The 44,256-nt window shown below is 69.1% G+C and carries 34 protein-coding genes and 1 tRNA gene; 20 read left to right on the top strand and 15 right to left on the bottom strand.

Annotated elements, in window-relative coordinates:
- Nucleotides 1–481 (bottom strand): TetR/AcrR family transcriptional regulator (locus ACFWX1_RS08265; protein ID WP_378385145.1); only part of this gene is annotated, 481 nt, incomplete at its 3' end.
- A gap of 189 nt (nt 482–670) precedes the next feature.
- Here ACFWX1_RS08265 and ACFWX1_RS08270 point away from each other — a divergent pair.
- Nucleotides 671–1,825 carry an agmatine/peptidylarginine deiminase gene (locus ACFWX1_RS08270; RefSeq protein ID WP_378385147.1) on the top strand — a complete coding sequence of 385 codons (1,155 nt, stop codon included), beginning with the start codon at nt 671–673 and terminating at the stop codon, nt 1,823–1,825.
- A gap of 81 nt (nt 1,826–1,906) precedes the next feature.
- A complete protein-coding gene (locus ACFWX1_RS08275) occupies nt 1,907–2,350 on the top strand; it encodes a DUF523 domain-containing protein (protein WP_378385149.1) in 444 nt (147 codons plus the stop codon).
- Between the two features lie 78 nt (nt 2,351–2,428).
- On the opposite strand, the gene ACFWX1_RS08280 is transcribed toward ACFWX1_RS08275, so the two are convergent.
- The 4 genes from ACFWX1_RS08280 to ACFWX1_RS08295 all read right to left on the bottom strand — a co-directional run bounded on the left by ACFWX1_RS08280 (nt 2,429) and on the right by ACFWX1_RS08295 (nt 6,891).
- Nucleotides 2,429–3,778 carry a flavin monoamine oxidase family protein gene (locus tag ACFWX1_RS08280; RefSeq protein ID WP_378385151.1) on the bottom strand — a complete coding sequence of 450 codons (1,350 nt, stop codon included), beginning with the start codon at nt 3,776–3,778 and terminating at the stop codon, nt 2,429–2,431.
- On the bottom strand, nt 3,775–4,155 hold the full coding sequence (locus ACFWX1_RS08285; protein WP_378385153.1) for a hotdog domain-containing protein: 381 nt from the start codon (nt 4,153–4,155) through the stop codon (nt 3,775–3,777). The genes ACFWX1_RS08280 and ACFWX1_RS08285 overlap by 4 nt, the downstream gene beginning before the upstream one ends.
- Nucleotides 4,152–5,876 carry a flavin-containing monooxygenase gene (locus ACFWX1_RS08290; protein WP_378385155.1) on the bottom strand — a complete coding sequence of 575 codons (1,725 nt, stop codon included), beginning with the start codon at nt 5,874–5,876 and terminating at the stop codon, nt 4,152–4,154. The genes ACFWX1_RS08285 and ACFWX1_RS08290 overlap by 4 nt, the downstream gene beginning before the upstream one ends.
- Before the next feature lie 73 nt (nt 5,877–5,949).
- Nucleotides 5,950–6,891 carry an alpha/beta hydrolase gene (locus ACFWX1_RS08295; protein ID WP_378385157.1) on the bottom strand — a complete coding sequence of 314 codons (942 nt, stop codon included), beginning with the start codon at nt 6,889–6,891 and terminating at the stop codon, nt 5,950–5,952.
- A gap of 127 nt (nt 6,892–7,018) precedes the next feature.
- On the opposite strand from ACFWX1_RS08295, the gene ACFWX1_RS08300 reads away from it, so the two are divergent.
- Genes ACFWX1_RS08300 through ACFWX1_RS08335 form a run of 8 tightly spaced genes read left to right on the top strand, consistent with a single transcriptional unit; the run spans nt 7,019 to nt 16,397 of the window.
- On the top strand, nt 7,019–7,660 hold the full coding sequence (locus ACFWX1_RS08300; RefSeq protein WP_378385159.1) for a hypothetical protein: 642 nt from the start codon (nt 7,019–7,021) through the stop codon (nt 7,658–7,660).
- Complete coding sequence (locus tag ACFWX1_RS08305) at nt 7,653–8,990, top strand: glutamine synthetase family protein (RefSeq protein WP_378385161.1); 1,338 nt, start codon at nt 7,653–7,655, stop codon at nt 8,988–8,990. Before ACFWX1_RS08300 ends, ACFWX1_RS08305 begins: the two co-directional genes overlap by 8 nt.
- The gene (locus tag ACFWX1_RS08310) at nt 8,987–9,778 is read left to right on the top strand and encodes a gamma-glutamyl-gamma-aminobutyrate hydrolase family protein (protein ID WP_378385163.1); all 792 of its coding nucleotides are present in this window, start codon (nt 8,987–8,989) and stop codon (nt 9,776–9,778) included. The genes ACFWX1_RS08305 and ACFWX1_RS08310 overlap by 4 nt, the downstream gene beginning before the upstream one ends.
- The gene (locus ACFWX1_RS08315) at nt 9,775–11,376 is read left to right on the top strand and encodes an AMP-binding protein (RefSeq protein ID WP_378385165.1); all 1,602 of its coding nucleotides are present in this window, start codon (nt 9,775–9,777) and stop codon (nt 11,374–11,376) included. The genes ACFWX1_RS08310 and ACFWX1_RS08315 overlap by 4 nt, the downstream gene beginning before the upstream one ends.
- A gap of 2 nt (nt 11,377–11,378) precedes the next feature.
- Nucleotides 11,379–12,131, top strand: coding sequence for an enoyl-CoA hydratase/isomerase family protein (locus tag ACFWX1_RS08320; RefSeq protein WP_378385167.1), 753 nt, complete (start codon nt 11,379–11,381; stop codon nt 12,129–12,131).
- A gap of 26 nt (nt 12,132–12,157) precedes the next feature.
- On the top strand, nt 12,158–13,255 hold the full coding sequence (locus ACFWX1_RS08325; protein WP_378385169.1) for a Zn-dependent alcohol dehydrogenase: 1,098 nt from the start codon (nt 12,158–12,160) through the stop codon (nt 13,253–13,255).
- Nucleotides 13,256–13,281: 26 nt separating this feature from the next.
- On the top strand, nt 13,282–14,733 hold the full coding sequence (locus ACFWX1_RS08330) for an aldehyde dehydrogenase family protein (RefSeq protein ID WP_378385170.1): 1,452 nt from the start codon (nt 13,282–13,284) through the stop codon (nt 14,731–14,733).
- Nucleotides 14,734–14,762: 29 nt separating this feature from the next.
- Entirely contained in the window at nt 14,763–16,397 is a 1,635-nt protein-coding gene (locus ACFWX1_RS08335; protein ID WP_378385172.1) for an MFS transporter, read from the top strand.
- Nucleotides 16,398–16,424: 27 nt separating this feature from the next.
- On the opposite strand, the gene ACFWX1_RS08340 is transcribed toward ACFWX1_RS08335, so the two are convergent.
- The gene (locus ACFWX1_RS08340; RefSeq protein ID WP_378385174.1) at nt 16,425–17,060 is read right to left on the bottom strand and encodes a TetR/AcrR family transcriptional regulator; all 636 of its coding nucleotides are present in this window, start codon (nt 17,058–17,060) and stop codon (nt 16,425–16,427) included.
- Nucleotides 17,061–17,218: 158 nt separating this feature from the next.
- Between ACFWX1_RS08340 and ACFWX1_RS08345 the strand changes: the two genes are divergently transcribed.
- The 3 genes from ACFWX1_RS08345 (at nt 17,219) to ACFWX1_RS08355 (ending at nt 20,083) form a co-directional block, all read left to right on the top strand.
- The gene (locus ACFWX1_RS08345; protein ID WP_378385176.1) at nt 17,219–17,911 is read left to right on the top strand and encodes a transporter; all 693 of its coding nucleotides are present in this window, start codon (nt 17,219–17,221) and stop codon (nt 17,909–17,911) included.
- 20 nt (nt 17,912–17,931) lie between these two features.
- Nucleotides 17,932–19,284 (top strand): NAD(P)/FAD-dependent oxidoreductase, encoded by a 1,353-nt coding sequence (locus tag ACFWX1_RS08350; RefSeq protein ID WP_378385178.1) that lies wholly within the window; start codon nt 17,932–17,934, stop codon nt 19,282–19,284.
- A 220-nt stretch (nt 19,285–19,504) separates the two neighbouring features.
- Nucleotides 19,505–20,083, top strand: coding sequence for an SMI1/KNR4 family protein (locus ACFWX1_RS08355; protein WP_378385180.1), 579 nt, complete (start codon nt 19,505–19,507; stop codon nt 20,081–20,083).
- A 114-nt stretch (nt 20,084–20,197) separates the two neighbouring features.
- On the opposite strand, the gene ACFWX1_RS08360 is transcribed toward ACFWX1_RS08355, so the two are convergent.
- A complete protein-coding gene (locus ACFWX1_RS08360; RefSeq protein ID WP_378385182.1) occupies nt 20,198–21,223 on the bottom strand; it encodes a hypothetical protein in 1,026 nt (341 codons plus the stop codon).
- Between the two features lie 101 nt (nt 21,224–21,324).
- Complete coding sequence (locus ACFWX1_RS08365; protein WP_378385184.1) at nt 21,325–21,708, bottom strand: hypothetical protein; 384 nt, start codon at nt 21,706–21,708, stop codon at nt 21,325–21,327.
- A 415-nt stretch (nt 21,709–22,123) separates the two neighbouring features.
- Between ACFWX1_RS08365 and ACFWX1_RS08370 the strand changes: the two genes are divergently transcribed.
- The 3 genes from ACFWX1_RS08370 to ACFWX1_RS08380 all read left to right on the top strand — a co-directional run bounded on the left by ACFWX1_RS08370 (nt 22,124) and on the right by ACFWX1_RS08380 (nt 25,308).
- On the top strand, nt 22,124–23,182 hold the full coding sequence (locus ACFWX1_RS08370) for a helix-turn-helix transcriptional regulator (protein WP_378385186.1): 1,059 nt from the start codon (nt 22,124–22,126) through the stop codon (nt 23,180–23,182).
- A gap of 298 nt (nt 23,183–23,480) precedes the next feature.
- A complete protein-coding gene (locus ACFWX1_RS08375; protein WP_378385188.1) occupies nt 23,481–24,131 on the top strand; it encodes an alpha/beta hydrolase in 651 nt (216 codons plus the stop codon).
- A 268-nt stretch (nt 24,132–24,399) separates the two neighbouring features.
- Nucleotides 24,400–25,308, top strand: a complete 909-nt coding sequence (locus ACFWX1_RS08380; protein WP_378385190.1) for a hypothetical protein — start codon at nt 24,400–24,402, stop codon at nt 25,306–25,308.
- Between the two features lie 26 nt (nt 25,309–25,334).
- On the opposite strand, the gene ACFWX1_RS08385 is transcribed toward ACFWX1_RS08380, so the two are convergent.
- From ACFWX1_RS08385 to ACFWX1_RS08400, 4 genes are all read right to left on the bottom strand, one after another.
- Nucleotides 25,335–26,087, bottom strand: coding sequence for an HD domain-containing protein (locus ACFWX1_RS08385; RefSeq protein WP_378385192.1), 753 nt, complete (start codon nt 26,085–26,087; stop codon nt 25,335–25,337).
- Nucleotides 26,088–26,097: 10 nt separating this feature from the next.
- On the bottom strand, nt 26,098–27,051 hold the full coding sequence (locus ACFWX1_RS08390) for a GlxA family transcriptional regulator (protein WP_378385194.1): 954 nt from the start codon (nt 27,049–27,051) through the stop codon (nt 26,098–26,100).
- Nucleotides 27,052–27,215: 164 nt separating this feature from the next.
- Nucleotides 27,216–28,700: a flavin-containing monooxygenase gene (locus tag ACFWX1_RS08395; RefSeq protein ID WP_378385196.1), complete on the bottom strand. Its 1,485-nt coding sequence runs from the start codon at nt 28,698–28,700 to the stop codon at nt 27,216–27,218.
- Nucleotides 28,697–35,665, bottom strand: a complete 6,969-nt coding sequence (locus tag ACFWX1_RS08400) for an SDR family NAD(P)-dependent oxidoreductase (protein ID WP_378385198.1) — start codon at nt 35,663–35,665, stop codon at nt 28,697–28,699. The genes ACFWX1_RS08395 and ACFWX1_RS08400 overlap by 4 nt, the downstream gene beginning before the upstream one ends.
- A gap of 755 nt (nt 35,666–36,420) precedes the next feature.
- Here ACFWX1_RS08400 and ACFWX1_RS08405 point away from each other — a divergent pair.
- Nucleotides 36,421–37,419, top strand: coding sequence for an FAD-dependent monooxygenase (locus ACFWX1_RS08405; protein WP_378385200.1), 999 nt, complete (start codon nt 36,421–36,423; stop codon nt 37,417–37,419).
- Nucleotides 37,420–37,471: 52 nt separating this feature from the next.
- On the opposite strand, the gene ACFWX1_RS08410 is transcribed toward ACFWX1_RS08405, so the two are convergent.
- Nucleotides 37,472–38,971, bottom strand: a complete 1,500-nt coding sequence (locus ACFWX1_RS08410) for a flavin-containing monooxygenase (protein WP_378385202.1) — start codon at nt 38,969–38,971, stop codon at nt 37,472–37,474.
- A gap of 473 nt (nt 38,972–39,444) precedes the next feature.
- Between ACFWX1_RS08410 and ACFWX1_RS08415 the strand changes: the two genes are divergently transcribed.
- Nucleotides 39,445–40,347, top strand: coding sequence for a LysR family transcriptional regulator (locus ACFWX1_RS08415; protein WP_378385204.1), 903 nt, complete (start codon nt 39,445–39,447; stop codon nt 40,345–40,347).
- 365 nt (nt 40,348–40,712) lie between these two features.
- Here ACFWX1_RS08415 and ACFWX1_RS08420 read toward each other — a convergent pair whose 3' ends face one another.
- Both ACFWX1_RS08420 and ACFWX1_RS08425 read right to left on the bottom strand, forming a co-directional pair.
- A complete protein-coding gene (locus tag ACFWX1_RS08420; RefSeq protein WP_378385206.1) occupies nt 40,713–41,237 on the bottom strand; it encodes an NUDIX domain-containing protein in 525 nt (174 codons plus the stop codon).
- Between the two features lie 474 nt (nt 41,238–41,711).
- Nucleotides 41,712–41,785 (bottom strand) — tRNA-Leu (locus ACFWX1_RS08425).
- 174 nt (nt 41,786–41,959) lie between these two features.
- Here ACFWX1_RS08425 and ACFWX1_RS08430 point away from each other — a divergent pair.
- Nucleotides 41,960–42,571 carry an ANTAR domain-containing response regulator gene (locus tag ACFWX1_RS08430; RefSeq protein WP_378385208.1) on the top strand — a complete coding sequence of 204 codons (612 nt, stop codon included), beginning with the start codon at nt 41,960–41,962 and terminating at the stop codon, nt 42,569–42,571.
- 445 nt (nt 42,572–43,016) lie between these two features.
- Entirely contained in the window at nt 43,017–44,186 is a 1,170-nt protein-coding gene (locus ACFWX1_RS08435; protein ID WP_378385244.1) for a branched-chain amino acid ABC transporter substrate-binding protein, read from the top strand.
- The last annotated feature ends 70 nt before the right edge of the window (nt 44,187–44,256 follow it).

The raw sequence follows: 44,256 nt of genomic DNA on the forward strand, positions 1-44,256 counted from the left end.
CCGTTTCGCGGCGTGTGTGGTGGGTGCCGCTCTCGGGGGTGGGGGGGGCGCGGGTCCCCCCCGGCCCCGTGCCCCCCGCCGCGCGCGCCCCCCCACCACCCCCCCCCCCCACGGGCCCCCCCTCGGCCAGTGGTTCCCGCAGATCGTCGGTGAACACCGCGCTGGCGCGGAGTTCGCCCCACGCGGTGCTGTTGGTGCGCACCGCCTCGGTGTCCTGGATCTCCAGCAGCAACAGTTGCTCGAGTTCGTCGCGTGGATCGGTGGCCTCGGTCGCCGGGTGCTGGGTGTAGGCCGCCGCGCGGTCGTTGATGTGCTCCAGCGCCCGCCGCAGCAACCCGGCGCGGTTCCCGAAGTGGTAGTAGATCAGCGCGGTGGAGATGTCCGCCTCGGCGGCGAGTTTCTCGACGCGTAATCCCCGCACGCCGGTGTGAGCGATCACCCGGACAGCGGCGTCCAGTATCGCCTTCTGGCGCTCCGACACGACACCTCCCGCTGACTGAGGTTTCAGTCAGCCTTCGAGGATAGCGGCGAGCTGTGCCGGACCGCGCCTGGCCGTCCTGGGGCAGGGCGTCACTCGGTTTGACTAAATTTTCAGTCAGGCCCATGATGATCCCTGTGAGGCGATCCCGCCTCGACGTTGGCTCGTCTGCTCGACCCTGGAGTGTGTGTCGTGTTCGATTCCCCGCTGTCCCGCCGGACCGCGCTGCGGACAGTGGCGGGAATCGGCATGACCGCCGTCGGGGCCGCGGCGTGCTCCCGGCCGGACGCGCCGCCTGCCCCGGCTGCCGCGCCGTCGCCCGCGACAGCCCTGAGTGCCTCGGCCGGGACGCGCAGGCTCGGCGCCGAATGGGAGAACCACGCACGGACGTTCATGTCCTGGCCGACGGCGACGATCTGGGACGACGAGCTTCCCGCCGTGCGAGGGGACATCGCCGGTCTGGCGCGGGCGATCGCCGATCACGAGTCCGTGGTGCTGCTGGCCCGCCCCGAGGACGCCGACGGTGCGAAACAGGCATGCGGCGCCGGTGTCGAGGTGCTGCCGGTCCCGGTGGACGACCTGTGGGCCCGCGACACCGTGCCGGTGTTCGTCGAGGAGGCCGGAAAGGTCATGGGCGTCGACTTCAATTTCAACGGCTGGGGCGGGAAACAGTCGCACGACAACGATTCCGGTGTCGCCCGCGCGGTGCTGGCCAAGTACGGGATCCCGCGGGTGCAGACGTCGATAACCGCTGAGGGCGGCTCGTTCGAAACCGACGGCAAGGGCACGCTGCTGGTTACCGAGAGCTCGCTGGTCAACGACAATCGCAACCGCGGCAAGACGCGTCAGCAGATCGAGGACGAACTCAAGCTGACCCTCGGTGTCACCCAGGTGATCTGGTTTGCCGGGGTGCGCGGCAAGGACATCACCGATGCCCACGTCGACTGCCTGGTGCGCTTCGCCGCCCCGGGGATCGTGCTGGTGGACAAGGCGGCGCCCGGCAGCCCGGCCGACATCTGGTCACGGGCCGCGGACCAGGCCAGGACGGTGCTGGCAGGCGCCACGGATGCGAGCGGTAAGGCCTTCCAGGTCATCGATCTGCCCCAGCCGGACCCGGACCGGGTCACCGTCCGCGGCAGCAAGAGCGTCATCTCCTACGTCAACTTCTACGTCGGTGACAAGGCCGTGTTCGTCCCGAAGTTCGGCGACTCCGCGGCCGACGACCGTGCCCGGCAGATCCTGCGCGAGCATTTCCCCGCCCGGGAAATCGTCCCCGTGAAAATCGACACGATCGCCTCCGGTGGCGGCGGCATCCACTGCGCGACCCACGACCAGCCCGCCGGCTGACCGAATCCGGAGTCTGAGATCGGAATGCGCTCTTTGCTGCCGCTTCGGGCGTGGCCCGGCCGGATCCTTATCCTGGTGGGTATGGTGAAATTCCTGGTGAGCGCGTGTCTGGCGGGCGTTCCCTGCCGGTACGACGGCGCGGCGAAGACTTCGCCGGAGATCGTCGCGCTGGTGGAATCCGGGCGGGCGGTGCCGTTCTGCGCGGAGGTGGCCTCCGGCCTGAGCACGCCACGGCGGCCCGCGGAGATCGTGGACGGCGATGGTGAAGCCGTGCTCGACGGCCGGGCCCGAGTGGTGGATGACCGAGGATCCGACGTGACCGCGCAGTTCATCGCGGGCGCCGAACTGGCCTTCGTCGCCGCGCGAGAACATGGCGTCGAGGAAGCCGTTCTCACCCCGAGGAGTCCTTCCTGCGGCTGCGGCGAAATCTACGACGGCAGCTTCGGCGGTGTGCGCCGGGCCGGGAACGGCGTGACCGCCGCCCTGTTGCTGCGCAACGGCATCACGGTGCGTTCCCCGGACTAGCCGATCCGCCTGACGGGCGGGGGTCCGGGTGGCAGCCATCGTGACCTTTCGTCGTGGTGATCGGTTCGAAAGCGGCGGTCAGTCGCGCGGGGGCAGGCTCGCCAGCACCTTTTCCGCGGCCTGCTGGCCCGAGTTGGCCGCGTCGGCCAGCGACGGCACGTCGAGCTGGTAGTCGCCGGCCAGGTAGACGGGGCCGAGGTTCTCGCGCAGCGTCGCGAGCGAGGTTCTTCCGCCGGGTGCCCAGAACGGCACGACCCGCGGGTGCCGGCGCAGGATGCCTTCGCCGACCTTCCCCTCCAGCTCGGGGTAGAGCTTCAGGAGGTCCGCGGTGAAGCGGGCAACGATCTCCTCGTCGCCGAGCTCGAACAGCTTGTCGGCCTCGGCCCCGCCGGCGAAGCAGGCCAGGGCGCCGCCGGGCTTGCGCGTGTCTCCGCGACGCAGGGCGGCAGCGTGGTTGAACACCGCCTGGAACGATAACTCCGGCGTCGACACGGCCAGGTAGTCGTCCCAGCGCTGCGGCCCCTCCTCGTCGGTGAAGAAGCCCACCACGACGTACCGGCCGTAGCGGATGTCGGCGAACGCTTTGCGGTACTCCTGGGGCAGATCGCGGATGATCCGCACCGCGATGTCGGCGGGCACCGCGACAACGGCGCGCTGGGCGTTCAGGCGCACCGGCCCGTCCACGCCGTCGTACTCCACGACCACGCCGCCGGCGGTCCGCTTCACCGACGTCACCGGCGAGTTCAGCCTGATCCGGTCGCCGAGGTCCTCGCTCAGGATGTCGGTCAGCGTCTGATTTCCGCCTTCGGGCAGCGAAAGGTTCGGGACCTTTTCGGGGTCGGTCAGCAGGATGCCCATCGAGTAGACGAACTGCGTGGCGGCGGTTTCCTCCGGCTCGCAGCCCATCCACTGCCCGGACCACGAGCGGACCATGGTCCGGGCGAGGTCCGACGTGACCCCGCGTAGCACGAAGTCGGCTCGCCGGGCGTCGAGCTTCGCCCGGACCCGCTTCGCCCAGCGGTTCTCCATTTCCAGGAACGGGACGTTCGCGATGATCCGGGTGCCCACCGCCGCCAGTCCGAGCCGGTCCAGGAAGCTCATCCGCGACCGGAACATCAGGGCGAACGGGTTGGACGTGTCGACCTGCTTCCCGCCGAGCGCCAGCGCCACCGACTTTCCTTCGAGCGTGCCCATCGGGACCTGATGGCGATGCAGGGCGTCGATCAGGGGACCGGTGCCCTCGGTGAACTGGGTGCCGAGGTTGATCCAGTAGCCGCCCTGGCGCACCGAGTCCACGCGCCCGCCGGCCCGATCCGTGGCTTCGAGGACGACGACGTCCCGGTCGGCCAGGGTGGTCGCCGCCATCAGGCCGGCCATGCCAGCACCGACCACCACGACCTCACAGGTCTCTTCTCGCACGGTGTTCATCGGTTCTCCTTCACGAAATCCGCGGGGATGACGCCCGTTCCGCGGGCGCGGGTCGCGACGATGGGCTCGGCGAGGACCTCGGCCCGGCCGGATTCGTCGACGGAGCGGCAGATGACGCGCAGCTCGAAATCGACCGTCCGGCTGCGGGTGCCCTTGGCCGCCAGGCGCGCCTCGATCTCGATCACGTCGCCGCCGCGGACCGGCGCGAGGAACTCGACGGAGGAGTAGCCCGCGAAAAGGCTTTCGTGGCCGTCGCCGAGGATCGCGAGGTGGGTTCCGGCGTCTCCGAACAGCTTCAGGCTGTACGCGCCGTCGACGAGATTTCCGGCGTAGTGGGCGTCGGAGTAGGCGACGTAGCGCTGGTGGACGACCTTCATCCGCCGACGGCGGTGGCGGCGTCCGCGTGCACCTCTTCCTGCGCCGTCGTCGGGGCCGGGACCTCGACCTCGGTGTCGATCCGGCCGATGCCCTTGGCGACGGCGTCGCCGTCGAGGGCGACGCCGGGGTAGCCGCGCCGGGAGATCTCCTCGCAGATCCGGCGATAACGGCCGACACCGCCGACGTAGCCCATGAACGTCGACGGCTTGCCCGCGACATTGGAGCCGCGATACCACGAGTCGGTGCTCGCGTAGAGCGTCTGGTTCACCGTCCACTCGGTGATGCCCACCCAGTCGTCCTGGCCTTCGGGGGTGGCCTCGATGACCTCGCGGCCCTCGGCGCGCGCGTGGGCGATCAGGTCGGTGATCCAGTCGACCGCCTGCTCGATGGTCATCACGACGTTGCTGGCGAGCGCCGGGCTCTGCGGGCCCGCGACCATGAAGAAGTTGGGGAATCCCGCGGTCAGCAGCCCGAGGTAGGTGCGTACGCCGTCGCGCCAGGCGTCCTGCAGCTTGCCGTGGCCGGGAGCGGTGACGTTGAGCCCGAAGAGCGGTCCGGTGAAGGCGTCGAACCCGATCGCCAGGACGATGACGTCGACCTCGTAGGAGCCCGCCTCGGTGACGATGCTGTCCGCGGTCATCGTGGTGATGGGTTCCTCGCGGAGCGAGACCAGGGAAACGTTGGGACGGTTGAACGTTTCGTAGTAGCCGGTGCCGAAACAGCTTCGCTTGGCTCCGAGCGGGAAGTGCGGCTCCAGCAGAGTCGCCGTGCGCTGGTCGTGGACTATCTCGTGGATTTTGCCGCGGAAGAAGTCGGCCGCGGTCTTGTTGGCGTCGAGATCGAAGAGCAGATCGGCGAATTCCGCGCCCACACCCAAAAAACCACTACGCTCGTACGCCGCTTCGTAGCGGCGCCGGCGCTCCTCGTCGGAAACGTCGAAGGCGCGGTCGGTCACCGGGCGGTCCGGGATGCCGCCGGGCGAATAACGGCATTCCCGCCGGATCTCCGGATACCGGCTCTTGATCTCGTCGACCGTCTCGGGCGGCAGCGCGCGGTTGCGGGCGGGGAAGACGTAGTTGGCGGTGCGCTGGAAGACGGTCAGCTGCTCGGCCACTTCGGCGATGAGCGGAATGCATTGCACGCCGGACGATCCCGTGCCGATCACCGCGACCCGCTTGCCCGCGAGGTCGTCGAGCGAGACGTTCCAGCGGCTCGTCGACACGGTGCGGCCGGCGAAGTTCTCCAGGCCGGGGACGTCGACGTCCTTCGGCGTGGACAGCCCGCCCGAGGCGGCCAGCAGATAGTGGCCCCGCCGGGTGACGCCGGAATCGAGCGTCACCTCCCAGAGCTTTTCCTCCGGCAGCCAGTTCGCCGCCACCACCTTGGTGTTGAACTGAAAACACCGGCGCAGGTCGAAGCGATCGGCAACATGGTTGATATAGCGCAGGATTTCCGCCTGCGGCGCGAAGCGCTCGCTCCAGGTCCATTCCTTCTGCAGTTCCTCGCTGAAGGAATAGGAGTAGTAGATGCTCTCGACGTCGCATCGCGCGCCCGGATAGGTGTTCAAGAACCACGTGCCGCCGACCTCGGGCGCGGCCTCGAATCCGGCGAACGTCCAGCCGTGCTCGCGTGCCTGGTAGGCGGCGTATAGGCCGGAAAACCCCGCGCCGACGCACAGGACGTCGACGACGGCGGCGGGTGGCGTCGTGCTGTCGGTCATGGTCTCCGCTCCTCGAGAGTTGCCGGGTGTGCCACGAGACATGGTCAAAGGTCTGAGTCGAATGACCAAGAAGTTACGGCCCGGAGTGACCTGAGTCAATGGCCCGGAGATGGCGGGCCACGTCGTCGAGGGCGGCGCCGGTCTGGGGGAAGGTGCCGACTTCCGTGAAGAACCCGTGGAAGACGCCGTTGTGGCGGATCAGCGTGGTCGGCACGCCGTCGGTTCGCAGTCGCCCGGCGTAGGCCTCCGCGTCGTCGCGCAGCGGATCGATCTCGGCGGTGAGCACGAGTGCCGGGGGCAGGTCGCGCAGGGAAGCCGCCTTCATTGGTGCCGCGTACTGGTCGATGGCGGCGGAGCTGCCTCCGACATACTGCTCCCAGAGCCAGCGCGCGTCGGCGGTGGTCAGCAGGGGAGCGTCCGCGAACTCGGTCCAGGACGGTGTCGAGAAGCGGTCGTCGACCGCCGGGTAGACCAGGATCTGGGTGTCCGGCAAGGGCAAACCGTGCTCGCGCAGGTACAGGCAGAGCGCGGCGGCGAGGTTGCCACCCGCGGAGTCGCCGCCGACGGCGATCCGGTCGCTGCCGTTTTTCCGGAGCCAGGCGATCGTGTCGATGGCGTCCTCGAGTGCTGCCGGAAACGGGTCTTCGGGCGCGAGCCGGTACTCCAGGGACACCACGTCCCAGCCCGACCTGGCCGCGATGGCGCGGCACGCCTCGTCCGCGCCGTCGAGCGTGCCGAGGACGAATCCGCCGCCGTGGAGGTAGAGCAGCACGCCGTCCGGTGCCGCCGGTGCGTGGTAGCGGCGTGCGCGGAGCTGCCCGGCACGCGTCGGCACCGCCAGGTCCTCGACTCGGTCGAGCGGCGTGAGCGGGACTTCGGACGGCGTGCTCGCGAGCATCGCACGCGCGGTTTCGGCGCCGAGTTCGCGGACGGGAGCGGGCATGGCGGCCGCGATCGCTTGCGCGACAAGGAAAGCGGTGCGGTCGAGTCGGGCCCAGCAAGAGGGTTCGGTCATCGAAGACCTTTCTGGCGAATTCGGCGAAGGGTGTTGACACCGTGTGACCCGTGACTCACTATCACTGGTCAACTGCCTCAGTCAAATGACTAAGTTCCGCGTCGGCGGGGCTCGAAAGGACCGAAGGATGACCAGAGGGAAGCGGGACGCCGCGCGCGTCGAGATCAGGATCGAGGACGACGCCAGTCCGATCGTCCGGCTGATCGGCCGCACGCTCCGCGACGCGCATCGCGCCGGTTACGCCCTGCAGGACCTCGCCCGGACCAGCGGGGTCGTCGCGGTGAAGTCGCACGACACGCCCCAGTCGGCCACGATTGCCTTCGGCGCAGGCGGAATCGACGTTTCCACCGGAGTGCTCGTCGAGCCTGACGCGGTGGTGACCGTCGACTTGAACGGGCGGTTCGCGCCGGCCGCCGAGGCCGTCGGCGACACCGACCTCGCCGCCGGGGTGCTGCACGCGCTCACACCGCCGATTCCCCCGTGGCGCGAAGGAGCGAAGCGGTTCTGGGAACGCACCCGGACGCTCCCGGGAATGCCCGAGACGCTGGTGGTGGTCACTGAGGGCGAGGGCGGGCTGGAGCAGCTCGTGCTCGGCGAGGGCTCCTCGCGCTACCTCATCGCCTCGGATCCCGAGTCGCTCGCGGGCATCTTCTCCGGTGCCGACGACCTTTTCGCCGTTCTCAATGCCGGTGCCCTGGGCCTGCAGGGAACCATGTCGCAGCTGTCGGTCATGGCCGGCGCCTCCTGGAAGGTTCGTTACGATGTCTGAAACTCCGCCGCGGGCCGTGCGCCTCGAAGCGACGAACCACGAGGGGTGTTTCCTCGGCAAGGTCGTCTCGCCCCGGAAGTTCGAGTCCGGAAAGCACACCGGTTTCCCCCACGCGGACCTGCTGTTCGGCCTCGACCTGGGCAACCTGCCGGTCTTCGGGGCGGCGTTCCCCGAGTGGCGCGGCCATATCGACGACGTCTACCTGCGGCCGGACCCGTCCACGCTGGTGCGCTGGAAGCCGGGCCTGGACGCGGTGATCGGCGACTACTGGCTCAAGGACGGCCGCCCGGTCCCGCTCTGCCCGCGCAACCTGGTGCGCCGCATGGTCGACCGGCTCGCCCAGCACGGCTACTACGCCACCGTGGCGGTCGAGATCGAGGCGACGGTCTTCGAGGAGTCGATTCACGAGGCGCGCTCCCGCGGCTACCGCGACCTGTCCCCGCTCGGCGGCACCGCCGGCACGGCTTACCACCACGCCAAGTCCCAGGACTGGTCCGAGTACCTGCACGCGGTGACCGAGCGCCTCGACGAGGTGGGCATCGTCTGGGAGGCCTGGAACGACGAGGACGCCGCCGGCCAGATCGAGCTCAACATCGCGATGGGCGACCCGGTCAAGGTCGCCGACGACTGGGCGCGCACCCGGCAGGTGATGCGCGAGGTGGCGAACGATCTCGGCCGCAGCGTCACCTTCATGGCCAAGCCCACCGCAGGCTACGGCCAGGCGTCCCACATCAACCTCTCGCTGCAGCGCGACGGCGCCAACGCGTTCTACGCCGAAGACGGGCCATCGGAGACCATGCAGCACGCCGTCGGCGGGCTGCTGGCGACCATCGCCGGCAACACCTCGATCGTGCTGCCGCAGATCACCTCCTACCGCAGGCTGGTCGACCTCAGCGGCCCACCGGTCACGATCAGCTGGGGCATCAGCAACAAGACCGCCGCGGTGCGCGCGGTCGTCGGCCACCCGGAGTACTCCCGCCTCGAGTACCGCCTCCCCGGGGCCGACGCGAATCTCTACCTCGCGCTCGCCGGTGTACTGGCCGGGGTCATCGCGGGTGTCGAGCAGAAGATCGAGCCGCCGGAGCCGGTCACCGACATGGCGTGGTGCCTGCCGCCGGGGCTCGGCATCGAGCGGATCCCGGACACCATCACGAAAGCGGCCGCCGCGCTCGACGCCGACGCGAACCTGCGCGAGCTGCTCGGGAACGAGTTCGTCGACTTCTGGGTCGCGTCGCGCCGGTGGGAATGGCTGGCCTTCCACACCATGGGCGGCGACCCGTTCGCCGAACTCTCCGAGTGGGAGTCGGCCCGTTACTTCGAGCTGCCGTGAGGCCGCACGACGAGAGCCCGCCGCCGTTGATCGGCATCACGGGCCGGCGTTTCCGGCTGTCCCTGATCACTGGGTCCGACGAGCGGTACGGCGACCGGTGCGCGGACAGCTTCATGGCGGACTTCGCGACCCGGGTCGCCGCCGCGGGCGGCCTTCCGGTCCACCTGTCCTACGACACCGACGTGCCGGGGGCGTGCGCGTGGCTGTCCGCGATCGTGGTCACCGGCGGGCAGGACGTCCACCCGGCCCTCTGGGGCGGAGACACCTCGGTCGTCCGCGACGTCGACCCGCGCACCGACCCGATGGTCCACGACACGGCGCGAGACGAGTACGAGGTCGCCCTGGTCCGGGCAGCACTCGAACGCCGGATCCCGGTGCTGGCGGTGTGCCGCGGCCTCCAGGTCCTCAACGTCGCCCTGGGCGGCACGCTGATCGCCGACCTTCCCGCGGGCCCGGTGGCGCACCTGTCGGCGGAGGCCGCGCCCACCGACGGGACCGCCGATCACGTCGTGACCTTCGAACCGGGCTCGATCGTCGCAGGACTGTTCGGCGCGTCCGCACGCACCAACTCGTGGCACCACCAGGCGGTCGACCGCTGCGGTGCCGGTCTGGTGGTGACCGGCCGCACGAGTGACGGGGTGGTCGAGGCGGTGGAGTTGCCGGGCTCCCCGGTTCTCGGCGTCCAGTGGCATCCGGAGTGGATGGCAGGCAGCGACCCGTCGTTCGCCTGGGTCGTCGCCGAGGCCGCTCGCCGGCTGGAGACGCAGCACGAGAGGAACTGCTTGTGAGCACCAGAACGCAAGGCCTCGCGGCGGTCGGCGCCGAGCGGATGGGGGAGGACCCGTCCGTTCCGACGCTGACCGGGCTTCTGGCGGAACGGGCCGAGGACTCCGGGAACCGGGAGTTCCTGCGGTTCGCCGAGGGATCCTGGACTTTCGGCGAAATCGACGCGTGGACCTCGCGGCTGGCGCACCGGCTGATCGAGGTCGGCGGCGTCCGTCCGGGGGATCGGGTCGCGATCATGCTCCCGAACGTCGTCCACTGGCCGGTGGTGTGGCTGGCCGCGCTGAAGGCGGGCGCGGTCGTCGTCCCGGTCAACTGCTCGTACCGGCGCGCGGATCTCGCCTTCGTGCTGCGCGACTCGGGCGCCCGGATCGTCTTCACCGACGCCGAGCGGGCCGGGCTGGTGGCCGAGGTGCGGGCGGCGGACGACGCGCTCGCGGACGTCCGCGTGATCGATGTGGCCGACGACGGCTCGGAACCGTTTCCCGCGCAGGCACCGCCGGGTCCGGCCGAAGCGGAGACGCTGGCGAACCTGCAATACACCTCGGGCACGACCGGTTTCCCGAAGGCCTGCATGCTCACTCACGACTACTGGCTGCGGCTGGGCTGGGTCTGCGCGGGCGCGACCGGGCTCGGCACCGAGGACGTGATCCTTACCGCGCAACCATTTTCCTATATGGATCCACAGTGGAATACCGCGCTGGCCCTGACCGTCGGCGCGCCGCTGGTCGTCCTGCCGCGGTTCTCCGCGTCGACCTTCATGGCCGACGTCCGCCGCCACGGTGTCACGTTCTTCTATGTCCTCGGGTCGATGCCGACGCTGTTGTTCAAACAGCCGCCGGCACCCGAGGACCGCGACAACCGGCTGCGGATGGTGTTCTGCTCGGGGATTCCTGGTGCCCTCCACGCGAAACTGGAGGAGCGGTGGGGTGCTCCGTGGCGGGAGATCTACGGGATGACGGAGTCCGGTGTGGACTTGTTCAGCCCGCTCGCCGACGCCGAAGCGGTGGGCTCCGGCAGCCTGGGCGGTCCGGTGCCCACGAAGCGGGTTCGCGTCGTCGCCTCGGACGGCGCCGAGGTGCCGGACGGCGAACCGGGCGAGCTGGTCGTCGCGGGAAAGCCGATGATGACGGGCTACTGGAATCGTCCCGACGCCACGGAAGCGGTGTTGCGCGACGGCCGGTTGCACACCGGCGACCTCGTCGTCCGCCGTCCCGGCGGCGGCATCCAGCTGGTCGGGCGGATCAAGGACATGGTGCGCCGGGGCGGCGAGAACGTCGCCTGCGCCGAGGTCGAGGCGGCGCTGGAACGCGACGACCGCGTCGTCGCCGCCGCGGTGGTCGCCGTCCCCGACGAGGTGCTCGGCGAGGAGGTCAAGGCCTTTCTCCAGCTGCGCAACGGAATCGCGGCCGACCGGACGACAGCCGAGCGCATCCTCGGACAGGCGGGCGCCCAGCTCGCCCGCTTCAAGGTGCCGCGGTACGTCGAGTTCGTCGACGGCTTCCCCCGCACACCGTCCGAACGCGTGTCCAAGCCGGCGTTGCGGGAGCGCGCGGCCAAGGATCCCGGCGTCACCTACGACTTCGCGCCCCGAAGGAGCTAGCCATGCCTGTCGAGCAGTTCCTCGACGTCGAGGTCGTCCGCGAGGTCGCCGTCGTGACCTTCAACCGTCCCGAGAAGCTCAATGTGTTCACTGTGGACACTCGAATCCGGCTCGCGGAGCTGATCCGCGAACTCGGCACCGGCGAGACGGTACGCGGCATCGTGCTCACCGGCTCCGGACGCGCGTTCTCCGCCGGAGAAGACCTTCGCCACGTGCCGACCACCGACGCCGAGGTCCGCCAGGCCTTCGAGAGCTTCCACGACATCACCCGCGCGATCCTGGCGACGCGGGTGCCGGTGGTCGCGGCCGTCAACGGCATTGCCGTCGGCGGCGCCTCGGAGATCACGCTCTGCTGCGACGCGCGCATCGGTACGGCGGCGACCGAGTACTACCAGCCGGAGAACGGCCGGGGACTCACGATCTCCAACGCGTCGAGCGTGCTGCTGCACCGCTTGATCGGCAACCACGCGATGCGCCTGGTGCTCGCGTCCCCGCGGATCGGTGCCCAGGAGGCGCGGCGGATCGGCCTGCTCGACGAGCTGGTCAACCCCGCGGCACTGATCGACCGCGCGATCGACACCGTTCGCCAGTGGACCCCGGAGGGCAACACGACGGCGCTTCACCTCGCTCTCCTGCGCCCCCAGGCCGAGGAGGTCGAAGCCGCCTTCGCCCGCGAAGACGAGGCGGCCCGTACCGCCTGGCGCAGCGGCGCCCTCAGCGCGGGCGTCGAGGCCTTCTGGTCGGCCCGCGCCTAACCCACTACCCCGAAGGAGGCGGCAGCGTGATCGAAACCCGCGCCGCAGCACTGACCGAAGTCAACCGGCCGCTCGAGCTGACCGGCATCCGGGTGGACGACCCGGAACCGCACGAGGTGCGGGTCGCGGTGGCGAATGTCGGCCTGTGCCATAGCGATCTGCACTACATGACGGGCAGGGTGCCCACCGAGGTCCCGGTGGTGCTCGGCCACGAGGTGGCGGGAGTCGTGGAGACCGTCGGCTCCGCCGTCACCGGCCTGCGCCCAGGCGACCGGGTCGCCGGAGCCCTGACCCCGTCGTGCGGCCTGTGCGCCAACTGCGACGCGGGCCGGTCGACGCAGTGCCTGCGGCTCGACGAGATCCGGAAGCGCCCGCGCCCGGCGTTCCAGTTCGCGGACGGACGGCCGATCGCGCGGCTGGGCGACATCGGTGCCTTCTCCCAGCACGTCCTGATGCGGGAGAACGCACTCGTCAAGCTGCCGGACGACGTCCCGCTGCACGTGGGCTGCCTGCTGTCGTGCTGCGTCGTGACCGGCGTCGGCGCCGTGTTCCGCGGGGCGCGACTGCGGCCGGGCAGCACCGCCGCGGTCATCGGCTGCGGCGGCGTCGGTTCGGCCATCATCCAGGGTGCCCGGCTGGCCGGTGCATCGGCGATCGTCGCCATCGACCTCGACGACGAGCGACTCGAAGCCGCCCGCGGCTACGGCGCCACGCATGTCATCAACGGCGGCACCGGCGACCCTGTGGCGGAGTTGCACCGCCAGCTCGGCGACGGCGTCGACTACGCGTTCGAGGCGGTGGGCTCGGCCCGCACCGCCGCGACCGCCCTCGCGCTCGTGCGGCCTGCGGGCACGGCCTGCCTGGTCGGCATCGCGCCCGGCGGCACCGAGATCAGCGTGCCCGCGCTCGACTTTTTCTTTCAGGAGAAGCGGCTCATCGGCTCCTACATGGGCTCGGGCCAGGCCCGCGAGGACATCGCGCAGTTCGCCCGCCTCTACCGGCAGGGCCGGCTGCTGCTCGACGAGATGGTCAGCCAGGTCATCCCGTTCGGCGAGATCACCAAGGGCTTCGAGGCGATGACGTCCGGCGGCGTCACCCGCGTCGTCGTCGACCTGCAGTCCTGACCGACCCCCGAATCGAGGCGAACGCTATGCAGCACAACGGAATCCCGGTGAACTACATCGCCGACGAGTGGAGCGAGTGCGCGACTGCCGGCGACGCGTGGAACGTCGACCCCAACACGCGCGAGCCCGTCCATCGGCTCGCCACCACCCCGCCGGACGACGTCGAACGTGCCCTTCGGCACGCCGAGCAGGCGTACGACATCGGCCGGTGGGACGAGGACTCCCGGCACGAACGGGCGGAGATGCTGGAGCGAGCAGCCGCGGTCGTGGAGAGCCGCGCCGAGGACATCGCCCGAGCGGACTCGCTCACCAGTGGCACGCCGATCAGCGTCACCCGCACGGTCGCGGCGTTCCTGCCGTATCGGATCCGTGCGGCCGCGGCCGATCTGGAGGCCATCCCGCGCGTGACGGCCTTGGCCGCTGGAGGGCGCGACGTCCGGCTCTACAAGGTGCCGTGGGGTCCGGCCGCGATCCTCACGCCTTGGAACGGGCCGAGTTTCATCCCCGCCGCCAAGGTGACCAGTGCGATCGCGGCGGGCTGCCCGGTCATCCTGAAACCCTCCGAGCACGCGCCGTCGAGCGCGCAGATCGTCGTCGAGTGCTTCGTCGAGGCGGGCCTGCCGCGCGGTGCTCTGCAACTCGTGCACGGCACCGGCGACGTCGGCGCGCGGCTCACCGCCGACCCGCGGATCAAGATCGTCTCCTTCACCGGCGGACCCGGCGCGGGCCGCGCCATCGCCCGCGCCGCGGCCGAGGATTTCAAGGTCCTGCAACTGGAACTCGGTGGCAACAACCCGGTCGTCGTGCTCGACGACGCCGATCTGGACGTCACGGCCGACGGAATCCTGGAGGGGATGACCAAGCTCAACGGCCAGTGGTGCGAGGGACCGGGGAAGGTGCTCGCGCCCCGGCCGATGGTCGTCCCCTTGCTGGACGCCCTGACCGAGCGGATCGCCAAGCTGGCCGTCGGTCACTCCCTGGACGAGGACTCCCAGGTGGGTCCGATCTCGAACGAACCGCACTTCCGCACCCTGGCGAACCGGATCGAGGGGCTGCGCGACCTCGGAGCGAGCATCCAGCAGCCCGCCCGGCTGCCGGAGCTCGCCGGATTCTTCCTGTCCCCGACGGTCGCCGTCGGCGCCGACCCGGACCGGGCCACGGCGGAGCTGTTCGGCCCGCTCGTCTCCCTGCACGGCGTCGACTCCGCCGAGGAGGCGGTGCGGATCGCCAACGCCGCACCGTCCGGTTTGGACGCTTACGTCTTCGGCTCCGACACCGAGCGCGCGATCGAGGTGGGCGCCCGCATCGTCGCGGGCGAGGTGCGGGTCAACGGCGCGAAGATCGCCGACCTCGGCGACGACTCCGCGCAGAGCTTCTGGGGCCCCGCCGGTATCGGCGGCCACGGCCCGGCCGAGTCGTTGCGGGTCTTCTGCGGCGACCGGGTCGTCGGCGTCGACAGTCCCGACCTCCCGTTGTGAGTCCCTGCCCCGAAACCTGGAGAAGAACCATGCAGATCGAAGTAGCGCTCGCCCAGGTGCGGGCACTCGAGGGAACACGGCGGACCAGCCGGACGGCCCTCCTCGCGGTCGCCGCTCTGCTGGCCACGGTGACCAACGCGGTGTCGTTCATGGTGCCGCCGTTGCTCCCGGTCATCACCACGAGCTACGCCCACAACTCGGTGAGCGCCGCGGTCTGGATCCTGGCCGCGCTGACCTTGGGCGGCGGCGCGGGGTTCGTGCTCGTCCCGCGGCTGACCGACATGCTGAGCGACCGGTCGATCGCACTGCTCGCCGGCGGCTTCCTGGCCGGCGGCGCGCTCGTGGCGGCCGTCGTCGACACCTATCCGGCGCTGGTCGCCGGTTCCGCGCTGCTGGGCTTCGGCAGCGCGGCGCAATTCGTGCCGCTCAGCTTCCTGCGCCGTTACCTGCGCGGCAAGAGCATCTCCACCGCGGTCATGGTGCTGATCATGGCCACGGGCAGCGGCGTGGTGCTGGGCATGGTCGGCGGGGGCGTCTCCGTGCGGATCTGGTCGCTGCCGTCCCGGCTCAACCCGGACGGCACGGTGCCCTCCCTTTCGCTCGCGCCCTTCTACTTCGCGCTCGCCGTGCTGTTCGCGCTGACCACGATCGCGTTGCTGGTCGTCGTCCCGAATTCGCCACCGCAGTCCAAGGGCAGGCTCGGCGTCGGCAACACGCTGTGGCTCATCGGCTGGGTTTCGTTGATCCTGCTGGCGCTCAGCGCGCCGCCGGACGGCGTGATCGGCCAGAACGCCACCGCGATTCTGCTTGCCGGTGTCCTGGCCGCGGTCGGATGGGTCTTCGCCGAGCGACGGGCCAAGACGCCGGTCTTCGACATCGATGTGCTGCGCACGCCGTACGTCACCACCGCCTGCGTCTCCGCCGGGCTCTTCGGGTGCATCGACGCCGCGTTCCTGGTGCTGGCCAACTACTACGCCCAGACGGTGAACGGCCTGCCGTTGTCCGCGGACGGTGGCAGGACCGGATGGTCCCGCGCGTTCGCGGAGTACGGCCTGAGCTACGACCCGTTCACCACGAGCCTGATCCTGCTGCCGTTCGCGCTGACCATGTTCATCAGCGGCAAGTACGCCGAGAAGCTCATCGCCCGCGGCCGTCCGGAAATCATCCTGATCGGCGGCGCCGTCGCGTGCGGGGCCGGCCTGCTCCTCCTCGGGCTCGCCCACGACCAGGCGTGGCACTACATCGTCGCGTCCGGGATCATCGGCCTGGGCAGCCGGGCCGGGTACAGCGCCGCGTTCGCGATCCCGCAGTTCGTCGTGCCGGGGGCGAAATCCGGGATGGCCGCGGGCATGCCGGGCACGATGATGGCGATCGGGATCGCGGTCGGGGCGGCGGTCGTCACGATCGTGCTGAACGGGTCGGGATTCGTCTACCACTCGGTCGACGTCGCCGGAATGCTGGCCGGCACGGTCGATCCGGCGTCGGTGGACCTCAGGACCTCGGACTACCTGCGCGAGGGATCGCACATCCCCAGCGCCGACGCCTTCACGACGACCTTCTACATCGCGTTGGTTTTCCCGGCACTGGTCGTGTTCGCGACGGCGCTGTCGCGAACACGGCACGCGGGCGGCTTCAAGCGGATCCTCCAGCAGCATGCCGGCTGAGCGCTTCGCCCGTGACGGCAGGCCGCGTCAACGCGAAGCAGCCCGCCGTCGCCTGGGCGTGCGGTGGTTCGTGGCGCCCAACCGGGACGTCAGCCAGCTTTCGAGCACGGAGTCGGCGATCTTCATCTGCTTTTCCGCGAGGTCGCGGTCGCCATAGGTGATCCAGCCGACGGCGAAGCCATCGGCCAGGAAGGCGATCGTCGAGGCGATCTCGTCGGTGGTCGCGTCGTCGATGTCGCGGTCGCCTGCCGCTTCCCGGAGCGTGGAGCGCACGCCCTCGAGGGCCTGGTCGAACAGCGCGATCCCGCGGCTGCCGTGCTGACGCCGGGCCCAGTTGATGAGCTCCAGCGCGGCGACGGCGAAGCTGGGCGACTCGACGTAGTACTCCATCGTGTCGCGCAGCATCTTGCGCGCCGTCTGCTCCAGCGGGGCCTGCGGGTCGACCGTCGTGGTGAGGTCGCGGAACTTGCCGACCACGAACTCGTAGACGTCGGCGAACAGGTCCTCTTTGGAGTCGTAGCAGTAGTGGACCATCGCCAGGTTCGCGCCGGCCTGTTCGGCGATCCGCCGGGTGGTGGCGCCGTCGATGCCGTGTGTCGCGATGACCTCGACGGCGGCGTGGACGAAGTCCTGCCGCCGCTGCGCTGCGGAGATCCGGGGCACGAACCCTCCTGGGGCGAGATTAGTTGGACGCTTGATTAAGTCATCGCCAGGTTACCAGGGGTTGAAGTTAGTCAAACATCTTGAACAAACGACTAAGTCCGTCGTACTGTATGAGCGCGATCACAGGCGCAAGCCGCCTGGTGAAAGGACTCGATGACATGAAAGAGCTGCTCTTCCTGCTGGCCGATCTGTGGATGATGTTCGCCGGCTTCTTCTACGGCTGGAAGTTCCTCCGCCGCTATTCCAATTACCTGCTCGGCCTGGAATGGATCATCGTCGCCACGTCCGGCACGAACTTCCTGGCCTGGTCGCTGCTCGGGGGAGACGAGGGCAGTCCTCTTTACACCGTCGCGTATTTCTTCGACGCGTTCTCGCGGTCGATCGGCATCACCCTCATCCTGGTGATGGGCCTGATGCGGGTGACGCACCGGTACAAGCCATCGCTGGTCACCGATATCGGGGTCTTCGCCGTGGCCATCGCCGCGGGGGTGTATCTGCAGCAGTTCCGCGCCGGCCACCTGTACGTCGGCCCCGCGACGTTCTATGTCGTCGTCAACGTCCTCACGACGCTGTTCCTCGCCTACTTCTCGTGGCGGCTGTGGAAGATCGGCGCCACCGGCCTGGCCATCGGTGCCGGCCTCGCCACCGCGGCAGGCACCGCGATCGTGCTGATGTACGACTTCTTCCCGTTCCCGGACGACCAGCACCGCACGGTGTTCTACATCCTGGCGCTCGGCACGTGGGGCACTCAGCTCTTCGTCTACTTCCGCAGCTACCGCGCCCTGCACGAGCACAACGTCCGGACCGGCGCCGAGCCCGCGTCCAGCCCGCGCAGCGCGACATCGGTCTAAACGGTAACGAGGAAACTCCCATGAAGACGGACAACGTCGAGTACAGCACCTTCAGCGGCTGGGTGGATCCACCCGGCGACGTCCGGCAGGCGCTGGCCGAGGACGTCACCTGCGGCGTCGCCGTCATCGGCGGCGGCATCAACGGCATGTCGACCGCGCTGCGGCTGACCGAACGCGGCCACGACGTGGTGCTGCTGGAGGCGGAGTTCTGCGGGCACGGCTCCAGCTCGCGCAACGCCGGTCAGCTGGCCGGCGCTCCCGGCGGCGACCTGCAGCTGCTCAACCTGTTGTCGCGCAAGAAGATGCCCGGCATGATGCGGCTCGCCGAGCACGCCGCCCACCACGTCGAGGACTTCATCGCCAAGCACGACATCGACTGCGACTACGAGGCCACCGGCAACGCCTTCGCCGCGGTCTCCCGCGGGCAGCTGGGCCGGGTGCGGCGGGTGGCGAAGATCGTCACCCGCGCCGGCGGCCACGTCGAGGTCGGCACGAGCGAGGAACTCGGGATCCCGCGTGGCTTCCTGGGCGGCCTGCGCGAGGTGGTCGGCGGGATGATGAATCCTGGCAAGTTCAGCCTGGGCATGCGGCGGGTCCTGCTCGGCTCGTCCGCCCGCGTTTTCGAGCGGACGAAGGTCACCGACGTCCGGCACGACGGCGCCCGGGTGGTCCTCACCACGCCCCGCGGCCGCGTCCGCGCGGACACGGCCGTGCTGGCCACGAACGCCTTCGCGGGGGAATGGGACGTCACCCCTCGGCACCTGTCGGTCCCGATCTACGTCGCCGAGGTGGAGACCGAGCCGATCGACCCCGACCGGATCGCGGCGCTGGGGTGGACCAGCCGCATGGGGCTCGTCACCCAGCACGCGATCATGGAGAACTACCGGCTCACACCGCGCGGCACCATCGTGTTCGGCGTGCGGCGCCTCGAGCGCGGAACCAGCTATCCGCTGCCCGAGAAGGCTCCGGACCCGGGGCTGGTCGAGGAACTGGCCGAGGCCTTCGCGACGCGTTTCCCGGCGCTTTCGGACATCGCGATCGAGCGGGCCTGGGGCGGATGGATCGCCATCACGTCGTCCTGGCTGCCCCTCGCGGGCCGGATCGGCGACGACATCTACTACTCGATCGCCTGCAACGGCCACGGCCTGGCGCAGGCGCCGTATGTAGGGACCCTCATCGCCGACGCGATCATCGACGGTGAGCGGCACGAGGACCTGCAGACGCTGTGGGCGGCGAAGCCGAAGTTCCCGCGGCCGATGATGATGAGCCGGCTCGGGCTGCGCACCATCTGGGCCGTCGACCGCTTCAACGACCTGATCAACGGCAGCCGGCGCAACGCCAGGCGAGGGGCCTCGGTCACGACGGTTCGCTGAACCCGGGCGCGAGCCTTCGGCAGGGTGTGGCGGATCGAGCATCGCGATTCCGTTTACGACAGGGGCGGATTCACCTATCCGGGCTCGGACCGAGCCATGCGCCACTTGCGGCTCGATGGTGGCGGGCGGTCGCTAGCATTCACGACGTGCCCTCGGGTAACGCCGTCAAGGAACGATGTGACTCGTTCAGGACCGCCTGATCGTGACCAGGAGTAGAAGCATGACAGACGCACAAGGACAGTCCCACGTCGACGAGGTGGCCCGCCTCGTCGGCTGGCGGCACGGGGACTTTCGGCCGGAGCTTGACTGGGAAGCGGTCGAACGCGAGCTGGGCACCCCGCTGCCCGCCGACTACAAGGAACTGCTGACCCGCTTCCCGGCCGGTGCCTTCCGGGGCAGCATCGAGGTGGAGAACCCAGGGCAAAGCGCCGAGGAGCTGGCGACTGTCAAACGCACCAACGAGCAGCTCCTGGAGATCTTCGCGGACCCGGACACCGGGTACCTCACCCGCGTGTCCTACCGGCTGTTCCCCGAACCGGGTGGGCTGTATCCGTGGGGGAACAACGGTGCGGGCGGCACGTTCTGGTGGATCACCGATTCGGCGGACCCGGACACCTGGCGGATCGCCTACAACGACAGGGACGACTGGCACGAACACCCAGGGCCCATGTCGAAGATCATCCACGAGCTCCTGGTGAGCACGGGAACGGACAACATCCTGCAATGGGACATGGCCGGGAAACCGGTGGAATTCACCGGATTCGCAGGCGACCGGATGATCTCCTACCCGGCACCGTAGCCGCTGCCTCGACGAGCAGGATTCTCTTGCACAGCAAGGTAAAGCTGGCGCGACGGGCGCCAGATCGCGCGGCAGGCGCCGTCGGCTTTGGGGCTGTGAGTGGGATCGAGGAGATCAGGACAAGGCCGGCGCGGCCGCGATCCCGACGGGGTAGCGGCCCACGGGGATGGGGGTGCCGACGGTGCTGGTGGCCACGGCGACTGGGGTCACGGTGTAGTCGCCGGAGTTGGCGACGTAGGCGGTGGTGCCGTCCGGGGTGATCGTGATCGCGATCGGGCCGTGGCCGACGGGGATGGCCGTGCCCGGGGTGTTGGTGGCCACGGTGATCGGAGTGACGGTGTTGTCGTCGCGGTTGGTGACGTAGGCGGTTGCGCCGTCGGGGGTGGTCGCGACCGCCATCGGGTAGGTGCCGACGGGGATGGCGGCGCCGGGGGTGTTGGTGGTCAGGTCGATCGGCGTCACCGAGTTGCTCCCGGGCCGGGTGACGTAGGCGGTCGCGCCGTCGGGGGTGATCGCGATCTCTCGCGGGTTGTCGGGGAGCGGGATCGGGGTGCCAGGGGTGTTGGTGGCGAGGTCGATCGGGGTGACCGAGTTGCTGTTGGTGTGGGTGACGTAGGCGGTCGCGCCGTTGGGAGTGATCGCGATCGCGGTCGGGTAGTCGCCGACGCGGATGGGGGTGCCGGGAGTGCGGGTGGCGAGGTCGATCGGGGTCACCGAACTGCCGAGGTAGTCGGTGACGTAGGCGGTCGCGCCGTTCGGCGTGATCGCGATCTTGAATGGCATCCTCCCCGCCGGGATCGGGGTTCCGGGGGCGTTGGTGGCCACAGCGATCGGGATCACCGTGTCGTCGCTGAGATGGGTGACATAGGCGGTCGTCCCGCTCGGAGTGAACGCGATCCCGGCGGGGTTGTGGCCGACGGGGATGGTGCTGCCCGGGGTGTTACCGGGCGCGTCGATAGGTGTCACCGTGTTGTCGAGAAGGCTGGTGACGTAGACGATCGCCGGGCAGGTGCCGGCTGCGGCGGGCTCGGCCGCGGTGACCACACCGGTCGTCGCGAGGAGCCCGGCGATCAGCAGAGTCGATCCGCGGCGCCAGTGTGAGAACGGTCTGAGTGTGCGTCTCGACGGTGGGTGCGGCATGACGGGTGCCCTTCTGCCGGTTGAGTGCGGGCCATGGCGGAGCTGGTCCGGGGTTGATGTTCCCGTTGAACCGTCAGCGTCGGCAACCGGATCCACTGCTGTTATTTGCTCTTACAGACGCTGTACAGCACCGGGCCGCTGGGGTTGTCCAGGTTGATCCAGATGCAGCCGCCGTGCACCGGTTGCCAGACGCCGCCCCAGCTGGTGTCGGCGTGGATCCAGTGCCATTGACCGTCGGCGGGGACACGGTGGCTGCCGCCGTTGCCGGTGAGTCGATTTCCGTAGACGTCGTAGAAGGCGGTGGTAGCGGCGACCCACCGGCTTTGCTGACAGTAGGCGTGAAAACCACCCGTGGAGCCGAAGTTGTCGAAGTCGAGCCGCACGTTCGCGACCTGGCAGTCCGCCAGGGGTGAGGCCTGGGCCGGTGCCGTGCCTACGGCGATGCATCCCATGATCAGGGCGAGCGCGGCCAGAATAGTGCGCATGATTCGCTCCCTCTTCGTTGTTGCGTTCCCGGTCTTGGTGCGCAGAGCGCACCGACGCCCAGGCGCGAATGGTGATCGGCGGTGGTGTTCTGGCGCTGTGGCCACCGAACCGGGGGAATGACACCGCCTCGTTCTTGATCCGCGTCCGGCAAGTCGCCGGGGACACCGCGAGCCTCGGAATACGACTTCGGCATACAGGATCGGCTACGGCCCGCCGCCGGTCCAAGACGTAGTCACAATGGGCCGATAAGCCGACGTTATCCGCGCTGGTAGCGCGATCGGCGTTGCCGGGCTGGGCTGAGGGCCGATGCGAATCGGGTGCTCAAGGGGCGTCGTCTGGACGACCTCCGCGCAAGTCTCCCCGCCACCCAAAATGGTGCTGGTCTCCCTAGCGTGCCTGCAGCAAACTGGGCTGGTGTCACCTTCGGTGGAACACCTTGTTCACGAGTTCTCCGAGATTGGCCGTCAGGGCGACGTGAAACTGCACGTTCTGGCAGCCGCGGTTTCCCGGGCCATCGCGCCGTGGGTCCGGCACGACGGTATCCGCAGCGCCGCGACCGATCCCGCCAGGCCATACAGCATGGTGTCGACCGGCGTCTGGCACGGATACGAACCCGAGATCGGGCGGGGCCTGCTCCACGACTACTACACCGGCCACGATCTGCTCGGCTGGACCGAACTGGCTCGCCGGCCGGTGCCCGTGCAACTGGTGGGAACCGGGCCAGGGCCGCACCACGAGCAAGCACGCCGAGTATTCGACGCCCACGACGTCGGCGCCGAACTTCGCTGCGTCCTGCGAGATCGCAACGGCGTCTGGGGCACCCTCGCCCTGATGCGGCGCCTGGGAACCCGGCCCTTCGACCGCGACGACGCGCACCGGCTGGCTGCCCTGACCCCGGCGATGATCAAGGGGCTGCGCGCCTTCGTCACGGCGGGGCCACTGACCCCTCGATTGCCCGCCCTTCCCACGGGTGTCACGATCCTCGGCCCGGACAACGCCGTGATGTCGACGACCCCGCAGGCCCTGAACTGGATACGGCACCTGAAGGCACGCGATAAAGGCCCCGAATGGATCGACCAGCCAGGGGTCATGCTGGATCTGGCCCAACAGGCGCGCGCACAGGGAGACCACGAAACCGCACTTCCCGCCTATTGCTCTCCCGCGACCGTAAGCGGCCGATGGGTTCTTTACCAGGCCCAGGTTCTTCAGGACAACGACAAGCCCACCGGGCAAGTGGCCTTCGTCTACAGCGCGGCCCGCGGCGCCGAGCTCCTTCCTACCTTTTGCCGTTGGTACGGCATCACCGGACGGGAACAGCAAATCATCGCCGAGCTGTGTGACGGAGCGGCTCCCAAACAGATCGCCCGCCGCCTCGACCTGTCGGTGCATACAGTGAACGACCACCTCAAGGCTGCGTTTCGCAAGACCAACGCGGGTGGCCGCGACGAACTTCTCGCGGCCCTCACGACCTGACGGATACGCGATGGCCGGGCACCCCAAGCCCAATCGGCCGAGAGCTCTTTGCCCTAAACTGGCTGAATTCCGTGATTTCCTGTGCCAGCCGACGGGTTATCGCGGAATTGTCCGGGTTGCTCCGTTGCGGGCCCGTGATGCTTGGGCTGGGTGCGGCGGTAGTGGGTCGGGGTGATGCGACGGGATTCACCTGCGACAGCTTGTCGCCGCAATGGCGTCTGGATTGGCGTTGAAGAAGTCCGTTAGCGTCACACTGTGCAAACACCGCCGACCGCGCTGCTGACGGGAGGAATCGACGATGTCCATCGCGGGCGAGTTGGTCACCGAGACCTTCGCCTACGACGGCGGTCGTCAGGTTACGGTCTATGTTCCGGCGGATCGGCCCGAGGCGGTCGTGTTCGCCGGTGACGGCGCGATGATCTCACAGTGGGGTAGTGATCTTGAGGCCGCGGACGTACCGCCCACGGTGATCGTCGGTGTGCACCGCACGGCCGATGAGGCCCTGCGGCTCCATGAGTACTCGCCGGGTTTCGATCCGGAGCGGTTCTCGGCGCACGAGAGGTTTTTCGGCGAGGACGTCGGCCGATGGGTGCGATCGCGGTTCGGAGTGGCCCTGCCCGCCGAGCGCACCGCAGTGTGCGGTGTCTCGGCCGGCGGAGAGCTGGCGCTGGCCATGGGGCTTCGGCATCCGGACGTCTACGGTGCGGTCTTGTGCGCCTCTCCCGGCGGCGGCTATCGACCACCTGCCGCCATGCCGAGTTCGCTTCCACGCACGTACCTCGTCGCCGGCACGCGGGAGCCGTTCTTCCTCGAGAACGCAACCCGCTGGGCGGACGCGCTACGCGATGCAGGGGCGGACGTCGTGCTGACCGCGCGGGCCGGAGCACACGGCGACGCGTTCTGGCGCGAAGAGTTCCCGCTGATGGTGGCATGGGCATGGGGACGGTGACGAGGCGACCGGGTTCGCTCGCGCACCGCACCGTCCTCGGCATCGACCCTCGCAGCAGCACTGCAGGAAACGATCCGCCTCAACGAACAACGCTGCCCCGCACACAGCGCCCGAGGCACCGCCGACAAATACGACCGTCTGCCGGTGGATGGTGACTGCTGACGGTAATCGAGGTTGTATCGTGCTCTGTCACCCAGGTTGGAGGTCTGTCGTGAGCCGACCGGATCGAACGGACGGGGCTGTTTCGTCGAAGACCGGCGGAGAGGGCATGCACCAAGACGCTCTCGGAGCAGTCCTGGCGGAGCTCGCCGCGGTCACCGAGGAGGTCCTCGCGCAGTCCGATGCTGTTGATGCGCGGATGAAAGAGCTGTATGACGCCCATGAGGCTCAGCTTGAGCAACGCATTGCCGATGGTGTGTCCCCGGGCCAGCCGGATCCGCGGTACGCGCTCGAAGGCCTGCGCGTCACTTTGGCCACGCGCGCTGCTCGGGAGCACCGCGATGCGGCTCGGGAGTTCGCTGCCTGGTGGGTTGATGTGGCGACGCTCGCCGTTGTTGCCGCGGTGAGTGGCCGGCCGGTGTCTCCTACTCGCGTGGTAGCGGCTGACCCGACCCGCTGGATGGCTGACGAAGATCTGCACGAGCTCCCCGGCATTCCCGAAAGCAGTCGTGTGCTGGCTCGGCTGGGAGCGGTGATGGCGGCTACGCCGCTGGAACGTGGACAGATCGACCATGAGATGGCTGTGCAGGTCGCGGACCACGCTGCTCGCGCCGGCCTACGCGTCAGCTACACCGATGACGGGCAAGTCGTGGTTAAGGAAGCCGGGGGACCGGAAGCGCGTCGATGTCGGCTGTGGGGCGGCTTATGGACCGAGGCGCGCGTGCCGGAACTGCCCGCCCCGGAGGAACTGGCCGATCTGCTGACCGGCCATGGAGCACCGGAATCCAGCACTGCCGCCGTGGTTGAGGCAGCCCGCGCGGTCGACGAGGCGGTTATCGCACTGCTGCGGGCGCGTGCACTGGATAACGGTGATCCCAACGACGAGTCCGCCTCCGCCGAAGACATCGAGTCCCTCTGGGACCACGCTGACCAGCTCACCACCCTGCTTTGCTGCTACGCGCGCACTCTCACCACCACGCTGCCCGTTTTGCGGAGGCGCGCGTCACCGACGCCATGACCAGCTCGGCATCGCTTGATCCGCGGTCAGTCTCCCCAGATGTTCGCGTCGAGGACCATGTCCCAGGTCGGATAGGGCAGGGCCGGGTAGCGCTGGTGGAAGATCTCGCCGGGAAGCGTCATCGCGGGTGCCTTGCCGGGGTTGGCGAGGCACTGCCCGACCATGACCTCGGTGAGGGCACGGCAGCCGCCGAGCCGGGGATAGCGGGCGTGCACGCGCTCGGCGAAGCCGGGCGGGATCTGGCCGGGCTCGTCGGGGCCGGTGAGATCGATGCCGATCCCGATCTGCGCGATGCCGATTTCGACGGGACGGCGGCGCTGGAAGACCGGCGACTCACGCAGGTGCTGGGTGGTGTGCAGGGCGATGGCGTCCCACACGGTGTCCACCCGCCGGTCGGTGATGCCGTGACTTTCCAGGAACCGGGCGGCGAAGTCGGCGCCGGCGACTTCGAACCGCAGATCGCTCTTCGCCTCCTCGGTCAGCCCCATGTCGTGGAGCAGGCAGATGAGGAAGACGAGTTCGGGGTCGTAGTGCTCGTTCGGCCGCTTGCCCTGCCGCCCGGCGGCGGCCCTGGCGAACAGGAAGCTGCGCAGGCTGTGGTTGCGCAGGAACGGTTGCTGGGCCCGGGTGACCACGGTCTGGGCGCGCCGCGCCAGCCAGGTGGCGGGCAAGGAAAGCTCGTCCGTGGCGGCGCCGGCAGGCGGCGCGCCGAGCGCGACCGCGGCGGCGCCGGCAGCGGCACCGCCGAGCACGGTACGGCGGGAAACGAGGTCCGACATCCGATCTCCTCTACGAGTACGCGAACCGTTGCCGGTACGCGGTGGGGGTGATACCGAGAACCTGGAGGAACAGGCGGCGCATGGTCTCGCCGGAACCGAAGCCGCACCGGCGGGCCACGGTCTCCACACCGGCGTCGCCGGATTCGAGCAGCACGCGGGCGGCTTCGACGCGGATCCGGGCGACGTACTGCCCCGGCGTGACCCCGAGTTCCCGCTGGAACAGCCGGGTCAGCTGGCGCTCGCTGACCCGCGCGCGGGTGGCCATGCCGGACAGGGAGTGATCGCCGGCGGGCTCGGCCGCCACCGCGTCCAGCACGACGCGCAGCGCCGGGGTACGCGGCGCGGGGACGTCGCCCCAGACACTGAACTGCGACTGACCACCGGGGCGGCGCAGGAACACCACGAGTTGTCGTGCGGCGGCCCTGGCGACCTCCGGTCCGAGGTCCTCCTCGACCAGTGCGAGGGCCAGGTCGATCCCCGCGGTCACCCCGGCCGAGGTCACGATCCGGCCGTCACGCACGTAGATGGCGTCGGGCCGCACGGCGACGCCGGGGAACCGCGCGGTCAGCTCGGCACACATCGACCAGTGCGTGGTGGCCTGCCGCCCGGCCAGCAATCCGGCCTCCGCCAGCAGGAACGCGCCGGTACACACCGAGGTGACCCGGCGCGCGGTCTCGCCAAGCCGCCCGATCCCGGCGAGCAACGCCGAGGGGAAGCCGCCGAGCCGGTCCGGCGGCGGTCCCGGGACGAGCACCGTGTCGACCGGAGTGTCTACTTCGGACAGTGCACAGTCGACACCCAGCACCACCCCGGTGTCCGAGCGCACCGGCCTGCCGTCCACCGAGGCCAGCCGTACCCGGTAGCCGCCCGCGCCGGCGAGCACCTGCACCGGTCCCGCGAGGTCGAGCAGCACCACGTCCGCACACACCACCACGACGATCTCGAACCGCCCCGTGTCCTCCACACCCGAAGTCTCGCCAAGGGGCCCCGATGTCCACAAGGACGACCACCCCACAGATCCGGACAGCCCCCGGACCCTCGCCCACGACTGACCGGCACCGAGAAGTGAAACCCGGGTTGCGGACCGGCTTCCCTACCAGGGAAGTGGTGAGTCCGGCGACCCACCACTCACCTTCCCGCCGGAACGGCTTCCCGTGCGGGTAGGAATTCGTAGTCGTCCTTCCGCAGGGTGCGCAGGCGCAGGCGGTAGCGCAGGGTCGAGTCCGGCCACAGGACGGTTCCGCCGGGCGAGTCGTTCTGGTACCAGTTGCGGCAGTTGCCGGGGGCCCAGACCGTCCGGGCGAAGCGTGTCCGCATCTCGGCCAGGAAGCGGTCGGTCGCGTCGCGGCGGACGGTCAGGGCCTGGGCACTGGCCGCGCGGGTGGTGTGGATGGCTCGGACCACGTAGCGGGACTGTGCCTCGATGTTCGGCACGACGCTCGTGTACGGCGCTACCCCGTTCGGTCCCAGGAGCATGAACATATTCGGGAAGTCCGGCACCGAGAGCCCGTAGTAGCCGTGCGCGCCGCCCTGCCACGCTTCCTTCAGCAGCCGGCCGCCGATGCCGGCGATCTCGATCCGGTCGAACGAGCCGGTGATGTCGAATCCGGTGGCGTAGACGAGTACGTCGGCCCGATGTTCCTCGCCGGCCGCGTCGACGATCGTGTCCGGGCGGATCTCGGCCGGGCCGCCGGCCACGACGTGCACGTCCGGCCGGTTCAGCGTCGCGTAGTAGTCGGTGGAGAACAGGACTCGCTTGCAGCCCAGCGGATAGTCCGGTGTCACGAGCGCGCGCAGCGACGGGTCGGCGATCTGCCCGGCGATCCGCCGCCGCACGATCGGCTCGGCGACGCGCAGCAGATCCGGGCGGGTATGGAAGCCGAAGCCGCGTTTCTCCCGTTGCAGGTAGATCCCCAGCCGGTGCACCGACTGCGCGGCCGGGAACCACGCGAAAAGCCGTTGCTGCCACCGGGGGATCGCTGTGTCCGCCTTCGGCAGCACCCATGGCGCGGTGCGCTGGAAGATCGTCAGCGATGCGGCTTGTTCGGCCAAGTGTGGCGCGACCTGCACCCCGGAGGCGCCGACGCCGACAAGCGTCACGTGCTTGCCCGCCAGGTCGACGTCGTGGTTCCAGCACGACGTATGCCAGGTGCTGCCCCGGAACGTCGCCGCGCCGGGCACCTCGGGAATCCGGGGGATGTGCAGGTCGCCGACTCCCAGCACGAGGAACCGGCTGAGGTAGGTGGCGCCGTCCGCGGTCTCGACGGTCCACTCCGCGGTGCCCTCGTCCCAGCGCGCGCTCACTACCCGGGTGTCGAAGCGGATCCGTGGCAGCAGCCCGTGGCGCGCGGCGACGCCGCGGAGGTACCCGAGGATTTCCTCCTGACCGGCGTAGGTCGAGCGCCAGTATGGATTCTTGGTGTGCGAGTACGAATACAGGTGCGCCTCGACGTCGCAGGCCGCACCGGGATACGTGGTGGACTGCCAGGTGCCGCCGAGGTCCGGCGCCTTCTCCAGCACCACGAAATCGATCCCGGCCCGCGCGAGTGCCACGGCCTGCCCGATCCCGGACAGCCCGGCGCCGATGATCAGTGCTTCCGTTCGCGTCGTCATCGCGTGCCCTCCCGGAGGAACTGGCCGATCTCGGGCCACAAGCCGGTCCACGCCTGATCTTCGTGTTCGCTGTCGTGTGCCAGCCCGGACACGGTGATCATCTCCACGGGCAGGCCCGCCTCCCGCACCCGGGCGACGAGTTCTTCCGACTGCGTAAGGGGAACGACGGAATCCGCGTCGCCGTGCACGATCAGCAGCGGTGTGCCGAGCGTGCCGACGCCGGCGAGCGGCTGCCGTTCCGGTGCGGCGAAGTAGCTTTCGACGTCGGCCGGGCTGAACCCGGAGTTCGCCGGGAGCAGCGTGCCGGGCTGGGCGTGTTCGGCCGCGACGAGTGTCGCCGGGTCGTACAGGCCCATCAGCAGTGCCGCGTGCCGCCACAGATCGGGGCGGCGTTCCAGCGCCAGCAACGCGGTATAGGCGCCACGGCTGGTGCCCACGATGCCGATCCGGCTGCCGTCGATCTCCGGCAGATCGGCGAGGTACCGGGTTGCCGCGATGACGTCGTCGACGTCTCCGCCGCCCATTTCGGCCATGGCGGTGAAATCGGGACCGTGCCCTGGCGCGCCGCGCTGGTCGACGGTGAGGACGGCGAACCCGGCGGCGAGCAGTGGTGCGTGCTCGCTGAGGTGCGCGTAGTCGCCGTCGGCGTTCAACGCTCCGCCTTCGCCCGCTGTGCACACCACAACGGCCGGATGCGGTCCGGGAGCAGGGGGAACGCTCAGGTGGCCGTAGATCACCAGCCCGTCGGCCGAGGTGATCTCGTGCGAGGCGGCGGCGGTTTCGGGCTGTGCGCGGTCCAGCTCGTCGACGAGAAGCTCGACGAGCACGCCCACGCTGAGGCTGCGCTGCAGCCGCACCGCCGGCACCGCGACCCCGAGGTGTTTCTGCAGCAGCACCCGTACTTCGACCGCGGTGAGCGAGTCGACGTCGACCGCCTGCTCTTCACCGAGCTGTTGTTCGGTGAGGCCCGTGGTGCGCTGCAGCAACGGTGTGACGAGCGCGGGCAGCATCGACGCACGATCGGCCGGGCTCGCCTCCCGTAGCCGCTTCCCGACAGACTCGTCCCCGCTGTCCGCGGCGCTCGCCGGAACCACGCTGGCGAACCTCGGCAACGGCGCGAGCTGCGGATTCGCGCGCGCCCATCGCGCCCAGTCGATGTCGGCGACCGACACCTCGGCCGGCCGCGTGTGCAGCAACGCCCCCAGCTCGGCGACCAGCCGGTCGGGGGAAATGCCGATGTGGCCGGTGCGGCGAAGGACATCGCCCACGTATCCGTCGCGGCTCACCGCGACCCCGACGTCGTCGATCATTCCCCAGCCGACGCTGGTCGCGGGAAGCCCCCGCGCGCGCCGGTAGCGGGCGAGGCCGTTGAGGAATTCGTTGGCTGTGGCGTATGCGCCCGCGCCGACCGCGCCCAGTTGCGCCGCGACCGACGAGAACAGCACGAAGAAGTCGAGGCTGTCGCCGAGAGTTTCCCGGTGCAGATGCCAAGCGCCGTCTGCCTTCGGGCGGGTCGCCGTGATCAGCCGGGCGGCGTCGGTGTCGGCAAGCACGACGTCGTCGAAATCGGCCGCGGCGTGCACGACACCAGCGAGCGGGGGCATCGCGGCACGGACCTCCGCGAGGAGCACACGCACCTGGGCGTGCTCGCCGACATCGGCCTTCTCGATCCGCACCTCGACGCCTTCGGCGGTCAGATCCGTCACCAGCTGCTCGGCAGCGAGGGTGGTGACCCCGCCGCGGCCGACGAGCACGAGGTGCCGCGCGCCCTGTTCGGCAAGCCAGCGCGCCACCGTCCGGCCGAGACCGCCGAGACCACCGGTGACGACGTACGTCCGGTCCGGCCGGATCGGGGCCTCGGGCATCGACGACGCCGGAACCAGCACCTCCTCATCGGCCATGCGCAGCACGATCTTCCCGCGGTGCTCAGGACTCGCCATGGCACGGAAGGCCTCGGCGGCGTCAGCGGCCGGCCACTCGGCGACCGGCAACGGCGCGATCGCCTTCTGTTCGCAGAGTTCCGCGACCGCCTGCATGCAGGCCCGGACGTCGCCGGGTCGCAGGGCCATCATCTGGTCGTAGTCGAAGGAGTGGAACGACAGCGCCCGCCGGGTCGAGGCGAGCCGCACCGCGTGGTCCGCGACGTCTCCCGGCTTCCCCAGCTCGACGAATCGGCCGAACGTGCTCATCGCGCGGAGGCTGTGGTCGATCATGGTGCCGGGCAACGAGTTCAGCACCACGTCGACGCCCGCGCCACCGGTCCAGTCCAGGATGTCGTCCGCGAACGACGAGGACCGCGAATCGGCGACGTGCGCAAAGCCCTCCTGGCGCAGGAAATCGCGCCGCTGTGTGCTGCCCGCGGTGACGAACACCTCCGCGCCGAGCCATTTCGCGATCCGTGCCGCCGCCAGCCCGACGCCCCCGGCTGCGGAGTGGACCAGCACGCGCTCACCGGCGCGCAGGTTCGCGAGCCGGACAAGCGACAGGTGCGCGGTGACCACGGGCAGCAGCGACGCGGCCTCGGCGGCGGACAACACGGCCGGCTTCTTCACCACGCGCACCGCCTCGAGCGTCACGTGCGAGACGAACAGGTCCCGGCTGTGCGCGAACACCTCATCCCCGACCTCCATATCGGGAACGCCGTCACCTACCGCCACGACCGTTCCCGCGCATTCGAGGCCGAGGGTCTCGCCGGAGTGACTGCCCTCGATCGCGTGCGGCGAGATCAGGCCGGTGTGCTTGAGGACGTCCTTGAAGTTCAGCCCGACGTGGGACACCCGGATCTCGACCTCACCGTGCCCGGGCAGTCGGCGGGTGGTGGCGAGGAAACCGAGTTCACCGCCGGACGACGCCAGCCGCACCGGGGTGACGTCGGTGTGCGCGCGGACGTGGTCGAGTTCCGAGTCGCCCTCGGCCTGCTTCAACCGCCGCACATACCGGCCGTCGGGGCGGAGGGAGACCTCGTCTGCGCCGTTGTGAAGGACTTCGGCGAGCAGCGCCTCGCCGGACACGCCCGGGGCGAGATCCACCAACCGGCATCCCAGCTCCGGCCGTTCGGCGGCGACAACGCGGCCGAAGCCCCACAACGAAGCCGCCGACGGATTCGCTGTGGCGGCGCCTTGCGCGCCCGTGGTCACGAGGAACAACGGCACGGCAGGCAGTTCCTGCACGAGCCGCAACGGCGCGGCGATCGGCGCGCACGGCGCCTCGGTGTCGGAGCTGTCGAGATAAACCACACCACGGCAGGCCGCAGCCGCGGAGAGCACAAGATCGAGCCAGTCGTCACCGGCCGGATCCACGGCGACGACGTCACCACCGGCCGCGGCAAGGTCCCTGGCGAGCCCGGACGCCGTGGCCGACGACCCGACGACGATCCACCGGCCGTCCGCCCGCTCGTCGTGCCCCGGTTCCGGGGGCTGCTCCAGCGATTCCGGCTGCCACTCGTGCCCGTAGACCAGCGACGCCCGCTCGTCCGCCGCCTCCGCGAGCCGCCTGGCCTGCAGCCCCCGGATCTCCGCGACCACTTCACCTTCGTCGGTCACGAGGGACAGGTCGCACTCGATCCGGCCCGGCCCCGCAGCGTCGCTGCCCCGGCCGTGCACCCACAACCGCGTAGCCGGCGAACGGAAGAACCGCAGCGCATCGATCCGGGCCGGGACGTAGGTGCCGGATTCCACGCCGTCGCCGAGCATCAGCGCGCCGGCGATCACGGCCTGCAGCGCCGCGTCGAGCACTACGGGGTGCAGCCGGTGGCCGTCCTGCTCGACGGTGTCCAGCCGCAACTCGGCGAACACCTCGCGGCTCTCCTGCCGCCACCACAACCGTTCCACGGCACGGAAGGCCGGACCGTAGTTCAGGCCGGTACCGCCGAGCCGGGCGTACACGTCGTCGTGCCCGAGTTCCGGCAGTCCTTCGGCCAGCACGGCGGGCGTTCCGGTGCGACGTTCCGGCAACCGCGCCTTGGCGACCTGGCCGCGGCGCAGTTCGGCGTGCAACGTCCACAATGGATCGTCGGGCTGGGTGCGGCTGTGCAAGGTGAGCAGCTGCCGTGCCGGGTCGTAGCCGGCCCGCAGCGTCGGGATCGACGAGGGCGCCAGCACCAGCGGCCGGTGGAACACGACGTCTTCGAGCAGGCACGGCTCGTCGTCCGGGAAAGCGGCCAGGGCGGCTTCCAGATAGCCGGAGCCGGGGAACACCACGGATTCGCCGATCCGGTGATCGTTCAGGTACGGCAGCGCCGAGGTGGACAGCTCGACGTCGTGGACCGGCGTGACCCCGGCGATGGGCCGTCCACCGAGCCGCAGGTTCCCGGTACCCAGCCGCTTTTCCCGCGACGCCACCGATTCCACCCAATGCCGCTCCCGCTGCCACGGATACCGCGGCAGATCCAGGTGCTCACGCGGGCCCGGATGCACGCGCTCCCACGCCGGATCGGCGCCGGCGGCGTACCGGTGCCCGAGCGCGGTGAGCAGGTATTCACGCTGCGGTTCGTTGCGGCGCGACGAGGCCAGGCGGGCGATGTCGTCGGGCCGGTCGGCCAGCGCCTCGTCGATCGCGGACGCGAGCACCGGGTGCGGGCCGATTTCCAGCACGGCACCGGGAGCCCGGGTGAGCACGCGCCGGAACGCGTCGGCGAACCGCACCGTCTCGCGGACGTTGCGCCACCAGTAACCGGCGTCGAGTTCCGTACCTTCGACCTGGTCGCCGGTGACCGTCGAGAACAGCGGGATTTCCGCGTGGCGCGGGCGAATCTCCCGCAACGCGGCGAGCAGCGGTTCGCGGATCTCCTCCATCTGGTGGCTGTGGTACGCCACCTCGACGCGGAGCGGTTTCACCGACGCTCCGGCGGCGGTCAGCTGCTGGCTCACCGCCGCCAAGGCGTCGTGGTCGCCGGCGAGCGTTGTCGCGTACGTGCTGTTGACCGCGGCCACCGCGACGCCGTCCCGCAGGTACGCGGCGACCTCGTCCGCGGGCAGGTCCACGGCCGCCATCGCGCCGCGTCCGGCGAGGCGGGACTGCAGGTTCGCGCGGTGGAAGCTGATGGTGAGGGCGTCTTCGAGCGTGTACACGCCCGCTGCGTAAGCGGCAGCGACCTCGCCCACACTGTGGCCCACGATGTAGGCCGGTTCGATTCCCCACTCCCGCCACAAGGCGGTGAGTCCGGCTTGCACCACGAAATTCGCGACCTGCGCGTACAACGTCTCAGTGAGCCGTGACTCGGCTTCGTCGCGGCCGAGTTCGTCCGCCATGCACACGCCGAATTTCGCCAGCACCTCGTCGCAGGCCGTGACGACTTCGGCGAAACGCGGCTCGGTCGCCAGGAGTTCGCGACCCATGCCCCACCACTGCGGGCCCATCCCGGTGTACACGAAGGCATTTCCCGGCCGCGTCGCCCGCCTCGGCTCGACAGTCAGCTCCCGCAGCTTCGCCGCCGCTTCCCGGGCATCTGCGGCCACCACGAACGTCCGCAGTGGATGGTGCTCACGCTGCCGCGACGCCGTCCGGGCGACTCGCCGCAGGGACGGGCTTTCCGGACTTTCCAGCATCGTCGCGTAGGAATCCACCAGCGCGCGCAGGGCTTCCGGGCTTCGCGCCGACAGCGGCAGGAGAACCGGCCCGCCCTCGGCCTCGGTCGCCGTGACCGGTTCGGGTCCCGTCCACTGCTCCAGGATGGCGTGCGCGTTCGTCCCGCCGAAGCCGAACGAGTTCACCCCGGCCCGGCGCGGCCCGGCCGACTCCGGGAACGGCACCATTTCCGTGGGCACCCGCAGCGGGAGCCGGTCGAACGGGATCTTCGGATTCGGCCGCTCGAAATGCAGGTTCGGCGGGATTAGCCCCTTGCCGAGGCACAGCACCGCCTTGATCACCCCGGCGACGCCTGCCGCCGCCTCCGTGTGCCCGAAGTTCGATTTGACCGATCCGATCCAGTGCGTACGCGACGAATCTCCCAGCACCTCACCGATCGCGGTCGCCTCGATCGGATCACCCACCGCGGTACCGGTGCCGTGGGCTTCGAAGTACCCGACGGACGCGGGCTCGACGTCCCCGACCTGGCAGGCCCGCTCGATCAGCGCCCGCTGGGCGTCCACGCTGGGCACGGTGATCCCCGGCGTGCGGCCGTCCTGGTTCACCGCCGTGCCACGCACGACCGCGTGGATGCGGTCACCGTCACGCACCGCCGCGGGCAACGGCTTCAGCAGCAGGACACCCGCGCCCTCACCACGGGCATACCCGTTGGCCCGGTGGTCGAACGACTTGCATCGGGCATCCGGCGAAAGGAACTGCCCCTTGGACATCAGGACCGTGGTGACCGGATTGACCATCACGTTCACCCCGGCCGCCACCGCGAGGTCGCAGTCCCCACGGGCGAGCGCACCCACCGCGTGATGCAGCGCGACCAGCGACGACGAGCACGCGGTGTCGAGGGTCAACGCCGGACCGCGCCAGTCGAACGCATACGACAGCCGAGCGGCCAGCATCGTCATGCTCACGCCGGTCGGCGTGGCCGAGCTGACGAGATGCCGGTTCGAGTCGGTCAGCTGCAGTGTCGCCGCGTCGAAAGTGAACCCGCCGACATAAACGCCGACATTGCCGGCCGCGGTCGACTTCGGCGGGATCCCGGCGTTCTCCAGCGATTCCCAGGTGACCTCCAGCAGCAGCCGCTGCTGCGGATCCAGCGCGGCCGCCTCGCGCGGCGACATCCCGAAGAAACCGGCGTCGAACTCGTCGACCGGATTCCGCAAGAAACCACCCTGCCGCACGAACATCCGGCCCGGCGCGGCCGGATCCGCGTCGTAATGGTCGGAGATACGCCACCGGCCCGCCGGGACGTCGCCGATCGCGTCGGTTCCGGACGCGACCAGCTCCCAGAAACCGGGCATATCCTCGATTCCACCCGGAAACCGGCAGCCGATCCCGACAATCGCGACCGGCGCCCCCGCCCCTTCCACAACCCCTGTCACCATCGATACGCCTCATCTCCGACTGGAATCCCCGTGCTTTCCAGATTGCGCCCCGAAGCCGGAGGTCAAGGGTGGAGCGTGCTGAATCGGCTGGCGAATGTGCACAAAGAGGCAAAACGTGGCACGGTCGGATGACCTGGCTCACAGTTCGGTAAACAGGCGGCAGCCAGCCAAGATGCCGTTGGTAGCCGCGCGTTCATCGGCTTTTTATCTACTGGTGGCGCGTCACCCGTACCGCTGTCGTCGGACCTTCACCAGTTCCAATCACCCCACCTGGCGACGATGTCGGCGACGCTGACGGAGTATTTCGGACTGTCGCTTACCTGGTTGAGGTTTCTGCTGTGCCGGGTCCACGGGTGCGGGCGATGTCAGACCGGGGCGCACCAGGTGCCTGGTGGAGATGCCATGGGCTTTGCCTGCTTGAATTGCGTTCTCGCCTCGGGACGTCGGGTCAGAGGAGGTAGGCGGTTATCGTGGTGACGGCAAAGATTCCCACCGAAAGGGGAGCGGCCCTTGCCGGGTGCGCTGCCGGAGCCAATAGCGCCGACGAGCAGCCCGGCCATCCGTCCCGATGACCAACAGGGTCACCAACGCGATGACCGCCCCATTGCCTGCTCGACGGGATGGAGAATCGGTTTCGGGCGCGCTGATGGTTCCGATCTCCCGTGCTCACGATCCGGGTGAGGGAGCGGGGCGACCGCGCCGGTGTGCCTCGGCGGTCCTGCGACCGGGTCGCCGTCGTTTGTGAGCAGATAGGATTGTCCGGGCGAGACGCCGGGTTCGACTTTCCCGGCACCGCCCCCGAAATCACCGGCTACCACGGGATCGCCGACATCGCCGGCGTGCAGGACCTTGGTGTCGGCTGGCATGCGACCGACACCGGCGTCTACCTCAACGACCCACCGCGTGGGCGAATCACCACGGTCGCGTTCGACGGCGCACCGGCCGACCACGACACCCCAGCGACCGCCGAGGACTTACAGGCAGCCATCCGCTACGTGACCGGCGCCGATGCCACGGTTACCGGGATTACGAGCCTGACCCGGTTCACCGACAACACCCGTCAGGCCACGACCTACCGGCAGGGGCGTGTGCTGCTCGCCGGCGACGCGGCCCACGTGCACCCTCCGTTCGGCGGACAGGGGCTCAACCTGAGTGTGGGCGACGCGATGAACCTCGGTTGGAAGCTCGCCGCCACCGTGCGGGGGACGGCACCGGACGGGCTGCTGGACACCTACACCGCCGAGCGGCATCCCCTCGGCACCTGGGTACTGAACTGGACCCGCGCCCAGATCGCGGTGATGCGCCCGGAGCCCCATGCTCGTGCGCTGCGCGAGGTGGTGGCCGACCTGGCGCGAACCGTGGACGGAGCCACGTACTTCGCGAAGAAGATCTCGGGTATCTGTCAGCGATACGACCTTTCCGGTGACCATCCGCTGGTCGGCGCCAGCGCACCCGACTACGAGCTGGCTGACGGATCCCGGCTCGCCGACCACATGCACGACGGCAGGGCGCTCCTGCTGGCCTCCTCCGGTGCGCGGCACGACCTCGTTGCCCCCTACCGCGACCGCATGCGGACGATCACCACGGCCCCGCTGGCCGACGACGCTCCGGCGGCCATGTTCGTACGACCCGACGGTTACGTCGCCTGGGCCGGCGAACCCGACCGGGACTCGCTGGACAAGGCACTGCAGACCTGGCTCGGCGCCCCACTGGCACATCCGAGCCGGACTCCGGAAGCTCCGGCTCAGCGCTAACCGCCAGGGGTTTCGGGCCGACTCGCATCGGATTCGTGGTCGGGTCCGCGGACTACGAGGCCACCAGGCCCGGGGCCCCGGGCCTGGCAGACTTCAGTACGAGATCTCCCAGGTCGACCGTGCTGGTCATTTTCTGGAAGCTCGCGAGGCTTCCGGGCCACTTGGTCACGACCTTGCCCGCCATGCCCAGGCGATACCAGCTGTGGCACGCACCGGCCTCCCAGACGGAGTCCGCCATTGCGCTGTCGACCCAGTCGTTGAAGCTCTGCTGAGCCCTCTGCGACGGCTGGACGGAGACGGCGCCGCTCTCGTCGACGAGCTGAATGTACTGCATGATCATCTTCATCTGCGCCTCGATGACCGCGATGATGGACCCACTCGCCTGGGTGTGCGGACCGGTCACGAGGAAGAGATTGGGGAACCCCGCGACGACGGTGCCCTTGTACGCATGTGGCGCTTCGCGCCACGCATCCGCCTTCAGCGACCGCGCGGATTCACCGTGGAACTCTATCCCGGCGTACATGTCGGTCGCGGTGAAGCCGGTCGCGAGAACGACCACGTCGGCGTCCCATTCGCGCCCGTCGCCGGTCACGACGCCGGTCGCGGTCATCGACGAGATTCCGGCCGACCAGACGGTGGTTTTGCGGTCGGCAAGGGCGGGGTAGAACGTGCTGGAGATGACCGGCCGGCGACAGCCGAACCGGTACGACGGTGTCAGGAGGTTACGCAGGCCGGGATCGACGATCTCCGACTCCATGTAGTCACGCCACTGTCCTTCGACCTTGGCGAGCTGGGCCTCGTCCATGACCGCCTGTGTTTCCGCCTCGACGTTGAACCTGTGTTCGGCGTCGAGGCGGATAGCTTCCATACGCTCCGGTTCGTCCCGGAACAGTGCCTGCGCCTCGACGTCGTAGAACTGTTCGTCCTTCGGCATCACATAGGGCGGGGTGCGGATCACCGCCAGCACGCTCTCGGCCACGTCGACGGCGTAAGGGAGAACCTGCGCGGCACTGGCGCTCGCACCGACGACCACCACGCGCCGACCTTCCAGGGAGACTCGCTCGTCCCATTCCGCCGTGTGGATCACCTCGCCGCGAAACGTCTCGCGCCCCGGAAGATCAGGAACGCGCGGGGTGCTGAGTGAACCACTTGCCATGATCAGGAACCGGCACGACAGCGATGCTCCCTCAGCGGTGCGCAGGTTCCACACACCGGCGAGCTCATCCCAACTCGCCGACACCAGAGTGGTGTTGAACCGGATGCGGTCCCGGACTCCCAGATCGTCGGCCACTTTGTTGATGTAGGCGAGGATCTCGTCCCACGGCGCGTAGCTGCGCGTCCACGTCGGGTTCGGCGCGAACGAGAGGCTGTAGAAATGTGCCGGGACATCGCAGGCCGCATTGGGGTAGCGGTTGTCCCGCCACACCCCACCCAGTTCTCCGGCCCGTTCGAGGATGACGAAGTCGCCCCGGCCCTCCTCCAGGAGGTCGTGCGCAGCGCAGATTCCGCCAAAACCCCCGCCGACAACGACGGTCTCGTGATACTCGATCATGATTTCACTCCACATCAGTTCTGACAAAGCGGTTGTCGTGCATGGCGGGAATCAGTTCACTCAGGGCAATGTGAGCACGGTCAACAAGGCCACCCTGGCAACGGCTCTCACAAAGAACGAGGACGCGATCGGCAGACGCGTTATCTCGATTAGCCACGTGGCGATAAAGCTCCGGAAGCCCCGAAAAGAGCGGGGGAAAGCACGCTAGCGATGGACGCCAACGTTTTCCCGTCGCCCGGTTCGGAACATCTCGGCGATCATCGCGGTCGCCCGCAGACACGGTCCATTTGCGGACTTGGCGGCCCGCACGCTCTCCTGGCGAAAGTGTGTTTCTTCGATGCAGACCAGTCGCATGGCGTCCTCCTCGTCTGTACCCACACTCCACGCTGCCCAGGCGCGCGTCCAAGGCTTGTTTCGCATCCCGTGATGCGTTCCAGGCATCACGGGCCGCGAGTGGGTTATCTTGCGGTGTTGTGGACACAGCCAACGCGGTACCGTCGGCCGAGTTCGACCTCCGACTGGTCCGTTACTTCACGGTGGTCGCCGAGCAGCAGCACTTCGCCCGTGCCGCGGCACTGCTGCACATCACCCAGCCGACCCTGAGCCGTCAGATCCGGACCCTTGAGCAGCGTGTCGGAGCCCGGCTGCTCGACCGCGACCGGCAGGGCACCCGTCTGACCCCCGCCGGGGCCGCGTTCCTGCCCCACGCCGGGCAACTGCTGGCGGTCGCCGCAATGGCTGCGGCGGACGCCCGTGCGGCCGCGGTGCCAAATCAGCTCACCGTCGGCCATACGCGCGGACTGATCATCACTCCGGCGGTACGGCACCTGCGCCACCACCACACCGAGGCCGAGGTGCACACACTGCACCTGGAGCTGGCGGAGGTGCGGACGGCCCTGTTCGGCCACCGTGTGGACGCTGTCGTGACACGGCTGCCGTTCGCCACCGACGGACTGCGGGTCACCGTCCTGCACCACGAGCCCCGTGTGCTGCTCGTCGCCCGGTTCCACTGGCTGGCCGGCCGGGAATCAGTCACCCTCGACGACATCGCGACCGAGCCGGTGCCGAGGTTGCCCGCTGCCGAATGGGACTCGTTCTGGCGTGTCGACCCCCGTCCCGATGGCACGCCGGCACCCGACGGGCCGCAGGTGAGTCACCTCGAGGACGTATTCGAACTGATCGCGTCCGGGCAGGTGGTCGCCATCCTGCCCGCCGGGTTGCACGCCGAGGGCACCCGGCCGGACCTGATCTCGATCCCGCTGCACGGGGTCGAGCCATGTCAGGTGGTGCTCGCCACCCGCGCCGGGGACAGCGCACACCTGGTGACCGCGTTTCGCCGGTCCGCCCAGGCCCTGCTGACCGAGGCGACCTACTAAGACCGTGCCCGGCCGCAGAGTTGCCGCCGAACCGGCCCAGCCCGCTCCTACGGCGGCTACATCGTCAACGTCACCGACAACGACCTGCTCGCAGCGTGACACTGGCCAAGCTGCCAGCCTGACCACCCAGTAGCGTGTCGCTGCTTAGTTTTGATGTGTGTGGCTGGGGCTGTTGTCGTGGCTTCCCGGTTGAAGCGACCGGTCAGGTTGTCGGCGCGAGATCGCGAGGAACTGCTCCGGCTGACCACCACCGGCATCGGCGATCAGGCGGGCGCGGGTGCTGCTCGCGCTGGATCCGCCCTGTCTCGATCGGCCTCGCAGTCTCGAACCCGCCTTGACGGCTGTCAGCGGGGCGAGTCGGGGCGTCAGGCTGTGGTGGGTGCTGGGTCGTATCCGTGTTGCAGGTCGGGTGTCCGGCCGGTTTGCAGTGCGGTGAGGCAGGCGTCGACGCGGTGGGCCATGTGTGGTTCGAGGTGGGCGTGGTAGGTGTCGTGGTCGCAGAATTCGAAGTAGGCGATTTCGGTCGGGTCGCACCGGAGTGCGGCGATGTCGGTGTCGGTGAGGATGCCGCCGTCGTAGAGGTGGTTGGCCAGGTGGGCCGGCGCGGCGCCGGGAATCGGTGGGGTGTAGGGAACCCAGTCGATGGCGAGGAGGCGGCCGACTGCGCGGGTGATGCCGAGTTCCTCCTGCACTTCGCGTTGCGCGGTGGTGCGGGGGAATTCGCCGTGCTCGAGTCCGCCGCCGGGGATTTCCCATTTCTGTGCGCCGTAGGTGGTTTTGACGAGCAGGACGTGGCCTGCGTGGTTGCGGTAGATCACGCCGGCGCCCGCGGTCTGTTTCGGGCGCGACCGGTAGTACTCCTCGGGCGTGAGCTCCTGAACCTGGGTCATGCCGCGCGAGGCTACCTACCTGTTCCGGGGCAGGGCCTTCTGCGATTGCGGGCGGCGCTTCATCGGAGTCCCGCGGCACGGTAGCTCGTACGACTTGTGCCGATCCAGCAACACCAACCGGGCTCGATCCGACCGATATGAGGGACATGCGAAGGCGCTCTATCTCCGCGAAGACGCACTCCTCGACGCGGTGGCCCGATTTTTCGCAGAGCGCGTGTTCGGGGAAGATCGGCGCAGCGCCCTGGCAGCCGATCTCGCCGAGGCACCCGAGCCGTTGTTGCGGTCGCTGGTCGAGATCACGCAACGGAGCATCCACTTGCCTGACGACGGCGATCACGCGACGATCACTATCCGGCTTCAAGCCGAGCAAGTACCCCAGATCAGCCAGATGGCGGAGAGGGTCACGGAAACCATGTCCGACTCACAAGCTGAAGCCGCGCGCCGCGTCGGCCAGCCTCGTGAGGTTGCTGTACGTGCCCCCGGTGAGATTCGAACTCACACTGGACGGGTTTTGAATCCGTTGCCTCTGCCAGTTGGGCTACGGGGGCCGCGACGGGGGAAACTCTACGGGATCACCCGGTCGCGGTGATGAGCGGGCCCAGGTGTCGGCTGGGCCACTACGTGGTGAACGCCATCTCTGCCGACTGGATCGTTCCCGGTAGGCTTCGGATTCGCGGGTATCCGCGAATCAACCGTCCCGCCGAGTCGTCAGGAGGACCCCGGTGACCGAGCAGGCTGCCGAGGCCAACGGTGCAGTCACCGTGCCGCAGCGTCGGGTACTCGTCGCGGAGGACGAAGCGCTCATCCGGCTGGATCTGGTCGAGATGCTGCGTGAAGAGGGCTACGAGGTCGTCGGCGAGGCCGGCGACGGGGAGCAGGCGATCAACCTCGCCGCCGAACTGAAGCCCGATCTGGTCATCCTCGACGTCAAGATGCCGAAACTCGACGGGATCGAGGCGGCGTCCAAGATCACCGGCGACCGGATAGCGCCGGTCGTCATCCTCACCGCGTTCAGCCAGCGTGACCTGGTCGAGCGGGCGCGCGACGCCGGCACGATGGCCTACCTGGTCAAGCCGTTCGCCAAGCGTGACCTGGTGCCGGCCATCGAGCTCGCGGTCAGCCGGTTCGCCGAGCTGCAGGCGCTCGAATCCGAGGTCGCGGGGCTCACCGACCGGCTGGAGACCCGCAAGGTCATCGACCGGGCGAAGGGGCTGTTGATGAGCCGCCAGGGGCTCACCGAGCCGGACGCCTTCCGCTGGATCCAGCGGACCGCGATGGACCGCCGGACCACGATGAAGGCCGTCGCCGAGGCGGTCGTCGAGAGTATCGGCTGACTCTCCCGAAACGATGACGGGCGCGACCTTCGGGTCGCGCCCGTTTTTCGTGCCCGCTTCCCGCTCGCCGGGGCAGTGCGGCGTGTCTTTCCGGGCACATTTGCTACCTTCGGTTCCCTGATCAGCCGGATCCGGGACCGGGCCCGTGCGGAAGTTCTAAACTTTCGCCACAATTCGGTCGGCTCGTCCATGCTCCGCCCGAAGTGCCGGTGCGTACTCAGCGTTATCACCCGATTGTCACATTACGACGATCGGGTGTAAATCGTCCGTTAACGCTCGTGACGACCGTCACGATGTGGATACAAGAGGCTGAGTGACTCTGTGCAACACCGCCACCGGCGGCTACGTTCAGCGCCCAGTCAGGTCCTACGGGACTGCCGCTCATCGGGGCGGCTGGTCGGCATTTGGAGGAAGAGTGTCAAGAGCACGACTCACGCGGATCATCGTGCTGGCAGCGGCCGCATCAGTGGCACTGACTGCGTGCGCGGCGCGTGACCAGGGCGGTTCCAGCGGCAACACCAACTCGTCGGCGGCCGCGCCGCAGCAGGCCGCCAACGCGGCCGACCCCAAGGGCGACGGCAAGGCCCAGTGCTCGGGGGCGACCATGGCCTACATCGGGACGATCAACGGCGCCAACGCCGCCCTCGGCCAGAACATCCTCTACGGCGTCGATCTGGCCGTGAAGCAGCACAACACGGCCAACCCCGGCTGCCAGGTCCAGCTCAAGCAGTTCGACTCCGAAGGCAAGCCGGACAAGGCGCCCGGTGTCGTCTCCCAGGCCATCAGCGAGGCCTCGATCCTCGGTGTGATCGGCCTGCCCTTCTCCGGCGAGTCGAAGGCGACCGGCGACCTGTTCGAGCAGGCGAAGCTGGTGCACATCACGCCGTCGGCGACCAACCCGGCGCTGGCCGACCACGGCTGGAAGACCTTCTTCCGCGGCATGGGCAACGACAGCGTGCAGGGGCCGGCCGCGGCGAAGTTCATCACCGAGAAGCTCCAGGCCAAGAAGGTCTGCGTGATCGAGGACGACTCCGAGTACGGCACCGGTCTCGGTGCGCAGGTGAAGCAGGCGCTGGGCGCCAAGGCCGCCTGCAGCGACAAGGTGAAGACCGGTCAGACCGACTTCTCGGCCGTGGTCAACAAGATCGCCAGCGAGAAGCCGGACGCGATCTTCTACGCCGGGTACTACAACGAGGGCGCGCCGTTCGCGCAGCAGCTCAACGACAAGGGCGTCACCGCGAAGTTCGTCGGCCCGGACGGCGTGAAGGACCAGGAGTTCGTCAAGAACGCGGGCAGTGCCGCGAGCAGCGCCTACTTCACCTGCCCCTGCGTGCCGGAGGACAACTTCAAGGAGTTCACCGCCGCCTACAAGCAGATCGAGGGGCACGACCCCGGCACGTACTCGCCCGAGGGCTACGACGCCGCGACCGTGCTGCTCAAGGGCATCGACAAGGGCATCAAGGACCGGGCGGGCCTGCTCGACTTCGTCAAGAACTACGACGGCCAGGGCCTGACCAAGAAGTTCAAGTGGAACGACAAGGGCGAGCTCTCCGACGTGCCCGTCTGGAGCTACAAGGTCGAAAACGGCAAGATCGTCAACAACGGCCAGATCTGATTTCCGTCAACCTTGCCTGTTCAAGCAGGTGACTCGGGCATGCGCGTGGGGGCCTGTCTCTTAAAAACAA

It is taken from the genome of Amycolatopsis sp. NPDC059021, from assembly GCF_042739895.1.
GTDB lineage: Bacteria > Actinomycetota > Actinomycetes > Mycobacteriales > Pseudonocardiaceae > Amycolatopsis.

Excerpts from the sequence above, each read along its gene's own strand:
- ACFWX1_RS08275 (WP_378385149.1), top strand. The coding sequence starts at position 1,907 with ATGGTGAAATTCCTGGTGAGCGCGTGTCTGGCGGGCGTTCCCTGCCGG.
- ACFWX1_RS08280 (WP_378385151.1), bottom strand. The coding sequence starts at position 3,778 with ATGAACACCGTGCGAGAAGAGACCTGTGAGGTCGTGGTGGTCGGTGCT.
- ACFWX1_RS08285 (WP_378385153.1), bottom strand. The coding sequence starts at position 4,155 with ATGAAGGTCGTCCACCAGCGCTACGTCGCCTACTCCGACGCCCACTAC.
- ACFWX1_RS08290 (WP_378385155.1), bottom strand. The coding sequence starts at position 5,876 with ATGACCGACAGCACGACGCCACCCGCCGCCGTCGTCGACGTCCTGTGC.
- ACFWX1_RS08295 (WP_378385157.1), bottom strand. The coding sequence starts at position 6,891 with ATGACCGAACCCTCTTGCTGGGCCCGACTCGACCGCACCGCTTTCCTT.
- ACFWX1_RS08300 (WP_378385159.1), top strand. The coding sequence starts at position 7,019 with ATGACCAGAGGGAAGCGGGACGCCGCGCGCGTCGAGATCAGGATCGAG.
- ACFWX1_RS08305 (WP_378385161.1), top strand. The coding sequence starts at position 7,653 with ATGTCTGAAACTCCGCCGCGGGCCGTGCGCCTCGAAGCGACGAACCAC.
- ACFWX1_RS08320 (WP_378385167.1), top strand. The coding sequence starts at position 11,379 with ATGCCTGTCGAGCAGTTCCTCGACGTCGAGGTCGTCCGCGAGGTCGCC.
- ACFWX1_RS08330 (WP_378385170.1), top strand. The coding sequence starts at position 13,282 with ATGCAGCACAACGGAATCCCGGTGAACTACATCGCCGACGAGTGGAGC.
- ACFWX1_RS08335 (WP_378385172.1), top strand. The coding sequence starts at position 14,763 with ATGCAGATCGAAGTAGCGCTCGCCCAGGTGCGGGCACTCGAGGGAACA.
- ACFWX1_RS08345 (WP_378385176.1), top strand. The coding sequence starts at position 17,219 with ATGAAAGAGCTGCTCTTCCTGCTGGCCGATCTGTGGATGATGTTCGCC.
- ACFWX1_RS08350 (WP_378385178.1), top strand. The coding sequence starts at position 17,932 with ATGAAGACGGACAACGTCGAGTACAGCACCTTCAGCGGCTGGGTGGAT.
- ACFWX1_RS08355 (WP_378385180.1), top strand. The coding sequence starts at position 19,505 with ATGACAGACGCACAAGGACAGTCCCACGTCGACGAGGTGGCCCGCCTC.
- ACFWX1_RS08360 (WP_378385182.1), bottom strand. The coding sequence starts at position 21,223 with ATGCCGCACCCACCGTCGAGACGCACACTCAGACCGTTCTCACACTGG.
- ACFWX1_RS08365 (WP_378385184.1), bottom strand. The coding sequence starts at position 21,708 with ATGCGCACTATTCTGGCCGCGCTCGCCCTGATCATGGGATGCATCGCC.
- ACFWX1_RS08375 (WP_378385188.1), top strand. The coding sequence starts at position 23,481 with ATGTCCATCGCGGGCGAGTTGGTCACCGAGACCTTCGCCTACGACGGC.
- ACFWX1_RS08380 (WP_378385190.1), top strand. The coding sequence starts at position 24,400 with ATGCACCAAGACGCTCTCGGAGCAGTCCTGGCGGAGCTCGCCGCGGTC.
- ACFWX1_RS08385 (WP_378385192.1), bottom strand. The coding sequence starts at position 26,087 with ATGTCGGACCTCGTTTCCCGCCGTACCGTGCTCGGCGGTGCCGCTGCC.
- ACFWX1_RS08395 (WP_378385196.1), bottom strand. The coding sequence starts at position 28,700 with ATGACGACGCGAACGGAAGCACTGATCATCGGCGCCGGGCTGTCCGGG.
- ACFWX1_RS08400 (WP_378385198.1), bottom strand. The coding sequence starts at position 35,665 with ATGGTGACAGGGGTTGTGGAAGGGGCGGGGGCGCCGGTCGCGATTGTC.
- ACFWX1_RS08410 (WP_378385202.1), bottom strand. The coding sequence starts at position 38,971 with ATGATCGAGTATCACGAGACCGTCGTTGTCGGCGGGGGTTTTGGCGGA.
- ACFWX1_RS08420 (WP_378385206.1), bottom strand. The coding sequence starts at position 41,237 with ATGACCCAGGTTCAGGAGCTCACGCCCGAGGAGTACTACCGGTCGCGC.